Origin of the sequence: Teredinibacter turnerae T7901 (genome assembly GCF_000023025.1) — a bacterium.
GTDB lineage: Bacteria > Pseudomonadota > Gammaproteobacteria > Pseudomonadales > Cellvibrionaceae > Teredinibacter > Teredinibacter turnerae_B.
The window spans coordinates 1,730,146-1,787,816 of record NC_012997.1 but is presented as its reverse complement, the minus strand read 5'-3'; the positions used below and the strand labels follow the sequence as shown (position 1 = coordinate 1,787,816).

At 50.8% G+C, this 57,671-nt stretch carries 25 protein-coding genes, 1 tRNA gene and 1 pseudogene (2 of these 27 only partly in view); 16 read left to right on the top strand and 11 right to left on the bottom strand.

Translation table 11 applies throughout. The annotated features are described in order from the left end of the window. A protein-coding gene (locus tag TERTU_RS07590; protein ID WP_015817740.1) for an ATP-binding cassette domain-containing protein crosses the window boundary here: on the top strand, positions 1 to 339 show its final stretch. The gene continues 1,560 nt to the left of window position 1, outside the view; only the last 339 of its 1,899 coding nucleotides appear in the window; its start codon lies off the left edge, out of view; the stop codon is at positions 337 to 339. 116 nt (positions 340 to 455) lie between these two features. Here TERTU_RS07590 and TERTU_RS07585 read toward each other — a convergent pair whose 3' ends face one another. Genes TERTU_RS07585 through rluC form a run of 3 tightly spaced genes read right to left on the bottom strand, consistent with a single transcriptional unit; the run spans position 456 to position 2,537 of the window. Next, positions 456 to 953: a GNAT family N-acetyltransferase gene (locus tag TERTU_RS07585; RefSeq protein ID WP_015818092.1), complete on the bottom strand. Its 498-nt coding sequence runs from the start codon at positions 951 to 953 to the stop codon at positions 456 to 458. After that, the gene (locus TERTU_RS07580) at positions 953 to 1,591 is read right to left on the bottom strand and encodes an HAD family hydrolase (RefSeq protein WP_015818907.1); all 639 of its coding nucleotides are present in this window, start codon (positions 1,589 to 1,591) and stop codon (positions 953 to 955) included. The genes TERTU_RS07585 and TERTU_RS07580 overlap by 1 nt, the downstream gene beginning before the upstream one ends. A gap of 1 nt (position 1,592) precedes the next feature. Further along, positions 1,593 to 2,537, bottom strand: coding sequence for a 23S rRNA pseudouridine(955/2504/2580) synthase RluC (gene rluC, locus TERTU_RS07575; RefSeq protein WP_015819250.1), 945 nt, complete (start codon positions 2,535 to 2,537; stop codon positions 1,593 to 1,595). Between the two features lie 901 nt (positions 2,538 to 3,438). On the opposite strand from rluC, the gene rne reads away from it, so the two are divergent. Then, a complete protein-coding gene (gene rne / locus TERTU_RS07570; protein ID WP_015817505.1) occupies positions 3,439 to 6,651 on the top strand; it encodes a ribonuclease E in 3,213 nt (1,070 codons plus the stop codon). 375 nt (positions 6,652 to 7,026) lie between these two features. Here the strand turns inward: rne and TERTU_RS07565 are convergent. After that, positions 7,027 to 7,114 (bottom strand) — tRNA-Ser (locus tag TERTU_RS07565). Positions 7,115 to 7,204: 90 nt separating this feature from the next. Beyond that, on the bottom strand, positions 7,205 to 7,876 hold the full coding sequence (locus TERTU_RS07560) for an arylesterase (RefSeq protein ID WP_015820866.1): 672 nt from the start codon (positions 7,874 to 7,876) through the stop codon (positions 7,205 to 7,207). Here TERTU_RS07560 and TERTU_RS07555 point away from each other — a divergent pair. The 6 genes from TERTU_RS07555 (at position 7,875) to TERTU_RS07530 (ending at position 15,690) form a co-directional block, all read left to right on the top strand. Continuing rightward, entirely contained in the window at positions 7,875 to 8,558 is a 684-nt protein-coding gene (locus TERTU_RS07555) for an ABC transporter ATP-binding protein (RefSeq protein WP_015819182.1), read from the top strand. The genes TERTU_RS07560 and TERTU_RS07555 overlap by 2 nt on opposite strands. Then, complete coding sequence (locus TERTU_RS07550) at positions 8,555 to 11,038, top strand: ABC transporter permease (protein ID WP_015819350.1); 2,484 nt, start codon at positions 8,555 to 8,557, stop codon at positions 11,036 to 11,038. The genes TERTU_RS07555 and TERTU_RS07550 overlap by 4 nt, the downstream gene beginning before the upstream one ends. Positions 11,039 to 11,059: 21 nt before the next feature. Beyond that, positions 11,060 to 11,380, top strand: coding sequence for a DUF2288 domain-containing protein (locus tag TERTU_RS07545; RefSeq protein ID WP_015819809.1), 321 nt, complete (start codon positions 11,060 to 11,062; stop codon positions 11,378 to 11,380). Positions 11,381 to 12,220: 840 nt separating this feature from the next. Beyond that, positions 12,221 to 13,606: an SLC13 family permease gene (locus TERTU_RS07540; protein WP_015818403.1), complete on the top strand. Its 1,386-nt coding sequence runs from the start codon at positions 12,221 to 12,223 to the stop codon at positions 13,604 to 13,606. Positions 13,607 to 13,630: 24 nt separating this feature from the next. Beyond that, a complete protein-coding gene (locus tag TERTU_RS07535; RefSeq protein WP_015820220.1) occupies positions 13,631 to 13,951 on the top strand; it encodes a hypothetical protein in 321 nt (106 codons plus the stop codon). A gap of 215 nt (positions 13,952 to 14,166) precedes the next feature. Further along, a complete protein-coding gene (locus TERTU_RS07530; RefSeq protein ID WP_015820697.1) occupies positions 14,167 to 15,690 on the top strand; it encodes an FAD-dependent oxidoreductase in 1,524 nt (507 codons plus the stop codon). Positions 15,691 to 15,805: 115 nt separating this feature from the next. On the opposite strand, the gene TERTU_RS07525 is transcribed toward TERTU_RS07530, so the two are convergent. The 3 genes from TERTU_RS07525 to TERTU_RS07515 form a co-directional block, all read right to left on the bottom strand. Beyond that, positions 15,806 to 17,731 carry a ShlB/FhaC/HecB family hemolysin secretion/activation protein gene (locus TERTU_RS07525; protein ID WP_018016053.1) on the bottom strand — a complete coding sequence of 642 codons (1,926 nt, stop codon included), beginning with the start codon at positions 17,729 to 17,731 and terminating at the stop codon, positions 15,806 to 15,808. A 111-nt stretch (positions 17,732 to 17,842) separates the two neighbouring features. Then, positions 17,843 to 37,396 carry a filamentous hemagglutinin N-terminal domain-containing protein gene (locus TERTU_RS07520; protein ID WP_015820159.1) on the bottom strand — a complete coding sequence of 6,518 codons (19,554 nt, stop codon included), beginning with the start codon at positions 37,394 to 37,396 and terminating at the stop codon, positions 17,843 to 17,845. Between the two features lie 46 nt (positions 37,397 to 37,442). After that, positions 37,443 to 39,596, bottom strand: a complete 2,154-nt coding sequence (locus TERTU_RS07515; RefSeq protein WP_041590402.1) for a hypothetical protein — start codon at positions 39,594 to 39,596, stop codon at positions 37,443 to 37,445. 914 nt (positions 39,597 to 40,510) lie between these two features. Between TERTU_RS07515 and TERTU_RS07505 the strand changes: the two genes are divergently transcribed. After that, complete coding sequence (locus TERTU_RS07505; RefSeq protein WP_015819843.1) at positions 40,511 to 41,476, top strand: transposase; 966 nt, start codon at positions 40,511 to 40,513, stop codon at positions 41,474 to 41,476. Positions 41,477 to 42,019: 543 nt separating this feature from the next. Further along, positions 42,020 to 43,270: an MFS transporter gene (locus TERTU_RS07500; RefSeq protein ID WP_015819347.1), complete on the top strand. Its 1,251-nt coding sequence runs from the start codon at positions 42,020 to 42,022 to the stop codon at positions 43,268 to 43,270. Between the two features lie 719 nt (positions 43,271 to 43,989). Here the strand turns inward: TERTU_RS07500 and TERTU_RS07495 are convergent. The 3 genes from TERTU_RS07495 to TERTU_RS07480 form a co-directional block, all read right to left on the bottom strand. Then, positions 43,990 to 44,529: a two-partner secretion domain-containing protein gene (locus tag TERTU_RS07495; RefSeq protein ID WP_015820699.1), complete on the bottom strand. Its 540-nt coding sequence runs from the start codon at positions 44,527 to 44,529 to the stop codon at positions 43,990 to 43,992. A gap of 53 nt (positions 44,530 to 44,582) precedes the next feature. Then, complete coding sequence (locus TERTU_RS07490) at positions 44,583 to 46,742, bottom strand: hypothetical protein (RefSeq protein ID WP_015820642.1); 2,160 nt, start codon at positions 46,740 to 46,742, stop codon at positions 44,583 to 44,585. A 615-nt stretch (positions 46,743 to 47,357) separates the two neighbouring features. After that, positions 47,358 to 47,936 (bottom strand): YqgE/AlgH family protein, encoded by a 579-nt coding sequence (locus TERTU_RS07480; protein WP_015820075.1) that lies wholly within the window; start codon positions 47,934 to 47,936, stop codon positions 47,358 to 47,360. An 884-nt stretch (positions 47,937 to 48,820) separates the two neighbouring features. Between TERTU_RS07480 and TERTU_RS07475 the strand changes: the two genes are divergently transcribed. From TERTU_RS07475 to TERTU_RS07445, 6 genes and pseudogenes are all read left to right on the top strand, one after another. Then, positions 48,821 to 49,288: a DUF6795 domain-containing protein gene (locus tag TERTU_RS07475; RefSeq protein ID WP_228378288.1), complete on the top strand. Its 468-nt coding sequence runs from the start codon at positions 48,821 to 48,823 to the stop codon at positions 49,286 to 49,288. A 21-nt stretch (positions 49,289 to 49,309) separates the two neighbouring features. Beyond that, positions 49,310 to 49,843 (top strand): DUF6795 domain-containing protein, encoded by a 534-nt coding sequence (locus TERTU_RS07470; RefSeq protein ID WP_015818234.1) that lies wholly within the window; start codon positions 49,310 to 49,312, stop codon positions 49,841 to 49,843. A gap of 30 nt (positions 49,844 to 49,873) precedes the next feature. After that, entirely contained in the window at positions 49,874 to 51,058 is a 1,185-nt protein-coding gene (locus TERTU_RS07465; RefSeq protein WP_015817920.1) for a lipase family protein, read from the top strand. Positions 51,059 to 51,698: 640 nt separating this feature from the next. Continuing rightward, positions 51,699 to 52,802, top strand: a pseudogene (locus tag TERTU_RS07455) (glycoside hydrolase family 11 protein); the annotation flags it as partial. 526 nt (positions 52,803 to 53,328) lie between these two features. Continuing rightward, positions 53,329 to 55,386 carry a glycoside hydrolase family 11 protein gene (locus tag TERTU_RS07450; RefSeq protein ID WP_015817458.1) on the top strand — a complete coding sequence of 686 codons (2,058 nt, stop codon included), beginning with the start codon at positions 53,329 to 53,331 and terminating at the stop codon, positions 55,384 to 55,386. A 426-nt stretch (positions 55,387 to 55,812) separates the two neighbouring features. Next, positions 55,813 to 57,671, top strand: the 5' portion of a protein-coding gene (locus TERTU_RS07445; RefSeq protein ID WP_015820067.1) for a glycoside hydrolase family 11 protein. 205 nt of this gene lie beyond the right edge of the window; 1,859 of the gene's 2,064 nt are visible here — the first part of the coding sequence; the start codon lies at positions 55,813 to 55,815; its stop codon lies beyond the right edge, outside the window.

Genomic DNA, 57,671 nt, shown 5'->3' with positions numbered 1-57,671 from the left:
GAGAAGGCACCTGCGCCAACGTCCCCTTCTGTCAGCGACACGCCCAAGGGCGACAAAAAAGAGTTGCGCCAACAGGAAGCCGCGATCCGTACCCGGTTGGCACCACACAATAAGCGCATAAAGCAGTTGGAGCAAAAGTTAAGCAAAACCACAGAAAAACTCGAAAAAGTCGAATCTCGTCTCGCCGACCCGGACATTTACGATGGGGACGGAGCCGAACTCAGCGAGTTACTGAAAACCCAGGCAACGCTCAAACAAGAGGTTGATGATATAGAGCTGGCCTGGATGGAAGAATCTGAGGCGAAAGAAGCGCTGGAAGCCAGCATACGCGCAGAATAGAAATGATGAGATGACTTATGTCGGCGCCAATCAACTTCACCGCGTTGTTGGCGCTTAACCCGGACTAGAGCCAGTGAGCTCCGGGCCAGACACAGACTAACCCAGCCAGATACAAACTAAGTCAAATACATCTGCCAGAACTCAGCGGCGCCCGCACCAGGACTAAGTTCGTAAGGCGCAAAACCGAACCTGGAATAGAGCTTCTTAGCAGGAACATTGTTGTTCAACACCTCCAGAGTTAGCTTCGTGCATCCGCGCGCTCCCGCCTCCCGAGCCACTTCGTCCAACAGACGGCTCGCCAACCCCGTCCCTCGACAATGTGACGCGACAAAAAAGTCGTGAATGTTAATTAATGGCTTAAGTGAAAACGTCGAAAATGAGACCAGGCAATTTGCCAGCGCCACCGGTTCTCGGTTTTCACCTTCAGCGGCAAACGCCAATACCGTAAACGCGTTGCCAAAATCAGCCAGCGCCTGCGCTGCGCGCAAACAATGGGCTTCTGGCAGAGCCTCACCGCCGCCCATGGGGTCGGCGGAATAGGCCGCTAATAATGTTGCCAGCGCCTCTGCGTGAGCAGGGTTGTGGTAATCAGCAAGCAGAATTTCATATGCCATCAGGACTTTCTCCACTGCAAAATATCGCCGAAGTGGTCCACGCACAGCTCTGGGTTATACGGACGCAACCGATCAATATGATGGGCGCCAAAGCTCACCGCAATGCGCGGCATATCAATCGCCTGCGCCATCGCCATATCGTATTCTGTATCGCCAATCATAACCGCATCGGCTGCGTCCACATCGAATTCCGCCAGCAGCTCAAGCAACATTTTGGGGTCGGGTTTGGATGCAGTTTCATCCGCGCAGCGACTGCCATGAAAGAAATCCGTCAATTCCAGCTTGGCGAGCACCCGATCGAGCCCTCGGCGACTCTTACCTGTCGCTACTGTCAAAATGTGCCCCTCTGCGGCCAATGTCTGCAACGTATCCATCACGCCATCGAAAAAGGGCGAGGGCTTAACATCGGCGTCAATGAAGAACGCCGAATACCCGTCGCGAACTGCCTGCAATTGCTCAGCACTTACTTCCGGCAGCAATCGAGCGACCGCTTCGGGCAGCCCTAAACCGATGATATTCTTTATCGCCACGTCTTCAACGGCGGGCAAACCCGCCTGGACAATGGCCGCGTTCATGCAACTTACGATTTTGGCGGCAGAATTACTTATGGTGCCGTCCCAGTCAAAAATATAAAGCACGTTACCTCTCGCTTGCTTTTAGCTGTTTGAGTGTCGCTTGTAAATCGTCCGGCAATGGCGCACGAAATTCCAAATATTCCCCGTCCGGCATAGGCACGCCCAGGTAGCCAGCATGGAGAAAAAGGCGCCGAGATCCGAACTGGCTCATAACCTTATTAAATTCGTCGTCGCCGTATTTATCATCACCCACCAAGGGATGCCCCTTGTATTGGGCGTGGACGCGTATTTGATGGGTGCGCCCGGTGATCGGCCTGGCCTCGATCAATGTCGCACTCTCAAACCGCTCGAGCACATCAAATTCTGTGCGCGAAGGCTTGCCCTCGGGGCTTGCCCGTACGATACGTTCGCCATTCCCCACTTCGCCTTTCAACAGCGGCACATTCACGGAGTGTGCACGATTCGGCCAACGCCCTTTCACCAGCGCCTGATAGCGTTTATCAACCTGTTTTTCGCCCCGAAACAGATCCTGCAAGTAGCGCAGCATAGACCGTTTACGCGCAATGAGTATGCAGCCAGACGTCTCCCGGTCAAGACGATGCACCAGTTCCAACGCGGTATCTTTCGCTTTGAGCTGGCGAATTGCCTCAATAAGGCCGAGGTTTACGCCGGAGCCGCCGTGAACAGCGAGCCCAGATGGCTTGTTCACCACCAAAAGCTGGTCGGTTTCGTACAAAACTGCATCTTCCAACGCCAGCAAAAGTGACTTGCCTGCCGGGGTCGGCGCGTCAGGTTCCGCCAACCTGATTGGCGGAACACGTACCAGGTCACCAACGGCCAACTTGCGCTCTGGCTTCACCCGACCTTTATTTACACGTACTTCACCACGACGAATTATTCTGTAAATCAATGATTTAGGCGCACCTTTCAAGCGTGCAACCAAAAAGTTGTCGATGCGTTGACCCGCGTTATCGTCGGTTATGGTGAAGAATTGAACCTGCTGAGACATGTGTGGCTGCTGCGAATTGGAATAACGACGCGCATAATAACAGGGATTAAAAGATACACGCACAGGTTCACGAGAGCTGAGGGTAGTTAGTATACACAAACCACCCACACCGGAAATTGCAAGGCGTGACCAACGGTGCTATAGTCCGTCAAGTTGGGTGTAATTTGTTGTTTTTGCAACAAAAGTTTCTTATTTCGAATAGGACTTAAACAACCTTCCCCGACACTGGTCGCAGCAGAATTCCATAGAATCGCTGGACTTGGTAATGAATGAGATTTGGTCCCCGAGCTCCGGAAAATATTAGCTCGGGCTTAAATTGCAACAATATTGTGCTCTAACAGAGTACGTTGCTTAGAGAAACTTAGGTCGACAGCCTGTCGATTGAAAAGAATCTTTCGTTGTACGCACTCCTTTATACGACTTGAACGTCAGCGAAAAAAGCATTCGGCGTTTCGTCCATTTGAAAGGAACGACCTCACCAGGTACGCAGATGAATACCTGGTGAGCAGCCGGGTGAATTTCCAACCCCACGACGGTTATGGTGATTACTTTTCAAACAGCCGCTGTCAAGAGCAGACAATTGAATAGTCCGTGAAGATTTACGGACTATAGATGACAAAGGCGACAGTGGAATTCACTCCTGGTTTTAATGCTACCCACACAAAACCAAACAGGATTGAGGTCTTTCCAGTCGTCACTATTGGTAGACATAGTAGGTAATTGCCCGCGCCCCTCGTGGGCTCTGGGATAGATGACAACGATTTACGTCAGCGGTCCGTCCGCTAGAACAGTAAATCTCGCCAACTGTTACCCGCACAATAGTTACTCATCTGGTTTTCTCGCTCAACCTTCGTATCCGGGCTGGCGTCCTCTGTGGCTTGCACACCACAGAGAATCATAAATGAAGAGAATGCTCATTAACGCTACCCAGCCTGAAGAGCTGCGCGTAGCCCTTGTCGACGGTCAGTGGCTTTATGACCTGGACATTGAAAACCGATTAAAAGAACAACGCAAGGCCAACATTTACAAGGGTAAAATTACCCGTATCGAACCTTCTCTAGAAGCGGCATTTGTTGAATACGACAAGGGCCGTAACGGATTCCTCCCCCTCAAAGAAATTTCTCGCGAATACTTCCTCAAGCAACCCAATGAAATCGATGGCCGCATCCGCATCAAAGATGTCGTCAAAGAAGGCATGGAAGTTATCGTACAAGTGGACAAAGAAGAACGCGGCAACAAAGGCGCCGCGCTCACCACATTTATCAGCCTCGCGGGTCGTTACCTGGTACTTATGCCAAACAACCCCCGCGCTGGCGGTATTTCACGGCGCATCGATGGCGATGATCGCTCCGAACTAAAAGACGCGCTAAGCCAAATCGAAATACCTAATGGTATGGGTATTATCGTGCGCACTGCTGGCGTCGGTCGCTCCGCAGAGGAACTGCAGTGGGATATGAACTATCTCACCACCCTTTGGAACAATATCCAGGAAGCGGCTAATCAGAGCACGGCACCTGCATTTCTGTTCCAGGAAAGTAATGTAATTATTCGTGCCATTCGCGATTATCTGCGCCCCGATATTGGTGAAGTCATTGTAGACGACATCGCCGCTTACAATCAGGCAGCGGACTTCGTCCAAATGGTGATGCCAAACTATCGCAGCAAAGTAAAGCTGTATGAAAAGTCGGTACCTTTGTTCAATCACTATCAGATCGAAGGTCAGATCGAAACCGCCTTCGAACGCGAAGTAAAACTGCCCTCTGGCGGCTCCATCGTTATCGATGTTACCGAGGCGCTGGTGAGTATCGACATCAACTCATCGCGCGCAACCAAAGGCGGTGACATTGAAGAAACTGCACTTCAAACGAACCTGGAAGCGGCCGACGAGATCGCCCGCCAGTTGCGTTTGCGCGATATGGGTGGCCTGGTGGTTATCGACTTTATCGATATGCAGCCAGTTCGCAACCAGCGCGCCGTTGAAAACCGTGTGCGCGATGCACTGAAAATGGACCGTGCTCGTGTCCAGGTGGGCCGTATCTCTCGCTTTGGTTTACTTGAAATGTCACGCCAGCGCCTGCGCCCGTCACTTGGAGAAACCACCTCCAAAGTCTGCCCTCGCTGCAGTGGCCAAGGCACTATTCGTGGCACCAAGTCCATCGCACTCTCCATTCTACGTCTGGTTGAAGAAGAAGCGCAGAAGGAGCGCAGCGCAGAAATCCGCGCGGTGGTTCCCGTGCCGGTTGCAACCTACCTGCTAAATGAAAAGCGCAAATCGATCTCGGATATCGAAAACCGCCACCAAACACGGGTGACAGTGCTCCCGAACACCGAAATGGTAACGCCGCACTATGAAGTTACACGTCTGCGCGATGACGACGACACGTCTGAGATAAGCTATACCATCGAACTCAATCATCAGGAAGATCAAGACGACAGTTCTGCACCAACTGCGCCAGTGGCCATGCCGAAGCCTGTTGTACAGCAGTTGGCACCATCACAACCTGCACCGGAGCCCGTCAAGCAGGCGCCAGCGAAAACCGCGGAAGGTCCAAGTCTTATCGCACGCATCATCGATGCTCTTAAATCGCTGTTTGCGCCAGAAGAAGAAGCAAAACCCGCGACAAAAGGCAACCAGCGCAGCCACCAGAAAAAACGTAACGCCAACACCGGCAATCGCAATAACCGAAATCGCAAGCCGCGAGATCGTGATAGAGACGGCGACGAAACGAGCGACAACCGTAAACAACAGCGTGACGCTCGCAGTGACAGCGGCAAACGCGATAGCAATAACCGTGATAACAATAACCGTGATAGCAACAGTCGCGATAATAACGGTCGCGACAACAACCGCAACGACCGCCGTCGCTCACGGCGCCGCAAAGATGAGAGCGGGCGAAGCTCTGAGTCTGATACCCAAGTACAAGCATCTGTTGACAACACGTCGGCCAGCGAAGACAAACCCGCTCGCCGCCCTGCAAATCGTCGCGGGCGACCACAGGAGCGTCAGCGCGGGCCTTTACCTGAAGTAGAAGCGGGCTTGCAGCAGGCAGATGACGGTCTGGATACCAGCGAGGAACTGCTCGATAGCGTAGAGAACCTAACAGCCGATACCGATCAGGAGAATACCCCAGCAAAAGAAGGTGGCAGCAGCCGTCGTCGTCGACGCAGCCGTGGTCGCCGAGGCGAGCGGAACGCAGATAGCACCTCAGAGAATTCTCCAGAATTGCAGGAAACACAGACCGACGAGGCAAACGCTACTCCGGAAAATGCCGAGAAACCTGTCCCTGAGGCTACCAGCACCATTAACCAGCTCGAAACCCAACTGGACAATGCAGATGCAGCACTTAGCGATGCCCTGAGCGAGCTGGAAGGTGCATTACATGAAGCAAGGCAGGAGCACGAAGCCAACGCAGTACGAGAAGCAGCCGCAGCAAAAGCGTTACTGTCTACAGCGCCTGCAGACAATATCGTCGCTGAAGCAGAAACCAGCCCGGAAACAAACCCAGCGCCGGAAGCCGACACGGCTCCAGAAACAGCGACCGCGAAGCAGCAGCCTCAATCTCAAAATGCGCCAGATTCGGAAACGAGTGTAGGAGCTAGCCCGGACACTGCAAATGACAGCAGCGATAGCGATACCGAAATCGTTGAGTCCGCTGAAGTGCAAGTTGAAGCTGCGACAGAAGAAGACAAACCTGCGGACACAGCTCCAACGCCTAATGTTGCTGACGCCCCGAGCGAGTCTGCTGCTGGGGACGCTGTCGAAATTGCAGAAACGGTGGAAGCAGATTCGGTAGAACCTGCAGAAAGCGCACCTGTTGTAGCGCAAGACGAGGCCGCGGCACCCGCATCATCCACGAACACGGCAATAGCGAGTGATGAGCCATCAGAGCCTGCTAAACATGAGCGCGCGTCTAACGATCCACGTTACATGCCGAAACCCGTGGTCAACGTCCAGGTGATCAGCGTCAACCACGAAATCCGCATGGGCCGTCCGCTGGACACCTCTGAGCCAGCGAATATCGTGCGCAATCCTCGCGATTTGCAGCGTGCACCCAACGACCCGCGACGCACTCGCAAACCTGCTCCGACAGAGCCATCTGCCGCGGAAAATTAAAACTCGGACCTTTCAGTGAGCCCGCTTAACGCGGGCTTTTTTATGTCCGAATTAAACGAACTCTGAATTTGAATTTCCGGATAAATCTGGCTGGTTGAGGAAAGAGCGTGCGCAGCTCTTGTAGCTTTAATGGGCCAGATTGATTGGTGGGTACAAAAAAGGCCCACCCGATGGGTGAGCCTCCGTGGATTCTTGCCTTCGATCTGGTTTATCCCATGCCCAAACAGGGATTGACTCGGCTGCGCCTCACCCCTGCGGGGCGACCTGCGGTCGTCCAAATTGGCTAACGCCAATTAGTCGAACGGGGGTTCTCATCAAATCATGGACCCAACACTTACAAAAAAGGCCCACCCGATGGGTGAGCCTTTTTGTAAGTGGCGGTGGGCCAGGGATTCGAACCCCGGGAGCTGTTACACTCAACGGTTTTCAAGACCGCCGCTTTCGACCACTCAGCCAGCCCACCGGAAGGGTCGCAATTATACATGGGATTCTTGCTGCCGCAAGCCCAATCTACTGATTTTTAAGATTTTTATCCGACGTCTCCACGCCAGGTTCACAGCAGCGGCTGTAGAATCGGCCACAGATTATCCAGGATTATAGGTTGTGCTTCAGCGGTTGGATGAATTCTGTCCGCTTGCATCAACTCCGGCTTGGTTGCTACGCCTTCGAGTAAGAACGGCACCAGCGCTAGTTGATACTTTTCTGCCAAGGCCGCGTACTGGTTAAAGAAAGGTTCGGTATATCTCTGGCCAAGATTAGGGGGAATTCGAATCCCCGTGAGTACAACTTTGGCAGCGTGTTGCTTGCTCAGCTTGATCAGGGTTTCAAGATTACGCGTGATATAAGGAACAGGTTTACCTTGCAAGCCATCATTGCCGCCGATTTCCAACACAACGACGGCAGGCGAATACTCCGCCAAGAGTGAGGGTAAGCGCTGTAGTGCCGCCGAGGTTGTGGCGCCACCCACCGAGGCGTTGACCACTTGGTATTGCTGGAGGCCTTTGTGTTGCGGCGACGCCAGGCGCTCCTGCAAGAGCGCAACCCAGCCTTGCTCCGCAGCCAAATTGTGGGCCGCACTTAAACTGTCGCCCACCACGAGAATGACGGGCGCTTGCGGCTTCGCAACCGCTCCCGTGCTGACACACCAGGCCAACACGCAACAGATTGCAAACTGAAGTGGCTTTGGACTACAAAATCGAGATACTTTTTTAAGGTTGTAACGCATGATAAAAACAGAAGACCTCCGTCAACAGGTACCGGTTTTTGATGGGGTGCTGGATATTCTTAAAGGCATCAACCTGCATATTCAGCATGGCGAAAGCGTCGCCATTGTCGGCTCATCCGGGTCCGGCAAGTCCACCCTATTGGGCATGCTGGCTGGCCTGGACGTGCCCTCCAGCGGCACAGTTTTACTGGATGGCGAGGATATTACGCGATTAGACGAGGAAGCCAGGGCAAAAGTTCGCGCGCGTTTGGTATCGTTTGTATTTCAAAACTTTCAGTTGCTTGGCAGCCTCACTGCCTTGGAAAACGTGATGCTGCCGCTCGAAGTTAACGGCTTTGCCGATGCGGCGGAAAGAGCGCGCAATTATTTGCATAAGGTTGGCCTCTCGGCGCGTGAACATCACTACCCCCGCCAACTCTCTGGTGGCGAACAACAGCGGGTTGCTCTGGCACGAGCATTTTCCTCCGAAGCCCCGATTCTCTTCGCCGATGAACCCACCGGCAATCTGGACGCAGAAACCGGCCATGCTATCGCCGACTTGCTGTTCTCCCTAAACGAGCAATCACAGACCACGCTGGTACTGGTCACCCACGACACCGGGCTCGCTCGACGCTGTCAACGCCAGCTCAAAATGAGAGCGGGTCAGCTGGAGGAAATACGGCTGAATGGTGGCCCGCAGTGAAATCGATCTTTACTCTATTATGGCGGGATTTCCGCGGTGGCGAACTCACTATACTGATCCTGTCGTTAATGCTGGCCACAGCCACAGTCACCAGCATCACGCTGTTTACAGACCGAATTCAAAATTCCATCCTCGACGAAGCCACCGAGTTTCTCGCCGCTGATGCGCAAATACGCAGCAGCATGCCCATAGCGCAAAGTACACTGGACGCGGCAGCCAACCATAATTTGCAAACCGCACAAATACAGTCGTTTCGCGCTATGGCATTTTCTGACAACGGCATGCAGCTGGTGGCAGCCAAGGGGGTCTCCGAGGGCTACCCGCTCAAAGGCGCGGTTACGGTTGCCGACTCACCATTCGGTATTGGCAGCAACGTTTCGCACGGGCCGGAACCGGGCAATGTATGGTTGGCGTCGCGCTTGTTCGGCGCATTGGATATTGCCATCGGCGATACCGTTTCGGTAGGCGACGCGCAGTTCACAGTCACTAAAGCCCTTATAAAAGAACCAGATGCACCCGAAAGTTTTTTTGGTGTTGCGCCACGCGCCATGATGAATCTTGCGGATATACCCCGCACCGGCGCCATTCAGCCAGGCAGCCGGGTGAATTTCAGTGTGCTGTTGATGGGAGACGCAGCGTCGCTGACTAGCTTTCATCAGGCCGTGCTGGCAGAGGACTCGCCCCACACCCGCTGGGTCGGTGTCGAGCAAAGCAACCGGAATATCGGCGATGCACTGGCCAGAGCACAACAGTTTTTACTGCTCGCGGGTAGCCTCAGCGTGCTTCTGTGTGGCGTTGCCATTGCAATGGCCGCACGACGCTATGCAGGCCGACAAGCGGGAACCGTTGCCCTGCTGAAAACATTCGGCCAAACCCCGGACCGCATACTCCTGCGCTACGCCATTGTTTTGCTGTGCCTGGGTGTGGCAAGCACGGCGCTCGGCGCAATTTCCGGCTGGGGGTTACACCTGGTGATTCTTGCGGCCTTGGCCAACCTGCTGCCGGAAGGCTTGTCCGCTGCTAACCCTGGCGCTTATCTCAGTGGCTCACTTGCGGGCTTGATTGCGCTGCTTGCCTTCGCCGCGCCTCCGCTGCTCGCCCTCAGGCAAGTACCACCGGCGCGAGTGCTTAGAGAGGCTGGCACCGATGGCTTTTTAAACCCCAAAATAGCCGCCGGTATCGGCCTGCTGGCAATAGTTGCGCTGATCTATTTTTATAGCCGGGATCTCGCAATGACCCTGATATTGGCCCTGGGATGCATTGTGATTATTGGCGGCGGCAGTCTGCTTGCGTGGGCATTAATGCGCGCAGGCAAGTCTAGCGTTTCAGGTTTAGGTTCTGCCTGGCGAATAGGGTTCGCGAATCTGCAACGCCACCAAGGGTTGAACGCCATTCAAATCACCATTTTTGCCGCGCTAATCATGTTGATGTTGATATTGGTTGCCCTGCGCACCGAGCTTATTCAGCAATGGCAACGACAGCTGCCAGACGATGCCCCCAATCATTTTTTATTTAATGTGTTCAACGACGAAAAACCGCAAATACAGGCCTTGATGGACGCGCAAAACATCCCTCATCGGCCGTTCTACCCTATGCTCAGAGGGCGCTTAACCGAGGTTAACGGCGAATCGGTAAAACCACGCGTCGAGGCGGCCGAGTCGTCGATGGATTACCAGCGCGAGCTGAACCTGACCTGGGCAACGACCCTCGGCGAAGACAACACCGTCACCGCCGGTACCTGGCACGGCGCCGCCAGTGACGAGCCTGCACAAATTGAAGTATCAGCGGAAGAAGAATACGCCAAAGGCCTGCATTTAAAATTGGGAGACACCCTGAGGTTCAGCATTGCGGGCCAGCAGGTCGATGCGAAGCTTACCAGTATTCGCGACGTGCAATGGGACAGTATGAACCCCAATTTTTTTATGATTTTCAGCCAGCCACTGCTGGATAACACCGCAACCAACTGGCTGACCAGTTTTTATCTGGCAGAGAATCAAAAAACCTGGCTCAACACCTTGGGCCGACAATTTCCCACGGTTTCCGTAGTGGAACTGGACCAAATGATTGGCCAGATACAGAACATTATTGGCCAGGTATCACTTGCGGTAGAGTTTGTTCTGGTGCTCGTACTCGCCGCGGGCCTGGTGGTGCTGGTAACCAGTATTCAGGCAAGCCTTGATATCCGCTTTCAGGAAAGCGCTATTTTGCGCACTATGGGCGCACCACGGGAATTGGTGAACCGGATATTACTGATCGAATTTGCCGGGCTTGGGTTTATGGCGGGTCTACTCGCGGCGATCGGTGCGCAAGCCGCGCTATTTTATCTGCAGACTCAGGTGTTTGATTTACGCTTCGAGCCCAGTATTATCCTGAGCCTCTGCGGGCCGCTGCTTGGCGCCTTGCTGATCGGCTTTACGGGCTGGGCATCCACTCGCCGTGTTACGCAACACCCGCCTTTAACGATATTACGCAATCTCTAAACTTTGACCATTCTCTAAACTATGACCATTCGCACTGACAAAGAAAACACCGTGTCTCTGACGGACAAACTCAATCTGGAAACCGCTCGCATACACTGGCGAGAAATCGAGCGGTTTTTTGCTGCAGGCAAAGCGATATTTGTTGCACCGTCGCTGGATTTGATTGCCGTCGCCACGGTGCTGCACGAAGACAACGCGGCGCAGTTGCGCACCTGGATGGAGACATCGCAGGTCAATGCGGTAACTGACGATCAAGCCAAAGAGTTTGCCGAAACTGATGCGGAACTATGGGCGCTGGTACTTGCCCCCTGGGTGCTGGTGCAGCCTGCAACACCTGCGTGAGCTCCAGTTTCCCGGCACCCCGCCGGGGCGATCGCATGCCAAATCCACTTGTTCCCTAGCGCTAGCAGCCATTATTGCGTCATTAAAAAAAGAAAATCGTACTGTGCATACATCTTATATGCCCTGAAAATAGCGCTCATCGGCTTGGGATACACACGACTTTCCGTTGATGACGGTTTAACTACTGGTGTGAACGCTTTTACCGGTGCTGGATTCAACACCTACCACAACGGCTTAAGCACACAGGTATTAACTTGGCAACGCAAAGGTGTATCGTCGCACCTCTACCACCATACAATCTATTGAAATATAAGAAAATTTAGATGTTTTTACCAATATTCTAAGGACGTGCGATTAAGCAGATTGGATCGTATATTTAATCGCCACGCTAAAAGTAAGGGCAATTCGCAATCGACATCCTGCCCCTGCAGATGGGTTGATGCTTCCCGTGACTTAGGTCAATCAGCGCGACAAATAACAACAAAGCGAATTTGGCGCACGGTACAATGTTCGCGGAAATAACGAATAAGCATAATTTTTTCCTCTCAGGCTAGAAGTACCTAAAGTGCTGGCTGTAAATTGCCGCCCCTGATAGAAGGTAAAAAGTGAGCTCCGGCTCGGTAGTAACAGACGATAAGGTGAATACCGAAGCGAGGTATCACACATTTTCCAGGCTGTAAAAAACCATCCGAACCAACCTCACTTGTCAAGTTAACGGCATCAGCTATGGTCGCCGTAAAAAACGCACATGATGTAATAGCGTTTTGCCATGCTTATTCGCTCCCCTGCCCCGTGTGGATGGCAGGTCACCTCCAGCAGAATAGTAAGTAAGGAGACTATATGGTAAAGGCCAATTTGCGCAGTTTGGCAGCAACAATACTCTTGTTTGCCGCTATCATTTTCACAGAAATGTTCGGCATTCCCGGCACAGACCTGACGCACCCGCAACAAATAACTGCCGCCATATTAGTTGTCGCTGCCGTGCTCTGGGTTAGCGAATGGGTCTCTCTGTTCGTAGTCAGCTTCTTGATTCTTGCATTAGAAATTGTTTGGCTTTTGCCTGCACTTAATAGTGTTGGTGTGGACATAAAAAGTAACGTCTTTTTCGGCCCGTTCTTTTCCAATATTATTCTGCTTTTTCTTGGTGGGTTCGTACTGTCCAGTTTGATGCAAAAATATGAACTGGACATCCGTTTTGCCCAGGCAATTCTGAAACGCACCAAAGGAATGCCGTCTCTCACTCTACTCGGTATCATTCTCGCGTGTTCATTCCTCTCCATGTGGATCAGCAACACAGCGACTACGGCAATGATGCTGACCATGGTTTTCCCGCTCATCAAAAAAATCCCAGACGAAAATCCCTTTCGTAAAGCGTTGGTGCTATGCATACCATTTGCGTGCAACCTAGGTGGTATTGGCACCCCCATCGGAACACCGCCCAACGCCATTGCTCTAACCTATCTCACCAAAGCCGGGTTCGAGATCAGTTTCGCCAAGTGGATGATATTAACCCTGCCATTCCTGATAATTTTCCTGCTTTTCCTTTGGCAGTTGCTACTGCGCCTGTTCCCTGCCGGAAACTTGCGGTTGGACGTACCGGAGCGACACACAGCCGATTTCGGCCCCAAACACTGGGCCGCTTTAAGCGTGTTTGTTGTAACAGCAATGGGATGGTTTTTTGCGAGTAAGCTCGGGCTTGCAACCGGCACCGTCGGTTTATTTCCAGTGATTGTATGCTTTTGGTTTGGCTTGCTGTCTACTAAAGACTTCCGCGACCTACCCTGGGATGTACTCTATATGGTTGCCGGTGGCCTCGCCTTGGGAGTTGCGCTAAATGTTACCGGTCTTGGTGAGGTACTCATTAACTCACTACCCATTTCAGGGTCTCCCTGGGTACTGCTGGTCATCACCGCAGCGGTTGCAGGTGCAATGTCCACCGTGATGAGCAACACCGCCACTGCTGGCTTGGTAATTCCACTGGTGATGAATTTGCCGTTCGAGAATAACTACATATTATCGTTGGTAGTTGCGCTCGCACTCATGTGCTCTATGGCCATGGCACTGCCTGTCAGCACGCCACCAAATGCTATCGCTTTCAGCTCGCGAGCGATTACCAGTCGCGATATGATGATCACCGGTGGTTTAATAACTGTTCTAGGGTATCTGTGCATTGCCTTCCTTGGCCCCATGTACTGGCGATTTGTACTTTCATTCATGGGTGTATAACAATAGGCAAAAACCGGAGGCACTATGGAAATCAAAGTTCAAAAATGTCAAAGCTGCAGTTCTCGCAGTCTGCGTAATATCCTGGTACGCGATCACGGGCAAAAAGTATTCGTCCAATGTCGTGACTGCGGCAACCTGGTCGCGCGCTATGAATTATCTAAAGGTGGCTACTTTCACGTCGGCAAGGGCTTCGAAAGTTTTCTTCGCTCAGTAGAGCGGGACGGAGAGTTCGAAAGTGCACGCGACCTGAATGCTAAATACGAAGCGACTGATTCAGCTGTCAGCAACGAATTTGCGGCGCTGTCGAAAAAGCTCACTGAAATATTTGGTGAAACTCTGCCATAACTGGTCGCAAAACGGGCGCGTCTTAACTATTAACCCGGCATAAACTGCCGCCGGGTTAATAGTTAAGACGCGCTCCTTTTCGGTACGTTTGGCAGCTTGGCAAACGGCAAAATGGAATTACCCGGCCAAATCCCCGCATCCTGTTTCAACACAGATTGTCTTTCAACCGCCTGCTAAGCTAATATCTCGCTATATTGCGTGCAGAGTGGCCGACCATGATCTCAGAATTCTCCGGCAACATCGCCAATGCTTACGACCTCACCGTTATCGGTGGTGGCATCAATGGTGTCGCTGTGGCATCAGAGGCAGCCAGCCGTGGGCTCTCCACCCTGTTGGTGCATAGTCGCGATCTGGCTTCTGGCGCCTCAGCTCCACCCGTCAGCCTAGCGGCCCACAATCTACAAGCACTCTCTGCTCTCGACCTGTTTCAGCTCACCAACCAGTTGGACGAAATTAAACACCTCCAACAGGTTGCACCTCACCTGATTGACTTGTTGCCGGTACAGCAACTCAATGGCGAAATGGCCAACCACGAGCGTCCCCGGCTGGTACAACGCATTTTCAAACACTTGCGCAATCGAAGTTTATCTGCGAGCACTAGTTCGTCCAGTGCAGGCTATAACATAGTTGCTCGAATTAAACCCGCACGCATGGTCATCAGCCTCGCGCTGGAAGCCCAACACCATGGAGCGAACATCGTCACCTACCATCGTGTTCAGAGCGCAGAACGGTATGAAAAACATTGGGGGCTGACATTAGAGAGCAGCCAAAGCGCCTCGCGTACTTATCATGTAAACAGCCGTTGGATCGTCAATTGCAGTGGATGGCTGGCCAACGATGTGCTGGAACAAGTGCTAAAAGTACAAACCCGTGCAAAAGCAACCGCCGAATTTCGCACCCAATTCTTTTTCCGCAACCCATTAAAACACGACCCGGCTGCTCGAAAAATTTTTAAAATTCGTGGCAATAGACTTGATTTTCATGTGTACCACGCCACTGACGACATTCTCGCTTTTGGCCCGCTGAAGTGCGACCAGGAGGGCTACGCGGAGTGTATCGATATACAACAGGAATTTCTCGAAGCCTGGAATAACAGCCCAGAGTTAGAGCAGCACGCACGCAAGCTCACGGGGGAAGATATCCTCTACAAACGCCGGGGCAATATTGCGCTTATTCACGACCCCTGTGGTAATGACGACACGCCGCTCACCGTACCACTGCTGGATATCGACAACCCTGGCAGTAAAGCTGTATTGATGAATATTTTTGGTGCCGAGCCCATTCTCGCCCAAAAAACCGCACGTCAGGCATTGGATGCACTCCAGGTATTCACCGGAAAAAAAGCCCACAGCGAGCGCAGAAAACGCGCCTTGCCAGGTGGAGATATTCCAACATCAAGCATGACGGACTTTTTGGTACAGCTTTCTACTGCGCACCCTCTACTCCCCGTAAAATTGGTGCACCGTCTCGCGCGCAACTACGGGCAACTCGCCACGCGCATTCTGCAAGGCGTAGCCTCCGAGCAGGACCTGGGAATCCATTTCGGCAATATGCTCTACGAGCGGGAGGTGGAGTATTTGGTAGAAAATGAATGGGCACGCTGCGCCGAAGACATACTCGCCCGACGCACCTTTATTTATTTGAGTTCGGATAAAAAAATACTGCTGCGGCTATCGGAGTGGTTTGCAGAGCGCAGGAATAAAAAACAGGATTCAGCAACTAAAAGCGCAGAACAATAAATCGGTTTAACCGCAGCTGTAACGCCGGATGTCAAAATCACAACCCACTCAATCTCCAGTGTTGGCAGCACCCTCACACATAGCTTACGCTCCCGGCGGCGTTTTTTAGCGATGGCTAAAAGCTGTACTGCATATCGAAATAAAACTTCGAGCCTTTTTCTGTATCTTCCTCGTTCACATCAAAAGAGGCCTCGTACTTCGCAACAATCCCCTTCGCGAAACTCATGTTAAAGCGCATTTTTTGAATGTTGAGTTTTAAACCAAAACCCGCGTCGGCATAACTACCGCGCACACCCTCGTCAGAATCCGCTTGCAGGGGATATTTATAAGAGTAGGCCATATCAGTAAATAAGTAAGGCTGGAGCACGTCACTCAACTTTCGTCCGAACAGACTCAATTTGTCGCCGCCAAACCCATCGAACTGCCAGTCAGCACCAAGATATACGCCATAGTCGCCGAAAAAACGGTTAACTGCGTACGCCCGCGATTTTGTTGGCCCACCAATCCCGAACTGTACCGACGAAGCCAGAGATTTTTCGGAGTATTGCCCCGAGGAGCGCACCAGAATACGACTTTCTTTTTCGGTAAATGGCAGTGGCAAAAAGGTGAGTAACGAATAGTCATAGGCAAAGATATAAGCCGCTTCATCGCCACCTTCTTGTTGCGCGAACGAGCCATCAACCGCCTTCATTTCTTTAAGTGTAAAAGCCGCTTGATGCAGCCGACGCGCACGCTCATTAATAGTGTCGAATGAATAAGTTAATGCTGTTATTTTTAACGTGTCTTCCAGATAACTTTGCTGTTCTGCAAGCCCGTACTGCGAACTGACCCGGGACCCGTTAAGATCAATGGCGTGGTTAGAAACCCGGCTGCGTTTTATTTTGTAAGTAATCCCAAAGTCGGTTACCAGGCTCTCCCCCGCGTAAGACGTGGTTGTTTGTGACTGCTGGTTGGAATTGCCGGTATTAACGGTTTGGTCAAGGGTAAATTCGTTGGTAGATGCGCCCGCATAGAGTTTGATGCGTGGGTGCAAAATATTCGTTTGATAACGAATCTGGCCAAAATTGGAATTGTCCGGCTCGAAAGATGCCAGCAAACCCAGTTGTAATTGATCCGCCAGGCCGAACGGGCTGTGTAGAAAAAAGTCCGAATAGAGGCGGTATTTACCGCTACCTTCCGCACCGTGATTGTCCAAACGCACGTTGCTGTCGAACCATTTCTCGTTGACGACGTTCACATTGAGCTTGGTATCGCCAACCTGAGAACCGGGCTCGAAATATCCCCTCGAGCTGATACCCGGGTAATCGTTAACAAGATATAGTCGCTCTTCAATACCTTTTGCGGTAACCGGCTTACCCAAGGCACTCTTGAACACCCGGCCGATAATCCAATCCGAGTGACGCTTGTTTTCATTGACGGATACTTCGCCCAACTCACCGAGTAACAGCGTTAAGGTCACAACGCCATCGCGCACATGTTGCTCAGGAATATAGGCTTTGGCCAGAATAAAACCCGCCTCCCGGTAGTAACGGGTAATCACATCGGCAACAGACTCGATCATTCCCAGCGTAACACCGCGATTACGCCGCTGTTCCCGAATCAAAAACACCAACCGCTGAACTTCTACCGCAGTAACATGCTCGCCCTTGGTATCCTCTTCGATTTCCGCCAGCAAGTCAGAAACTTCGCTGACTTCGTCCACGGTGTAACCGGACTCCAGCAGTTCTCCTTCTTGCATGAGGTCAAAGCGAATTTGTTCCACCCGTTTAATCAGCGCTTCTCGCGTCAGACCGAGTTCTGGGTATTCAACGATACCCTGCACACGAAATTCTTTGACATTGAGGCGAGGGCCACCCATTGGATCAGGATCGCGTTCACGCACATTGGGGATGTCGAGATCCAAACGCATGGTTTTTTCTTCGTATTCCGGCACCTCTTGCGTATCCGGTAGTTCCAAAAACCCTGCATTCGCGAAAGTAGTTACACAAAGCGTAGCGACCAAGCCAAAACGACCGAAGCCGACCATTAATTCCTTAACCATATTTTACTTATTCACTCCATTTAGTCCCGCGCGGCTCCGCCGCAGACGGGACTCCCCCCAAACACGACAAATTACATCAGATTTTTTAGCGTTTATTTACTATGTATTCGCTTAGTTGGCTTGCGCCAGTTCTTCAAGCTCGTCCTCGTACAATTGATCGTTCGGTAAGCGGATGGATACATCATCGAAGAAATAGTTACTTACCGAAGTAAAGATTGCAGGATCAACTTCAACCAGCTCTTCAACTTCCACAAGCTGCTCACCACCATTGTTATTTAAATCAAAAATACTGGGGCGGCGGTTGGAGAAATCGTCCACAAACTCAGGCGCTATGCCATTATAGTAACTGCGTCCGTAGCTGATTCCCGCATTTAATTCACTATCAATGGTTAAGCGATTTTTCACGTAATAGACTAGCTTTCTGAACTGATCGCCATATTGCATCGCAAGAAGAGTCGCATTCTCTGCAACAATATCGGGTTCACTGGTTTTGAAATCGCCCAACGCCAGAATACTGCCATTGACTGCAAACAAATTAAGATCGCCAATATCATAATTCGCATTGCTCACACCACCCGCATCGTTGGCGTCCTCGGCGTCAACATAGGGCAACGCAGGAGAGTTATCCAAAACTATATCTCCCGCTAGTACTGCTAGCGTAATGTCACCGTTATTACCCAAATGTTCGACAACCAGAGAGCCTTCGTTCACCACGCTTACATTTGTATCACGCGCTGTATTGCTTAAGTGCAGAGTTTCCACATTGGTCTGGAAGTCCCCGCCTATCAGGCCATTTTCACGCTGCTCGCCAACACCACTGGTCGAGGCGATCACCAGGCGTTTACCGGATACAGTTGCCTGAGAGGTCGAATCCATCACCCCACCACCAGCGGTGAGCGTAATATCGCCTTCGCTCGCCGTAATGGTCGACGTTGAAATATCGCCACCAGCGGTGAGAGCAATTGCCTGCGTGCCGCCAGCCACAAACTCGCCAGTTTGCGCCATGACAATATTGCCCGCTGCATTGGCGATAATTTCCCCGGTAGGAGCAACGCGCGCACGGATGTCGATATTCCCTTCGGAGGAGTTCAGCTCAAGATTTCCGTTAATATTTGCCAGGTCGCCCTGCACCACAACGGCAGCGTCACCGCTCAATGCTGCACCACCGCTACCGGACTGAATACCGCTACCCGTGGTTAATGTACCCCCTGAATTAATCACCAACTGATTACCGGCTTTCAGTGACTGCACATCGGCATCACCACTACTGGTTATTTGCACGTCGCCACTGGCGGAACTCATACTGCCATTTGCGTTGACTACTAATGAGCCGGATTCGACAGTAACACCTTGCGCACCTGCCAATTCTCCAGCCTGCGTGTAATCACCGCCCGCGGTAACCGTTACCCGGTTCGCCGCAACGCCCAGTAACGCCAGATCGCCAGCAACATCAAACTCCAGGGTTCCTGCAACGCTGGTAGTTGCCGTGCCACTCATCCGCAGCCCGCCATTAGTTGTGAATCGAGCATCGCCAGACACAGCAATCGCCCCACTTTGATTGAATTCCGTTTCGGCTGCGACCTCCAGGTTACCGCTGCTGTTTATTGCGGCGTCTTGTAAGACGGTGTTACCGCTCAAACGCACATCACCGCCTGAATGCGTTTGAATAATCGCCTGCTGTAGCAAGGTACCCGCGCCAGAGTCTATGTCGATACTATTCGCGGTTAATTGCGAACTCACCGTTACGCCGTTTGCACTAAGCAATAAGGTATTTTGAGCGTCCAGCTGGCCGTTAATTGCCGCCGCATTGGTCCCGGCATCCATTGTGAGATTTGCGCCTTCCACATTGCCTAAAACCTGCAACCCGTTCGAGGTAGTCGCAACATTGCCACTCGCATTCAGCGACGCAAGTGTTAACACACCTTTATCTAAAAGCGTTACATCACCCGCTTGTAATACGCTGACATTACCAAGACTGTTGTCAGCATGGGTGAAGGCAAGATTCCCACTCGCACTGAGTTCGAGTGTATCGTCAACCACAACCGAGCCAGAGGCTGTGACATTACCCTGCGCAGTAACCACGGCGTGCTGCGCGGTTAGGCCTGCAATATTTAAGCGACTTACACTGTTAACAGTGACATCATCGGCAGCAGCGAGCGTGATCTCGCCAGCAAAGCTATTGTTGTTATCCAGGCTAATACTGCCACCCGCAGAAACAAGTCGCAGCTCGCTGCTTTCACCTTGTGTGGTCAGGCTGGCGTTATCGAAAATATTTCCAGCGGCAATAATATCGACCAAACCTGAGGTTGATAATTCGTTAATACCCAGCTGATTGGCTTCCGCAAGGAAAACAGGATTCGTACCAGCCGACACCAGCAACTGATTAATGTCGGTATGCACACGATTGCTCGCATCACCCACGGCGCCAGTGCCGTCCAGCAGCAGACTGTCGGCGCGCAGTACAGAGCCTGCTTCAGCAATAACAGCCGCGTTTTCGATGGTTAATCGGCCCGGCAGAACCACTGTTCCACTTAAAGTGACTGTGTCGTTAGCATCAGCGGCGACGAGCAGCGATTGCTTGCCGCTGTAGTTCAACGTTGGGCTGCCCGCCATTTCCACGGCGGAGTTACGCAGTACCAGGTCGTCCGCGTTGGTCGTGTCGTTTACCGTTAAACTCGCCGCAACCACGGTGTCGTTGAGTGTTTCGGTTTCGCTAAACAGCGCGCTGTATTGGGTACCGTCTTTCGAATTGGCGTACACCAGCTGACTCACGCCGGGTTCCAATGTTTCAGGGGTGAAACTGACTCGAGTATCTTCATTACCGCCGCTGACCAGCAGGCTATCATTACCTGCACCACCTAAGAAACGCACACTGCCGTTGGTGACTTCGCCCAGTGCGAGTTCGAGCCTGTCATCGCCCTGCCCCGCCTGAATACTGCCGGTTACCGCTCCGCCAGCTGCAACCTGATAGGTATCCGCAAGTGCGCCGCCGACCAACTGGTTAAAGCCTGCGAACGCAACGAGCGTATTCAAGGTGCCAATGTTTTCACCGCTAATCGACCAGTTATTTACACGCGTTTCTGCACGCAGGGTGCTGTTGCTGTTATTGCCGCGGAAAAATTCGATATTGCGCATGCCCGTGTCACCACCGAGCTGCACATCTACCACTGCCAGCGCGCTCAAATCTGCACTGTCGCGACCACTCGCCGTGTGCGCACCACCGTCGATGTAGCCAGTTAATTCGCCACTACCGCTGGCCGATGTGGTAAACACAAAGCTATCGTCGGCGGCACCGCCAATCAAATTGGCGAAGTCGGTAAACTGAGTAGAAGAATTAATGCGGCCCTGGTTGGTGCCAGTAATTTGCCAGTTGTTGGTTTGGTCGCCCGCGCGCAAACTGGATACCTGGCCGCTGACCTGGCTACCCATAAGGGTTTCCACCGCCAGCGCAGACACATCCGCACTAGCGTCTACACTCTGCGCTCTATTGCTTAACAAGGTAACAAACAATTCGCTCCCAGCCTTACTGGCAGCGGTTAGATCCAGCGTATCGATTCCTTCACCACCGACAACAATACCGCTAATGCGGCCGTCTCCGACAAAAGTAAAAGTGTCTGCCCCGGTATTACCTACAAGGTTGGAAAAGCCATTAAACACAACAGTTTTAGCGCTGCCGTCCGCCTGGGACTGATTGAGCTCACCCGCATTGTTCGAAGTAACCCGCCAAACATTGGCTCGTGTGTCGCCAACCAGGGTGTTGTTAAACGACCTGTTCGCCTGTAACTCTTCAATATTAGTTACCCGGAACTCAACATTTTCACCTGCGGGAAGCTGATTACCAATGCCGACTGCCAGATCCCGGTTGAGCGATTGCAGGTCGACACTGTCTTGCGCCTGCGCGGTATTGGCTCCGCCATCAATAATTCCACTCAGCTTACCTGCGCCACTAAAGACGAACTGATCAGCCAGACCACCACCAACAAGGTTATCAATACCGCTAAAATTAAATGTACCGTTCACACTACCAGCCGCATCACCGGTAGTGCTCCAGTTATTATTTTGCGCTTGGAGACCAATCAGTGTATCGCTGCCGCCATCGGCTGCAGTAACCCGGTTGAATCCGAGCAGGTGGGTCGAATTATTATTCGAGAAATCCGCTTCACTCGCGGCCAAAGTAAAGGACTGGCTGGTGGCTGCTGCTGCGGAGGACAAGCTATTAACCCCGGCTCCGCCGTTAATACCGCCAGTAATCGCACCTGCGCCGGTAATCACAAAATGATCGGCGTTGGCAAGGCCAATAAGCGTATCGAAATTTTCAAACTGATAACTTTGGCCACCGCGTTCAAAGCTTCCATCGTTGACACCGGTGATGGTCCAGGTACTGTCTTCGCCGTCGTTCGTTCCGCTGGCGCCGATCAGGATACGGCGGTAGCGCGCTTCCACACCATCCCGATAACCTGTCACGCCTTCAATGTCGGTAATACCGCCATCGCTGTTGCCTAAGGTAATCGTTTTATCAGCGTTCACCAGGGAATAATCGATAGAGTCAAACGCTGCCCCACTGCCGCCATCAATGCGACCGTCGATCAAGCTGTTGTTTTCGCCAGCAACAGTAAACGCATCCTTTCCTTCACCACCTTGAATATTCTGAAAGCCAACAAAGCGCGTGGACGTGGTCGCATTAGTCAGAAGCCCACTGTTTTTTGCATCTATCAGCCAGGCGTTATCCTGGTTTCCACTTTTAATCGTATCGCGCTCGGCTTCAGTGACGCTGGCCGTTACGCGGATAAGTTCGACATCGGTAAAACTCAAGGTTGTGCCAATTGAACGCGCAGTTTCCTCAGTAAAGGTGTGCGCCCCAGCCAAGGCGCGCGCATCGATTGAATCGCCAAACACATCGGCGCTGCTATTGCTGTAATCGGGATTGTCCGGATCGGCGAACACGGCGCGTTCACCGCCGCCATTGATAACGCCGGCAAGGCTGCCCGATTGCGAGAACACAAATCGGTCGTTACCGAACCCACCAGTAAGACTCTCGACGCCGACAAAATCAATGGCGTTCACCCCAGAGTCCGTGGAGTAGTCGCCGCTATTCGTACCGGTAATTTGCCACACACTAATGGGTTGGCCTGTGGCGTCGGCAGCAATATCCGCTCCGATAAATTTATCGCCAAGTGCACCGTCTGCGCCGCCGTCGACACTAAAGCTCAGGCCGCCGGTCGTGACCCGAATAACGTCATCACCGGCCCCGGTTGCGATACCGTCCTGAATCACAACGCTGGTGGTAACCTGGTCATTGCCGCCGTTAGTCACAATGCGACGCATTGCTCGATCAACAATAACAGTATCTGCACCGTCGCCGGTCACAAAACTTTCGATACTACTGAATGTCACTGTGCCGCTGCCGTCAACCACCGTTTGTGCCGCATCGGTATTCGTCCAAACGCCACCCGCGTTGTGAGTGGCTGTAAGCGTATCGCTGTCCGCACCACCAGTGATTGCGAAAGACAAGCCGTTGCGCGCAAGGGTGAAGTTATTGGCCCCATCGCCACCGTCCACGCCACCAGAAATAGCCGCATTAAACAGGAAGCTATCAGCAAGACCGCCGGATGTGATGGATTCGATTCCATTAAAACCCACTGCGCCGCTACCAGCCGAGGCGTCGTTATTGGTAACGGTTCCCGTACCGGTGGAGGTAATAACCCAGGCATTCGAATCGCCGGTTGCCATGGCAAAGGTAAACGCATCGACATCGTCACCACCGTCGATATTAAATCCGGTAGTAGTAACGCTAAAGCTATCGTTGCCGCTACCGCCGAATACACCGCCCACCACACTGCTGGCGAGAGTGAACACATCGTTGCCACCCAGACCACTCACACTACCAGCGAGGCTCGCGCGAATATCGAAGGTATCGGCTTGCGCACCACCAGTTAAAGATTCAAATCCGCTAAAAACAATTGAACCGCTCGCGCCATTGGTCAAGCGGTTATTACCCGCCGCGGCCACACTCCAATTATTTAACGTGTTGTAGCCCACCAGTCGGTCTAATTCTGTATCAGTATCACCACCGTCAATTGACATGGTGAGATTGTCTGCAGTTAACGTTGTTGTGTCTGCACCAGCGCCGGTTTTAATACCTCCTTCGATGTTCGCCGCGACCTGAATAACATCGTTGCCCGCACCCGTATTAATCGAGAAGATCGGCGTAGTAATAGTGACGTTGTCCTGACCGGCACCACCGGTCAGAGATTCAATGCCACTGAGCGCTACTTGCGAACCGCCGGCTGTAACCGATGCACCACCGGCAGCGAAACTCCATACGGCATCGTCACTGTGGGAGTTGATGACTTTATCCGTCGCAGTATCAACATCAGAGTTATTAGTTGAGTCGTAGCCGCCGTTTAGAGCGAACGCGAGTCCGCTGCGACCTAAGGTAAACTCATCGGCACCACCGCGACCGTAAAACTGCCCGTTAAAGGTTGTATCATTAAAGAACACATGATCAGCGCGGTTGCTGCCGTAGAAGGTTTCGAAACCAGAAAGTTGAATGCGATTTATTTGGCCGTCGGTTCCATCATCACGGACCACCCAACCGGTATCGCTAATTTCCCAGTCCGCAGCGCTAAGGTAATCGATAGATAAAACATCGTCGGCACCGCTACCCCCAATCAGCGACATGTCTGACAACGACGAGCCGACAGAGAATGTGTCGCTTCCCGCACCACCATTTACTTCGCCTGTAACATAGGCATTTAACACAAAAGCATCTGCCCCGCTGCCTGCGGTCAAAGTTCCATCCAAAGGCGAGTCTATGACAAAGCGATTAGCACCGTCGCCACCATCAAGATGCATGGCAATCGTGGCATTTGCTTGCGAGAAAACAGAAAATTCATCTACTCCGTTGCCACCTTTTATTTCTTCGATACCGTCGAAACTGAATTCTTTTCCATTAATGTTCGACGCGCCTTTACCGGTTGCAGAAATATTCCAATTTGTCGCTGAGGAATGACCATAGCCCACGATGGTATCGTAGCCGCTATCTCCTAAACTTCCTGATGCGCCATTCCCTTTAATACCTCCAGTCAGAGCGCCGTTCTCAAAAAAGGTGAAAGTATCTGAGACCTCAGAACGACCAACCAGATATTTGTACCCACTGTAGGTCAATCCCAGTTCGGGAATAAATATTGTATTTTCCCCAGTTATCTGCCACTGACTTATATTTCCAGTACCATGCAGCTCAGTTCTCTGATTCTCGTTGCTACTGTCGAACAGCGTCACTTCGACACTCTCAATGGCGAAAGATCCAGCTATATCACCGCTGGCGCCACCGGAATCTCCACCTTGCCCGATGATGACCACGACAGTTTTTGTATACTGGGTTAGATCAAGCGTGTCGGTAAGATTATTGGTTTCTGGAGCGTAGTCACCAGATGGATTTTCGCCATAGATCTTACCGCTTATAGAACCGGCATCAATAAAACGAAATACATCTTTACCCCCGGCACCAATAAGCTCTTCAACACTATCGAAATTTGCGACCATCACCTCGCGAGCATCGCCTTCACCTACGTACAAAGCACCGCCATTTTCCCGGTCAAGTTCCCATGTGTTCAGGCTCGCAGAATTTTCCGCATTGAGAATATCGTGATTGTTATTGGGAGTACTATCTCCACCGAAAATACTCTGAATTTTCCCCTGATCGTAGATGTTAAAAGTATCAGCGTACTCCTGAGCACCATTGAGTTGCTCGATACCGGAAAAGTCAGCGAGCCATCCATCGACGGAACCAGCGCCGTTACCGCGAATTCGCCATACGCTGCCCTGCTCTTTTTTCGAGGTAATAGCGTCAATACCGTTACCAGCTCCCCCCTCGATTTCACCGAGCCAAACGCCATTTCGGTTTGGCCCACCCGTTCGGGTATCGATAAACTCAAAATTGTCATTCAGGCTATTGCCTGCTAATTTGTGAATGTTGCTGAAACTACCCGATAAGCCTGTTAACGAGCCTGCGTTTTCATCAGTAATGGACCAGGTTGCCGCGCCCGCGAGGTCGGTACGACTAACGGTATTTGTACCGCCCGCCCCATCAATATCGCCAGTAAGCGTGCCGCCGTTAAAGGTAAATACATCGTTACCAGCATTGCCCAGTAGGCTATTGAAACCGACAAATTCAAAACCGTTAACCGTACCCTCGTTCTCCGCAATTCCGCCATCGACATCTGCGAGTATCCAGTTAACGGTTTCACCAGCACTGGACGTTGCGGTGAGCTCTTGTGTGCCAGAGCCCACAACCCGCTCCACATTATTCACCAGATCTTGAACAATACTGGAGTTAATATCCAACTGATTATTGGTAAGTTCGTAGGCGGAAACATCGAGGCTGTCGACTACGCTTTCGGCGTCGCCGGCATTAATGGAGAAAAAGTCTAGAGGAACACCATTCGACAAATGGAAGGTATCTGCTGCCGAATTTCGACCTTCCAGATTTTCAATTCCAGTAAAAGTTGTAGATGCCGCAGCGCTGGCAACGGTCGACAAAGAAGTTCCGAGATCCCATCGGGAATCAGTGGTATAACCAAAAATTGTATCGCCCGAAGAGTTAGACAGCCCACCGGAGATCCGCGTACTTGCCACATCGTTATTTAAGTAGAATGTATCGGCGCCGTTTTCACCTAAAATATCCGAGCTGTCGGCTAAGCCGTTATTTACCGTCGCACTAATATAAAAGGTATCGGCACCGGTACCACCGTTGAGGGTGCCATTTATAGCCGCATTGATATTAAAAATATCCGCTCCGCCTCGCGATGCGATATCGCCAGTAAATGCGGAATTAATGGTGAAGGTATCTACCCCGCCGCCATTATCGTACTCGGAGCCGCTTAATTGGTTAACGCCGGTGAAAGTAATATCGATAACACCGGTGGTATTTATTGAACCGCCGCTGGCATCTAACACCCAGTTGGCACCGCCGTTATGGGCAAGTTCCAACGTATTTGTTGTGCCACTGCCACCATCCAGCGACACGCCCGAAACTGACGCATCAACAACCTGGAAAGTATCATTCCCACCACGCCCAAACACGGATTGCACGGCAGCGCCGGAAATCTCAAATAAATCTGCGCCGGAACCAGCATTTATTGTTTCAATGTTTGAGAAAGTAACCTCAGAACCACCGCCCGCACTCGGCGCCAGCGTAGACATAGCACCAGTAAGGGACCAGTTGAGGTCTGTGGCAGCATCCACAGTTAAAGTATCGGCGTTCGACGTGCCGCCATCAATCATGATAGTTAAATCTGCACGCTGCAGAATAAAATCGTCATCTCCTGCGCCGCCTTCTATACGGGCTACAGAATTTTCAGAAAGGGTAAAGGTATCTTTGCCACTGCTACCGCGAACAGTTTCAATACCACTGAAGCTCAGCTCTGTGCTGCCGCCATTGGCCACAGTCGGAGTGGCATCCAGCGTCCAATCCGCCGCGTTACTGTGATTTAACACCAACACATCAGTCCCGTTACCAGAACCCGTATTCGTGTTGCCACTAATGATCGGCGTAAATCCATATTGGACATTAAACGTATCGCTGCCCTCATCGCCAAAAATATGTGTCAGGCTGGCAGAGCCAATATTAAATGTATCTCTGCCAGACGAACCGTGGGCAAACTCCACATTTGCGAAAGACACAGTACCGCCACCAGAGGACGGAGCGACAGTTTCAACCACCTGGCCAGAACCATCAGTCTGCCCGTTGATATTCCAGCTTGCCGAGGTACTGAAATTCAGATCAATATGATCCGCGCCTCCAGTACTGTGGCTGCCACCATCCACAAAAGCGACAACCGAGTTGGAACCTATAACAAACCAGTCATCGCCACCACGGCCGTAAAATGAGCCAACCGTATTCGCGCTGATAGTAAAAGTATCTGCACCGCTGGAGCCGTAAGCCTGTTCCATGCCCGAGAAACGAACATTGCCAACACTATCCCCCTGAGAATCGCCGTTCACTGTCCAGTTGACCGAACCAGTGTCGGTCAACATCAGACTATCAAACGCCCCATCAGGCTGAGAACCGCCAGCTAAAACAGTATTTACGGTAGACAACACGTTAAATACATCAGCACCGCCACCGCCTTCTATGCGTGCAACGCCATCGGCGGTTACAGTGAATGTATCCGTGCCCGCTTGCCCTTCTACAGTTTCGATACCACTGAATGTGACTGTGGCAGACTCATTTGTCACCGTGGAAACGCCAGCAATATTCCATTGCGCATCACCATCGTGCGCAAGTGCAATAACATCTGTGCCGGAAGATGATGTTGTGCTGGTATCGCCATATATCCGCAGGCCAACATCTGCAGCCACGTTAAAACGATCACTGCCAGAACCACCGCTGAGCGCGCCATCCAGTGCACCGGCCGCGGTCACAGTAAGCGTGTCATTTCCACCGGCTGCATCTACGTTGCCGAACCCACTGAAAAGCGTTGTACCAATCGAACCTGCGTTGTGACCACTGATAGATATAGTGTCCGCACTATCCGATCCATAAATGGTACTGGTCGCAGCGTTTGCCCCGCCTTGAATTTCCTCGATATTGAGCAGCCCAGAGTTGCCAACCGTTACATTTAACTCACCAGCAACGCCGGCATAGCTGGCAATATCGTTAATCGTGTCTGACGGACTTTGGGTGCCGCCATCGACAACAATAGACGCATCGGCGATTGAGAATACGAAGGTATCAACAAAATTATCTTCACCCACCAGTTTGTCGATACCAGAAAAGCTGATAGCCGGTAAAGTCGTAGCGTTGCTGCTCAGTTTGCCACTGTCATCACCGGATACCGTCCAGTAGTTAGCTGTTCCTGTAGCTGCATTTATTGTGTCGCTGGCACCTGCAGTATCTGCAATGGAGAAAGAGAGGTTATCGGCATTAATGTTAAAAATATCGCTGCCGGCACCTCCATCTAATTTAGCAACGCTGGACGCAGTGACATTAAACGTGTCCACACCGCTGCCGCCTTGGGCAGATTCCATACCGAGGAATTTCACGCTACCGGCGCGTTCACCGAAAGCATCGCCGTCGATCGTCCAGATGACAAAACCCGTATCAGTGAGGTCGATAAGATCGGAACCGGCTTCGCCCGAAAGCGTAATATCCAACGTAGAAAGCGTATTAAAAATATCATTGCCGCCACCGCCATAAATGGAGTCAACACTTGCAACCGTAATATCGAAAGTGTCGACACCGGAGTTACCGTATACCGTTTCAATATTGGAAAAGTTAACGGTTGCCGTACCGTTTGCAACGGAAGGGGAACTGTCTAGCATCCAAGTTGCCGGGGCGGTGTGCGTGAGTTCGATGGTATCGCCAGTTGGTGTGGCTGTGGTTTGGCCGCCACCAGCAATGGTTATGCTAACGTTTTGTCCAATTTTAAATGCATCATCACCAGCGAGGCCTTCAAGGCTCGTAACGTCTGACGCAGATACCGTGAAGGTATCATCTGCGGAACCACCACGAACAGTTTCAATACCTCTAAAGTTTACCGTTCCTACAGAGCTGTTGACTCCAATGGACCAGCTCAAATCAGTAGAGTCCGCCGCATTAAGAATATCGGTAAAGCCTGAAGCGTCTTCGCCTGCAGTACCACCGTAAATCTGAATATCCGCAAGAGAGGCAACTGTAAATTCGTCACTCCCAGCACCACCACTTAGCGCGCCATCCAGTGCACCGCCCGTGGTCACCGTAATTTTGTCGTTACCACCGGCTGCATCTACGTTGCCGAACCCACTGAAAAGCGTTGCACCAATCGAACCTGCGTTGTGACCACTGATAGATATAGTGTCCGCATTAGCCGACCCAGAAATGGTGCTGGTGGCAGCGTTTGCCCCACCCTGAATTTCCTCAATATTGAGCAACCCAGCGTTGCCAACCGTTACTTTTAACTCACCAGCAACGCCGGCATAGCTGGCGATATCTATAATCGTGTTTGACGGACTTTGGGTGCCGCCATCGACAACGATAGACGCGTTGGCGATTGAGAATACGAAGGTATCAACAAAATTATTCTCACCCACCAGTGTGTCGATACCGGAAAAACTGATAGCCGGTAAAGCCGTAGCGTTGCTGCTCAGCTTGCCGCTATCGTCACCGGATACCGTCCAGTAGTTGGCTGTTCCTGTGGCTGCATTTATTGTGTCGCTGGTACCTGCGTTATCTGCAATGGAGAATGAGAGATTATCCGCATTAATATTAAAAATATCGTTGCCGTCACCACCATCAATGGTGGCGACGGAGGAAGTGGCAATATTAAAGATATCAACGCCATCGCCACCAATCACACTTTCAACACCGGAAAAATCAACACCACCAATGCTGCTCAGCGCAGCGATTGTCCAGCTGACGGCGGCTGAGCCGGTGAGTGTTAACTTGTCGGTATCCGCGGGCGTATCCACAGCGTCAGTGCCGCCATAGAGCGCAACAACCGCCGCCGCATCAACGTTGAATGTATCGCTCCCAGCGCCACCATAGACTGCGCCCGACATTTCGGCAGCACTTTGTAAGGTAATAACATCCGCACCGCTTAGTGCATCCACATAGGCAAAACCGCTGAAATCCAACGCATTAATGTTTCCTGAGTTACGTCCGCTAATCGTAATTGCATCCGCACCTGAGGTTGCAGTGAGGGTGCTAAACAAAGCGCTACTAGCGCCTTCAAATTTTTCGATATTACTGAAGCGTGAGTCACCAATAGAGAATGTAAAGGGGTTGGCCGCATCAGCGGTGACATTGGCGAAGCTGACGATATCTGTAACCGGCCCAGTCTCACTGCCACCGTCCAAATCGATAGCGGCAGTCGCGACAGAAAAAACGAATCGGTCAATCGCGCCCGTTTCGCCGTTGACTGTTTCAATACCACCAAAAGACACGGTCGGTGCGCTGCTGCCGGGCGCACTCAACCCGTTACTTAAGACCCCTTCTGCATCGTTAGTAATTGCCCAATAGTTGCTGGTCCCGGTGGCAGTATTTATAACGTCATGGGTACCTGACGAGTCAGCAATACTAAAATCGAGATTATCCGCATTGATGTTATAAACGTCGTCGCCTTCGCCTCCGTCAAAATCAGAGACACTCGACGCAGAGATGAAAAACGTATCTGTCCTACCACCACCAGAAACGCTTTCGATTCCCGAGAATTCAATCGCCCCCACAGTATTGGTTGCGCCAATGGTCCAACTGACATCCTCATCGACGTTATAGCTGAGCTTATCTTCAGCCCCCCCTGAGCCCATGATTTGAAAGTCCAGATCGGCAGCGGTGATATTAAATTCATCACTGCCATCTCCGCCGTCCACCTTCCCTACGCTGGCGGCTGAAATGTTGAAAGTATCAACACCACTCCCGCCGTTAACACTTTCGATACCGTTAAAAACAACATTGCCTACACTGCTGTCGGTTGCCACGAGAGACCAAGTCACGTCTGCTGTGTCAGTGAGGGTCAGCGTATCCTCGTCCTCTGACGCATCTGCGCCGGGCTTACCACCAAAAATGTCAACAGCCGCCGCAGAATCCGTGTTGAATGTATCGCTGCCACTCCCTCCATAAACCTTGCCCACGAGACTTGCGCCACTATCGATCGTGATTGTGTCGTCACCACCTAGCGCGTCGACATTGCCGAAACCTGAAAAACCCGTGGAACCCACTCTGCCGCTGTTAGTGCCATCAAGTGTAATCGCATCCGCATCATCCGATCCTTGAATAGTGCGGTACAGTGCAGAGGCATCGTCACCCCCATTCAACGTTTCGATACCCACAAGCCCGGTATTGCCGACAGCAATAACCAAGGGTGCGCTTTCACTTACCGCCACATTGGCATAACTCGCCGTATCTTTTACGCCTTCCGAACTCTGGCTACCGCCATCCACGCTCAATGTTGCGTTAGCAAGCGAAAATACAAAAAGATCGGCGATGTTTTCTTCACCCACCAGTGTGTCGATACCCGAAAACGTAATTTTTGGGTCGCCACTCGCTGGGGCGCCTGAACCATCACTCAAGGTTCCGGCGGTTAAATCGGTTATCGCCCAATAGTTGGCCGTGCCGGTGGCGGCGGTTATGGTGTCTTCATCGCCACCGGCATCAGTAATCGAAAGAGTCAGGCCGGAAGTGTTGATGTTGTAGGCGTCTTTGCCGTTACCGCCGTCAATGTTTTTTGTAACGCTGTTTGATGAGATAGCAAAGACATCAACGTTATCCCCACCCTTGAGAGCCTCCATTCCGGAAATAGTGATTAACCTATTTCCATTAGATCCGTCAGTGTTACGTACGTATAGATCACCACCGGTCGCGGTGGTAATGTCCCAATTTGTAGCTGCATCCAGCCCGGTGAATGAATCATTGGTCGAATTGCCAGTAATAGAACCGATGCCCGCAAAGCTAATCGAATCAGTCCCGTATTTAACCTGCCCTTTGCTAATGCCGTCGAGTACCCAGTCGACATCAGCTGAATTTGTAACACTGAGCGTATTTGCTCCCTCGGCGCCATCAATCGCTGCGGCCGAGCCACCATCCGCAATGGAGAAATCATCATTGCCGGCGCCACCGTGTAACGATGAAAACCCGGTAAACAATACGCCGAACGTTTTTGTATCGTCGTCGATTTCGGTCAGCGTTATATCGCCCTGATTAACATCGGTAATATCCCATTGGTTGTGGGTAGCATAGGACGCAACAAGCGTATCACCTTCCCCGCTGCCAACAACATTTTCAATATTATCAGCTTGAATAGTAGCGCCATCAAAAGCCCCACCCAAAGCGACAGTCACATCGCCGAGAGCGGTCGCACTGACGTCTAACTCATCGCCCGCACCGCCCATGCCATTGACATAGGTGACCCCGGTAAAGCTGTCGCCAGAAACAGTGAAATCGTCACTTGTTGTGTCACCACCATACAATTGCTGCACCCCCTCGAAATAAATCGACGTGGAGGCACCTTCTGTCGTCAAGTGAGAGTCGTTAGAATTGTCGGTGGTGGATGTATCGTTTATCGCCCAGGCGTTGTCTTTCCCGGTGTTTGCATAGATCGCGTTTTCACCGCCTGAATCTTTAATAGTAAGCTGGTGACCGTCTGCTTCGACTCGATACGTATCCTTTGCAGTTGCACCTTGCAGGGTTTCGATGTCTTCAAAGCGGGCAATTAGTATGCTATCAGTTGCGGTTTCATCTTCGGAATCGTCGCTGCCGTTACTGTTTACATCGCTGATAAGCTTTCCGAAAAGCGTAGACGTAGGGTCAGTATCGCTCGTTAACAGCCAAATACTGTCAATATTTTTGCCTTCAATTTTGTCCGTCCCGCCACCCCCGGTAATCGTGCCGGAGATGGCGCAGGCGACGTTTTCACCACAGCTTAGAGTGAAAACATCATCTGCATTGCTGCCGGTCAGGTTTTCAATGCCCGCAAAATCTTGGCTATTGAGATTGCCGGAATCCGCGCCGCTAATTTCCCAGTTATTAGTTTCCCCATTACCGCCCGCGGCCTTAAGTTCGTCGATACCTTCGCCACCGTCGAGGGAGATAGTGGGTCCTCCCGCGAGTGTAAAAGTGTCTGCGGCTTTGCCGCCGGTGACGTTTTCTATACCGGTGAAACTTACCTGGCTGCTGGAGCCATTTGGATCGATGATTAATTTATCTTGAGTGCCATCAATGGTCCAATTGTTATCAAGGTCAACAACCGAACCCTGCTCGACTACACCGCCATTGATGGTAAATGTGGTGGCGGTGGTCTCTGCGATAATGGTGTCAAGCCCACCAACATCACCATCACCATCACCATCACCATCACCACCGTATATTGTAAGATCTAGATTGTTGGTACCCAGGTAGAAGGTATCACTCGCGTCGCCCCCAGTCAGTATTTCGATCCCTTCGAAACGACCTACGTGAACGGTCTCGGAAACGCCTTTTTGGTAATCGTCATTTTCATCGATAAAAATCTCGCCATAGCGAATTTCATCGATAGACGTGCCGTCACTATTCAGTACACCCTCAACATTTAACGCCCAGGTGAGGCTATTGTCAGACCCAATGATTTGATCGTCACCCGCTCCACCTTTAATAGAGCCAAGAATTCGCCCGCCTTCCTGAAGGGTGAATACATCTGCGTTGTCGCCACCGACGAGGTTGCCGATATTGGAGAATGTTATTGAAGAGTTAAGGTTCCCGATATTCGAACCAGTAATTAGCCAATTATTTGCGACACCAGCAGATAAAGTAGGGCCGATCAAATGGTGTGTCGACGCCTCGACGGGTATCGCTGCACTCACCTGAACATCCGAACTAAACTCCTGTTTCAGCCCGATTTTGACTTGACCCTCGGCGCCCTGCACGAGAATGGCGACGACTCCTGATAAGCCAGCTTCAGGCGAAGATACACCGTCACTTGTTATAGGTGATATTCCACCACCAAGAAGAAAAAGGTCGTTGTTTAACTCCGTATTAGATGCTCTAATAACAACTTTACCTGCGCCACCTCCGTCTCCAGCAGCATGAACGAGGCTTGAGCTATCACTGTTACCCTGAAACTGCCAATTACCGCCACGCCCCCCATTGGCATAAATTTCATTATTAACGATAGCCTCCCCACCAATAAAAAGCACTTGGCCACCAGCTCCACCATCGGCCCCCTCTACATTACTGTTTAGGATCTCGTAATTTTCCTCAAAACCGCCAGCCCCACCGTTTACCCTTATCGCACCACCTACAAGTATTTTGTCCGTATTTGATGAAATATAGGATTCGCTTCCGCCATCTCTTAATACAATATACCCAAGCCTAACGTCGCCGCCGGCGCCTCCCCGACCGGACTCAGCTAACACAGTTACGCCGTCAAGTAGGGCATAACCCTCCGCTTGACTGATGTACCTTCTGTATACCCAAGCATCTCCATTTTCGTTCAAAACGCTCGTATACAATGTTCCATGCCCAACACCTTTACCACCGTTCGACGTGATCGCCCCGTTCACGCTTATCTGTGAAAAAACTGCTTCCGATGAGTTTTCCACAGGTTTTGCGCCGATAAAAATTGAGCCTCCATCCCCACCCATCGCGGAATATTCGAGCGCTCCAGCACCATTATTTCCGTTGCTAAATCCGTCCCCATCGCCACCAGAAGCGACAATGTCTGCGAGTGTGATACATTCCCCGACACAATTAGAGGCGGAAACTATAATCGCGCCTCCGTCACCGCCGTTTTGCCCCTGCTGAGTCCCAGTCGCGCCAACAGCGGTATCTGGAGCGACCCCCGCTCCACCGACGGACGAAAGCATTTCCGCAACGGAAATTGCGCCCCCGTCAGAACTAAGGTAAATCTCGCCGCCATCTCTCCCCGGACTACCATATTGATAAGAAGCTGCACCGGTAAAAACCTGACCGCTTCCCCCGTCCGAAACTATCTTATTTATATTGATCCCGCCAACTAGCGAGTGTAGTAATACATCTCCGCCAGCACGATTGACTTCACCCGAACTATTGACGTTATGTAAATGAATTCCGCTTCCCTTTATTTGCACGGGAGCGCCGAAGGTTTTAATTTCGCTGCCAACGACAGAATAAAAAACGCCGTTTTGATCGTTACCGTCAATGCCATCGCCATCGTCATCCGCGAAAAATCCATCGCCCGCGACAATGCTCCCACTTCCGCCGATAGCGCTAGCTCCTTCAATAAAATCATAATCCGCAATGAAATTAATTTCCGCCGCGTTAATTTCTAGGCCTGAATTGTTATTGATAATATCGTTGTCGGCGTGAAAATTAATTGTGCCGCCTGGGGTGAGGATATCGGCATCTTCGCCGATTACTATGTTGTTGGCGGCGTTGAAGTTTAGGGAGAGGGTTGACGCAGATCCACCCACAACAGTGGCATCAATATAACCACTGAGATAGATATCGTTGTCTGCAATTAGGGTCAGCAACCTAGCAGAGGTAAGCTGATCTGTAGTGATCAAGTTCGATAGAAAGCGAATATCACCGGCCTCGTCCACACCGTCCGAAGCAGTGTAAATCGTCACATTACTCCCAGCATTATCAGAATCAACTCCCTGCAACGCTTTCAAGAGCATTCCTATATTGATTACCGCACCGCTCTCTGTTGGTCGAAAAACAGCATCACCATCATCGCCAGTCTCAGGATCAACACTACCAGTATCATCACTAATGGTAATATTATAAGGGTCGATCAACCATTCACCCGCGAGCCCCAATGAATTTCTTGCACCAGCCGAGGGGGTACTGGTAATTTCAAACCCCTGCAACCCGGAAGTTTCGATAAAGCCCCCGTTGCCGGAATTCACACCGCTCTGTGCGGCTAAATGACCATAGCTTCGCAATGTGTTGGCCGCGAAAGCAATAATACGACCACCATCACCGTCCGAAGTCGCACTCGCATTAGTAAAGGAGTTACGGCCAATAAAGGTAAACTCGGCATTGCGTACCAACGGGTTCTTTCCGGAGAGATCCCCGCCGATAAGAATATCGCCACCACCGAACGCGCCCTGCGCATTAACTACGGAATTGCCAAACAGACCAACGTTATACCCCAATAGGCGAATCTCACCGGCGATACCGTCACTGCTATTGGCGGAAACAACGGCATTATCGGTAAGCAGGGTGGTGTCACTTGCATGTAGCTCAATATGGCCACCTGCACCGTCGGCATGTACCTCGCCCGAGGAAGTCACATTCTCGCCGACGGCAACAATCGAACCGGCAGCGCCATCGGCACAGGATACAGAAAGCGAGCCGGTATTCACCACATCGCCCCCAGCGCCCCCAGCGCCCCCAGCGCCCAGTGTGAACGAACCATCCTCATGCACCACCACGCTTTTTGCCTGGCCTTCGTGGTTAACCGCTTGCGAGAAAATATCCTCACTGACACTTCCTGTAAGCAGTATCTGCCCGCCATTGGCATCGATACGGCCACTGTTAATCACTGCCGCATCGACACCCAGGTCGCTTTCCAGAGTTTCTTGGCTAACGCGTACCCCCATCAACCCGCTTTGGTCGAAAGTTAATACCGCTTCGTTGCCCGCCGCCAGGTTCACCCGGCCCAAACGGGCTGCAATAAGCCCGTGGTTTTCCACACGCTTGCCCACGAGGCTGACGCTGCCGCCTAAAGCCGCATTTATAAGCCCGTGGTTGACGACTGTACCCTCACTACCGCTGATGCCTTCCAGGGTAAATTCGCCATTGATAAAATCGTCAGTGCGAATATTCAACCCGGAAGCCAGCAGCCCCCCCACATTCACCGACGCCCCTTCGCCAAAAATAATGCCGTGGGGGTTAATTAAAAAGACCTGGCCGTTGGCATCGATCTGACCGTGAATTTGCGAGCCGCGATTACTGAGTATTCGGTTAAGGGAAATGGAAGAGGAAGTGGGCTGAATATACTGAACACGTTCATTGGCGGCCACATCGTAGCTTTGCCAGTCAATGGCCATCCGGTCCGTTTGCTGGGTAATGGTGGTGGTATTCCCCGCGCGGGAAATAGACCCAGTACCGCCAGTAACCGTACCGCCTTCCGGGCCAGCAATCACCGGGCCCGATGCCATTTGTACTGCCAGCGCCAAACAGGAAAGTTTAAATCTCTTTTGTTGGTCCCACGTCTTAATATTCTTCATAGCTCTACTCTTCAACCCTTCTACTCGCCCCCTTCAGGATTTGAGGCTATTCGCTTTTAGTAATAATTACGCGCTGCCCTGACACTAAATCAACTGCAAAAATCGCGTCCTCTACGTTGTCAAAAATAAAAGCAAAATCATATTCTGGATGGATAGTGATAGCTTTGTTCTCTACAAAATCATTATTCAAATCCAAGTCGGAGAACAACTCAGCCGCCCTGTTTTCCAAATCGACCGCAAGCAAGGTGTCGTTATTTCTATACCCCGCAAAAATCGCTCGATTGCGGCCGTGATACACATCAAAAGCAATCGCGGTAGCAGAAGCCCAAGAACTGGTCTCAGTAGAAGCTGCCGCGTCTACGAACAGACTACGCGTACCGGTATCCGGGTCGATTTCAAGTATCTGCCCGTTTGCCAAATTAGTCGCTAACAAACGCCTAGTACCTGGCACCAGTTTAATGTCCGTGGGCTCATCAAAAGGTAGCGCTGCATTGGGAATGGTATTCGAAGAGAAAATCGAGAATTCAGTAAGATCAAGATCGACCGAGCCTATCGCGTTTTCAAAAACCATTGCAATTAAAATGCGGGGATGATCCTGAGTTTCACGATCCACCAACATACGTCTCAAGCTAATCTTATCCGGCGCCGTTAATTTATCAGCGAGAGACAGAAAATGGGTCACTTCCAAACTCGCGAGATCTACCCGATAAATTATTTGGTCACCAGGAGCCGTTGACAACACGTATAGCGCATTGGTTTCTTTATCGAGCGCCATACTTTCCGTAATCGTATGGTCTGTCGGCAGTCCAGTTATTGTAAGTTCACTACGAGCGCCGGTGAGCAGGTCGACCGAACGTATTTTTCCATCGTAGAAACGTCGCCCAATTAGTAAACGAGGATTTCTCCCAGTATCATCTAATACAACAGTTCTACTCAAATCGAATACCGTCCCCTCATGAGGAAACGGGATGTCATATTCTTCCTTCCGCATATTCACCGCAGCCGCTTCGGTATTTACATTCCCGGCTTCATCAGTCACAACAATAGTGATGGCGTTATCGCCTTCTAATAAATCCAATTGTGTTCGCCAGGTGGCGAAGTTATCAGTGCTCTCGATGGTGGCACCACTGTCCTGGCCGTTAACGAATATTTTTAGGTCGGTGATTTGGCTGAGGTTGTCTTCGGCAGAGCCGCGCACCATGACGGAGGTGTTGGCGGTTTTTGCCGTGGGTGGCGGGAAGGCGATTTTTGCAGTGGGGGCTTGCAGGTCTTTTACGGTAGTGACCGAAAAGCTGTTTGCGATACCACCAATGGTTAAGGTCGCCATGGCAACGGTGTTTGCTGTAGCGGCTGAGGTAAGGCGCAATACAACATTGTCACCGGCTTGTACTGTGCCCTCTTCGCTAGTGAATGGCTGGTCGTTAATGGCATATTCACCATCAGCTACCACAATAGGCGCGGCATCATTAATACCTGAAATTGTAATAGCATCAGCGGAGTAGACCGTATTTAAATCCGCGTCCATAACGGATTCAAAACTAAATGCATCCGGCTCAATATCCTGCGCAAGGGTGGTCACAGCAAGCGTGCCTTTCACACCGCCAATATCCAGTACTGCTGCGGTTTCGGTAGAAAAGTTTGTTGAGGAAAGCACTTTAACGGTAACGGTTTCGCCACTCTCGATGGTACCGGCCGCGCTGGTAAAATCGCCATCGCCAATCGCATATTCACCATTGCTAACGGAAATAGGCGCGGCATCGTTAATACCCGTAATCGTCGCGCTTGCCGTATAGGCCATCGCCAGATCCACATCGGTTTTCGGTGCGAAGCTGAATGGCTCTGGCGTAATATCCTGTGGGACAGTCACTACAGTAAACGACGTTTCGTAATCGCCCACGCTCACCGTAATCGCCACTTCATCACTAAATTCCGCACCGGCCTGGGTTTTAATTTGCAGTGTTTGGCCGTTGGCGATGGTGGTATTACCGGCTGTAAAATCTCCACTGGCAATGCTGTACTCGGCCCCAGCCGATACAACCAGCGGCGCTTGGGTGTTAATGCCTGCAATGGTGACCGTGTTGGTTAATACCTCAGCACTGCGCGCGTAAGTGGGTTGCTCCAGGGTAAAGGTAAAAGCCTCTGGCGAGGTATCGGGAACCGGTGTGGGCGGGAACGGTGTTGGCGTTATTGTCGGCGCCATCGTTGGCGTGGGCGTAACTGACGGCGCAACTGTTGGAGTGGGTGATGCTGATGGGTCGACACCGCCATTATCGTCGCCACCACATGCGACAAGGGTGATTAAAGTTGTGGACACCAACAACGCTTTAAGGGAACGGGAAAAACGGGTGGAATACGAAGATAGCATGAGGGACCATTCCTTGTTTCGTACTTATTTATTAGGGCAAAATCACTATTTGCCGCGACTTTATAAAGTCTGATTTATACCACACGGTGTTTGTGTAGTACGTGCAACCTGTCGCTAAATTAAACTATGTGACTGAGCGCAATGATCAGTACAAAGAATTAAAAAAGCATCAAATATCAGATACACAGCAACGCCCTCAGTGAAATAATCACAAAGCGAATACCGTAGATGTAAACCTGAGAACCAGCGCTCAATATCGATGCAAGAAAAACCGACGTGAGGCTTGAAATGCTGCGAGAAGCAGATGATGCAAAAGCGAGTTTATATGGCACGAAGAACTTCCATGTGACACGTAATAATTGTTTGGCAGCTAAACCATTAGCGGCGTTCAATAATACGAGGGAACAACCCATCTGTGAAGCCAATCACTGTTTTTTTATGTACGAATGGGACAGGTGTACGAATGGGACAGGTGTACGAATGGGACAGGCACCTTTGTACGAATGGGAGAGGCACTTTGAAGTGTACCAGTAGGACAGGCACCCTAACAGTTGAAAAGAGGGAAGCTCACAAGGACAGGCACCTTTGAAACAACGCTTGCCCCGTTTGATCCAATTTACCAACAGCCTGAAAATCACGGCCAACATCCAAATTCATTCAACGCCTTCAATAACTAAAACCGGCAAAGGTATTGACATACACACCCATCACATTAAACTGTTTATAAATACAGTATTCCGGAATGCATCATGACTCGTCCACGGAAGGAATTAGTCGACATTGCTGACACGCGCTATTACCACATTGTTTCCCGCTGTGTGCGGCGATCTTTTTTATGTGGTAAAGACGAATCTACAGGCAGGAGCTACGAGCACCGGCGCCAATGGATTGAGGATCGAATTCATTTACTCTCTTCACTTTTCGGCATAGATATTTGCGCCTATGCTGTGATGTCTAACCATTTGCATCTTGTGGTCAAGCTGTCACCAGAAGAAATAGCAGCGCTCGAGGATTATGATGTCGTAACCCGTTGGCGACACCTTTTCAAAGGGCCCCACCTGGTTCAACAATGGTACAAAGGCGAGAGACTAAGTGAAACAGAACTAAACGAAGTAAAGTCTGCTATAGCGGTACTTCGCAACAGGCTAAGCAATCTCAGTTGGTTTATGAAATGCCTCAACGAACCAATAGCAAAGAGAGCCAACGAGGAGGACCAGTGTAGCGGGCACTTCTGGGAATCCCGTTATAAATCGCAAGCGTTACTGAGTGAAAATGCACTACTTGCAGCGATGGCCTATGTAGATCTTAATCCCATTCGCGCAGGAATCGCCGCATCACCACAATCATCCGATCATACCAGTTTAAAAGTGAGGCTATCCGCTAATAAAAAGACAGAAATCACGCATAAACCTTCGCCAAAAGATAAAGCGAAACGATACAACCAGTTTGTATTCAAACCACTGCTCCCTTTTAAACGCTCAGCAAGCGAACCTAGCGAATCCGAATTACCCATCACCTTCCACGAGTATCTCCAACTAATTGAGTTCGCTCTACGCAAATACAAAAATCAACCGGAAGCGGGTCGGCTTCTTCATAATTTCGAGTTGGCCAACCAGATTAACTCTGCCAGCTGGGCAATAGATTCAACGCAGTTTGAAAAAATCTACAGACAAAGATTTTCGAAAAAACCGCAACAAGTTCAACGTGCTGCATAAAGATAAATCAAGAAGTTAGATGTAAGACCAACGTTTAGCTCTACTCCAAATTGATCACCTTTTAAGCTACAAAACTCCCCTCTTTACGTACAATCATCGTGTAGCGCCAGATAAAATTGCGCAACCATATCCGTAAAATTCAACATACTGCTCGTCACTAATAAATTTTCCAATTTGATATCGCCTCCATGCAATCTGTGGAGGTGTTTGCCTGTAATTTTTCTCTTTGTAAAGTTTAGGTGACTGTCCCTTTTAAAATACCATCCTTTTCATACCGCCCTCTGCGCGTTCCCCTTCCGGAAAATTGCAGCTCACAGGCCCTGCACAGTGACTGTCCCTTTATGACTTACAGTGCCTGTCCCTCTACCGTGTCCCTTTACCGCCTCTACAATAGTTCCTTTGGCGTGGGCATTGCTTCACTGCTATAGCTATGCATGTCACAATGCTCGATTGAACTCATCTAAGCGCAAGAACTCCATTTACAAGCACGTTTGTTGTATCTGCGTTTTGTAACGATTTAAGGAGGCTCCCATCTGGACTTTAGTGCACCCAATTAGTGCGATTCTCGGTAGTGTCGCTTTACTGCTCCTTGGCGGCGGCTTGCTCAATACATTGATAACGTTGACAGGGAATGACTACGGGTTTTCTAAAACCATGCTCGGTCTGATTATGTCGGGTTATTTCGCTGGGTTTACCTGCGGTACTTTCGTTAGCGGACGTCTAATTCAGCGCATAGGTCATATCCGCAGTTTCGCCTTTTGCGCAGCCATTTGCGGGTCTGTCGCGTTACTGCATTATCTATGGGTAAACGCATGGGCTTGGCTTGCGCTGCGTTTTGTATACGGGCTTGCTTTTGTCACACTCGTTACCGTGATCGAAAGCTGGCTGAACACTCGTGCGCAAAAGGAAGACCGGGGAAAGGTTTTCGCGACCTATATGGTGGTCAACCTTGGCGCAATTGCTGTAGCTCAGCAGTTGCTCCGCCTGGACACAGGAGAAGCGTTTACAGCATTCGCCATCGCAGCAATTTTTATCTGCTGGGCTGTGTTACCCATTACTATCACGAGCCGAAGCCAACCGCATATATCCGAAAAGGCTTCGAGTAGCTTACGGAAACTTCTAAAGTTCGCACCACTTCCAGTCGCATCAGCTCTTTTATCTGGCTTAGCGATGGGCGCATTTTGGAGTATGACGCCACTCTTCGCCCAGGAACAAGGCTTTAGCCGAGGTGATATTGGTTTGTTGATGAGTATGACCATTGTCGGTGGCGCTCTATTTCAACTCCCGGTCGGCCGCTACTCCGATAAGCATGACCGCCGTAAAGTGCTACTCACGCTTTGTATCGCTGCTTCACTGCTAATGCTGATAACGACTTTCGCCACGGGCTTAACGAGTTTAATTACGCTGTATTTCCTGTGGGGTGGATTTTCATTTGCACTCTATCCCATCGCCGTAGCGTTGCTGATCGACCAACTTCATCCCGACGAAGTGATCTCCGGTACAACGGATATGCTCGTTTTGCACGGCGCCGGTGCTGCCTTAGCTCCCCTACTCGCAGGCTCGTTGATGAATGCCTTTGGCGTACACGCCCTTCCGGCGTATGTTGCTGCTGTTCTTCTTGTGCTTGGGTGCTACGCCGTGTTGCAGATCCGCCGAATGTCCGTGCTCCCTGCTGGCGAAACTGCGCACTTTGAACCGATGGTGCAGACATCAGCAGAAGTACTTGAGATGATTTCGAAAGAAGAATCTGACCCCGAGCGCGAGGAAGCCCGTGCGGACGAAGCTAAGCACTAGTTGGATTGATAACTTGGCAATAAAAGCAGCGAAGTTAATCGCCGACTCAAGGAACCGCCGCCGTTGCCACAAGGACAATGTAAGCCCTTGAAATGTCATAAAAATTTACGCATTTTCGCCGGCCATTTCAGGGTACGCGATTGAACAGGTAGGATCATCTATCTGTTCAATAGCCGGCTTAACAGTAGAGCTACTCGAACAAAGGTTAATCAACATGAAGCGCCTGTCCCGTAGAGGTCACTCCAGGGGACAGGCGCTTTTTATATCCGTAAAATCTCAAATTTACATCTTTTTACTACAGCCAAAGCACGGTAGATAACATTAACCGCGTACCTTCAGCGAATTGTTCTAGCCAATTTGGGTGTCTGTCCCGTTAGTTGTTTGTCCGATATCTGAACAGAGTGCCTGTCCCTCAGGATTTCCCCGCTGCTAGAGGCGGCTATAGTGATTGCCCTTTTAGGTGACTCTCCCTTTTAGTAGTACTGGCGTCGAATAACTGGCTAGGCATGTACTGATAGACCAAAGGTGCCTGTCCCATAAAGATTGTTCCCAAGGTAAGACGGAAAGTGCCTGTCCCATTAGTGGGGTAGTAGTACTAGCGCCCAACAACTGGCTAGGCATGTACCGATCTACCAAAGGTGCCTGTCCCATAATAGATTGCCTGTTCCCGAGGTAAGACGGAAAGTGCCTGTCCCATTAGTAATGTTCTTTACGCCGGGTTAACCCGCGCCAACCGGACTCATGACGTCGCTTAACGCTACGTCAATAAGCCCGTGGTTGACGACTGCACCCTCAGTACCGCTGATGCCTTCCAGGGCGAATTCGCCATTTAAAAAATCGTCCGTACGAATATTTAGCCCGGAAGCCAGCAGGCCTCCCACATTCACGGATGCCCCTTCACCAAAAATAATACCGTGGGGGTTAATTAAAAAGACCTGGCCGTTGGCATCGATCTGACCGTGGATTTGCGAGCCGCGATTGCTGAGAATTCGGTTAAGGGAAATGGAAGAGGAACTGGGTTGAATATACTGAACACGTTCATTGGCTGCGACATCGTAGCTTTGCCAGTCAATGGCCATCCGGTCCGTTTGTTGGGTAATGGTGGTGGTGTTCCCCGCGTTGGAAATAGACCCGGTACCGCCAGTGACCGTACCGCCTTCCGGGCCAGCAATCACCAAGCCTGATGCCATTTGTACTGCCAGCGCCAAACAGGAAAGTTTAAATCCCTTTTGTTGGTCCCACTTCCGAGTATTTTTCATCGATTTAACCCTGCTCAACTGCACTATTCCACCCTAACCATAAACAATAAATACTAGTTACTTTTAGAAATAACCACACGCTGCCCGGTTACCAAATCAACCGCAAATATTGCGTTCTCAGTATTGTCAAACACAAACGCAAACTCATAATTAGGGTGAATCATGATAGCTTTATTTTCATCAAATCTATTATTCAAGTCCAAGCCAGAGAACAACTCCGTCACCCTACTTTCCAAATTAACCGCAAGCAAGGTGTCGTTATTTTCGTACCCCGTAACAATCGCTCGATTGCGGCCGTGATACACATCAAAAGCAATCGCGGTAGCAGAAGCCCAAGAACTGGTCTCAGTTGAAGCAGTCGCGTCTACAAACAGATTACGCGTACCGGTATCCGGGTCGATTTCAAGTATCTGCCCGTTTGCCAAATTAGTCGCTAACAAACGCCTAGTACCTGGCACCAGTTTAATGTCCGTGGGCTCATCAAAAGGTAGCGCTGTATTAGGAATGGTATTCGATGAAAAAATCGAGAATTCAGTAAGATCAAGATCGACCGAGCCTATCGCGTTTTCAAAAACCATTGCAATTAAAATGCGGGGATGATCCTGAGTTTCACGATCCACCAACATACGTCTCAAGCTAATCTTATCCGGCGCCGTTAATTTATCAGCGAGAGACAGAAAATGGGTCACTTCCAAACTCGCGAGATCTACTCGATAAATTATTTGGTCACCTGGAGCCGTCGACAACACGTATAGCGCATTGGTCTCTTTATCGAGTGTCATACTTTCGGTGACTGTGAGATTTGTCGGCAGCCCTTTTACGGTAAGTTCGGTGCGGACACCTGTAGATGGGTCGATCGACATAATCTTGCCATCGATAGAACGCCTCCCGATGAGCAACCGTGGACTGTCCACCGTATCGTCCAGTACGACGGTTCGACTCAAATTGAATTCCACACCCTCGTGTGGAAATTCGAGATCATAGTCTTCGCGCCGCATATTCACCGAAGCCGCTTCGGTATTCACATTCCCGGCTTCATCGGTCACAACAATAGTGATGGCGTTATCGCCTTCAAATAAATCCAATTGTGTTTTCCAGGTCGCGAAGTTATCAGTGCTCTCGATGGTGGCACCACTGTCTTGGCCGTTAACGAATATTTTTAGGTCGGTGATTTGGCTGAGGTTGTCTTCGGCAGAGCCGCGCACCATGACGGAGGTGTTGGCGGTTTTTGCCGTGGGTGGCGGGAAGGCGATTTTTGCAGTGGGGGCTTGCAGGTCTTTTACGGTAGTGACCGAAAAGCTGTTTGCGATACCACCAATGGTTAAGGTCGCCATGGCAACGGTGTTTGCTGTAGCGGCTGAGGTAAGGCGCAATACAACATTGTCACCGGCTTGTACTGTGCCCTCTTCGCTAGTGAATGGCTGGTCGTTAATGGCATATTCACCATCAGCTACCACAATAGGCGCGGCATCATTAATACCTGAAATTGTAATAGCATCAGCGGAGTAGACCGTATTTAAATCCGCGTCCATAACGGATTCAAAACTAAATGCATCCGGCTCAATATCCTGCGCAAGGGTGGTCACAGCAAGCGTGCCTTTCACACCGCCAATATCCAGTACTGCTGCGGTTTCGGTAGAAAAGTTTGTTGAGGAAAGCACTTTAACGGTAACGGTTTCGCCACTCTCGATGGTACCGGCCGCGCTGGTAAAATCGCCATCGCCAATCGCATATTCACCATTGCTAACGGAAATAGGCGCGGCATCGTTAATACCCGTAATCGTCGCGCTTGCCGTATAGGCCATCGCCAGATCCACATCGGTTTTCGGTGCGAAGCTGAATGGCTCTGGCGTAATATCCTGTGGGACAGTCACTACAGTAAACGACGTTTCGTAATCGCCCACGCTCACCGTAATCGCCACTTCATCACTAAATTCCGCACCGGCCTGGGTTTTAATTTGCAGTGTTTGGCCGTTGGCGATGGTGGTATTACCGGCTGTAAAATCTCCACTGGCAATGCTGTACTCGGCCCCAGCCGATACAACCAGCGGCGCTTGGGTGTTAATGCCTGCAATGGTGACCGTGTTGGTTAATACCTCGGCACTGCGCGCGTAAGTGGATTGTTCCAGTGTAAAGGTAAAAGCCTCTGGCGAGGTATCGGGAACCGGTGTGGGCGGGAACGGTGTTGGCGTTATTGTTGGTGTCGGCGCCATCGTTGGCGTGGGTGTAACTGACGGCGCAACTGTTGGAGTGGGCGTAACTGACGGCACAAGTGTTGGCGTGGGCGTAACCGACGGCGCAACTGTTGGAGTGGGTGATACTGATGGCACAGAGATGGGCGTGGATGAATCACTACTCCCACCACATGCGCCTAGCACAGCAGAGAGCCCAACAAAAACACTCGTTCTGACCAATATAAAAAAGCCACGCATGGAAGCGCGAGGAAGTTCGATATCCATCTTTTTCGTCCTTGAAGTTTACGTCAGCAAAAACTGACTTATTGCATACACTATTTAATTAACAAACGATTTACTATGCAAATTGAGTTAAGCGCAAGCATACCAGAGTAAAAAAGCAAAGGTTATGACGGGTTACGAAAATTAGCAGTTACGCGAATATTACGACCCTAACCAAAAGGTATGTTTGAATAACCAGGAAATTAATCCAAAGTGATTGACGAGCTAGCTGACCAAATTTTAGACGACCACCTATAGCTCATTTCTAACAGCCTTTTAACAGTGCCTTTACCATTTGGTAGAACCCCTCAAAGCTTTACCCCCCGTTTATAAAAAGCCACGGCTGTAGAGATTTAAAGATACGAAAATGCATCAATGGCAAAGCTCTCCCGAACTCACACGATAAGACTCAGACGAATACTTTGCAGTTAGGAGTGTATCGACAGCGCTCTGGTATTTATGCTCGAAATGTAAACGGTTCAATAACGGCTTCTGCGCAGGAAAGCAGTGCCACATAAAACCGGACACTTCTTTCTCCAGCTGTCCTGGCCCCCAGCTGAAAGAGCCCAGGCCAACCAACGCGTCCATATGAATACTCGGATCAGCGAAAGCTTCTTGCGAAAAATTCAGGCTCAGTGACTTGTTATTTATTTGATGAGGGTAGATATCTACAGCACGTGACAATATCCAGGGTAACTCGGTAGCCAGGGGCCCGCCCGAATGCACCGTTACAGAAGCTAAAGACAGCGGGCTCACGGAGGCCAAAATCTCATACTGTTCAGAAAAATCTGCTAGAGGTTTACCGAAATATTCGTTCAGGCAAACGCCTACTGCGCCATCATCGCCATGATGTACGACATAGATTAATTTTTCAGCGCTGGCAGCAAACTGTGGTAAGTCGGTGGTGGCGGGGTTGGCAATTAATACATTATCGGTAAGAAATCCTGACATGATACCTCTTGCAGGGAAGATTAGATAAGTAAGGGCATTTCGCACCTGGGCAGCAGTAACAATAACACCTGAGCTTAGAGCCGAAGTGCACCGTTCAAGCTGATTCGTAACACCGAAGTTGCGATAAAACAGCATCTAAAAAATACATTGTTTTGGCAAGAGGAAATCCGTTTAATTTTGTAGCCTTCAATTTACATGGGGCTACTTTGCTAATGCGAATGCCACCACCGCCCCAGAAAACCGGAATTGAGTGCGCGGAAACAGTTAGCTCGCTTTGAGATAGCCTGCAGTTTAGCGAGCGCACATCATTACGCCTGCTCGACCATCAACAGTCTTGCTTGTTGGGCAAGCAAGGCAGTTTGCCGCGCGAAAACAATCTATCTGTATTTTAGGGTCGATAAACTCAAACTATTTATTAATTTTTTCTATCATGCTGAGCGGAGAAGGGAGAAATAGCGACCCGTTCTAGATTTAATCAAAAAGATGATTTATGTTCACAAAACTGGCCAAGCTGAAAGGCTGGATAATGCATACCTTTTAACCTGGCCCATCGGGCAATGACGGTATTACCTAACCGCAGATAAGTCGGGCTGAGCAAAAACTCACAATGCCGTTCGGCGCCACTAAAAAAGGAAATAGCCAACAAGGAATGTCAATGTTAAACAGAGTTCACAACGCCAATACAGGGCAAGCACAGAAAGCGGCCGCAGGCATTCTTAGGGCCGAAAACGCCAGTTTAGCCTCTTTACTCTATAACCTAACCCTTTGTGGGCATTATCAATCTCGCGCGCGGGATTTTTAAACAAGTTGAAATTATTTGATGTGATCAAGCGATGTGCGACAGCGTTCCCCGTGTAGATTTTTTATCTGCTACCAGCCAAGCCATGCCTAAAAATACATTTGCCGTAGATTGTTTGTTTTCTTCCATATCGGGTGTTATTACGTTCAACGGTGAGCCTGCAGAAGGAGCAACAATCAAACGCACAGTGAGCAAAGCACATGTACGTGGTGACGTGCGGGATGAAACCAAGACAGATAAAGAAGGCGTTTTTTATCTACCTGAGGTTTTTGAGAGGAATATTCTCTCGCGCGTGCTTCCTATGGAATTTGCAGTATCACAAAAAATTATTGTTATCTACGAAGGCTACGAATTCGATCTTTGGCTAGGCGTTAAACGGCAGCGAGAAGAAAATGCGGAAGCAAAAGGCCAGCCACTCGTGGTCGAATGCCGCTTGGAAAAAGAACTTAACCAAAAACAAGTCAGTGGAGGCGTAATATTTTCGCGATGCCACTGGAATGTGGAAGAAGACGAGATAATCAGGCTGGAAGACCTCCCCGGCCCAGGCCAATAAGCCCAAATAACGAAGAAGTGTATGAATAAAAAATCACCTCTAATCGCAATACTGCTCATTTTTTTATTATTGAGAGAGAGTTACGCCATGTCCACGAATAAATTTGCCACGGATTGTTTGTTTTCGTCTATTTCAGGCGTAATTACCCAAAATGGGGTGCCTGTTGTGGGCGCAACACTGAAGCGCAGCGCCAGCAAAGCGCATACATCAGGCGAGATCGTAGACGAAGTAACAACAGATGATAAAGGGTATTTTTCTATGCCCGCTCTGTACGAGCGCAATGTCATTGCACGCGTGCTGCCAATGGAATTCGCCATATCTCAAAAGATTGTTCTGACATACAACGGCAACGAATACGACATGTGGACTGGCGTTAAGCGCAAACGAGAAGAAAATGCCGAGGCCAACGGTGCACCACTCATAGTGCAATGTGATTTAACTAACGAGCGAAAGCTAAAACAAGTGAATGGCAACCCTATTTTCTCTATTTGCACCTGGGGCGCAGAGGAAGACGCAGCGCTCGATATACCACCTCCCGAACCCGACGACGAGTAACCGTTTTATTTTACGTTCAAGGAAAACGACATGGCTAAGATACCACCCATTTTTGCAGCCAACTTGGCGAACTCTGTTTACGATCTGTCACGCTTTGGAATTGACGATGGATTCTCTGTGCTTTCGGAGAGGTACGGCAACCAGCTGGATCTGAAAAAATCGCAAGTCACTAAAGGGCGTACTGGTGGCCCAGGTGTATTGAAGTCGCGCACGGCATTTGGTTTTGTGTGTGTAGGGAAAGACGCCTACAAAGGCCACGCGTTTTTTGTTCTGCGCGGAACCCAATATTTAGCTGACTGGTTAACCAACTTTAATATCGGTACTTCACGCTCTTTTCATGCGCAACCAGTACACGATGGTTTTAAGCGTGCCTTTAATTCCATGCGCGACCAAATGGAGCCTTTTATTACGGCACTGGGGCAACAAGGGATTCATTCGGTACATTGCGTTGGGCATAGTCTGGGCGGCGCCTTGGCTTCGGTTACCGCGGAGTATATTGATGCAACCACGCAACACAAGCCTTACCTCTATACGTTCGGCGCGCCCCGGGTTGGCTTGCATGGTTTTGCCGATAAGCTCACCACCAACCTTACCCCGCAAAAAATGTTTCGGGTATACCACCGCACCGACATCGTACCCTGCATTCCCTTTTGGCCATTTACCCACGCCCCAACGCGTTTAGCAGACACCTATGACTATTTTCAGCCCAGCCCAGGCGACTTTCCCTCTGGCACCTGGCACGATATGGGATTGTATGAAAAAACGGTTGGTCGCAATAATTGGCAAACGTTAAGGGGGAGACGCAACGAGCATTTTAACGATCCCGCAATAGAAAGCTGGCTGAATAAAAAAAGTCCGGTCTCGTTCACGGTCACCAATCTGGAGTGGGTGGACAAAGCCATCAATTACGTATTAAAAAAAGTTTTGGGGGGCTTGGGTGCATTGCTCACCACCGCAGTCGGTAGCGCACTCACCCTGATGGACCGGCTGGCAATGATTCTGCATCAAGGTATCGACATTTCCAAATCTCTGGGTTCATTGGTGCTAAGCCTTGTTCGCAAGATTATGGAAATATTAGGGATGAAGCCCTTGCTGAAAGCCGCAGATGCGACATACCAGTTTATTCGCAACTTGTTTTTACGGCTTTCTCAGCGGGTGAGTACGTATTGCCAGCGGGTGCTAGACGATGTACTCGTCAAAGGGCAAAGCGCCTAAACACTGAAACACAGGGTTTAACACACGGGTACATGGATGTACCGTATACACCTTGCTATTCCTCCACTTCAAGAACACCACCTAAAACACGCGCTGCTGAGCTACGGGGCTGACTAAGATACACAGATACTCTCCAGTCAAATCCGTCAAGACCACCTACCCCGTGAACGAAAGGGTTCGCCCACGCTGGTTGTCGCTTCCAACATTTGAACAAAACGAATGAGTTAACGGCATTGGTGGTGAACGCTCAAAGTTCAGGCTAAAGATACAGCCTTGGTCATTACGCGCAATAACACCTTGAGCGATAGTTGGTACTAAAGAACCAATCTTGCTGGCGTTTTAAATAACATTAAATTAAAAAACAATATATTAAATATATTTATTTATATTTAATCTGAATATATCATTTTGTTCTTATAGTTTGTAAGACTATAAGCTTATAGTCCTATAGACAATAAATGATTACCCGTATATAAATCGCTCCATCGAAGTTCAATCGCCGTTTAACAATAATAATTCGGCGAGGCTATCGATTTCATCGCCCGGCTGCAAAGGTTGGGACGAGCCTTCAAACAGCCCTCCTCCTCTTAAATTTACATTGGCTGTATTGGTGAGAGGCTTAATTCGGAGAACAAAAATAATGAAATTATTAAGTTTGCGAAATACCTTATCCGCACTGGCATTAGCCATTGCAGTAACCCCTGCAGTGAACGCACAACAAACCCTTACGTCTAACTCCACCGGTACTCATGGTGGTCACTACTATTCTTTCTGGAAGGACTCCGGCAATGCGTCCTTCACTCTCTACGATGGCGGACGTTACGGCTCGCAATGGAATAGCGGCACCAACAATTGGGTGGGCGGTAAAGGCTGGAACCCGGGCGGCGCAAAAGTCGTTAACTACGAAGGTTATTACGGCGTTAACAATTCCCAGAATTCTTACCTGGCACTCTACGGGTGGACCCGCAATCCGCTGATCGAGTACTACATAATCGAAAGTTACGGTTCGTACAACCCATCGAGCTGTAGTGGCGGTACTAACTACGGTAGCTTCCAAAGCGATGGTGCGACCTATAACGTCCGCCGTTGCCAGCGCGTACAGCAGCCATCGATTGATGGAACGCAAACGTTCTATCAGTATTTCAGCGTTCGCTCACCCAAAAAGGGCTTCGGCCAAATCAGCGGCACTATCAATGTAGGCAACCACTTTAATTATTGGGCCAGCAAAGGGCTGAATTTGGGTAGCCACGATTACATGGTACTCGCAACAGAAGGTTACCGAAGCTCAGGTAGTTCGGATATTTCCGTGTCTGAAGGTTACGGCGGTGGCTCAAGCAGCAGCGGAAGCTCTTCTTCCGGCGGCAGTTCTTCAAGCTCTTCCGGTGGCAGCGGCGGCACAATCACTGTTCGCGCTCGCGGAAACTCAGGTGGCGAGAACATCGCTCTGCGGGTGGGCGGCCGCGCTGTTGCACAATGGAACCTGAGCACGGGCTACCAAAACTACAACTACACCGGTGGTGCAACAGGCGACATTCAGGTTGAATATCTAAACGATGCCGCTGGTCGCGACGTTTACCTGGATTATATTCAAGTCAATGGCGAAACCCGTCAAGCTGAAGATATGCAATACAACACGGCCACTTACGCCAACGGTTCGTGTGGTGGCGGCTCTTACTCCGAAATCATGCATTGTTCCGGCGTTATCGGCTTCGGCGGTACGAGTGATTGCTTCAGCGGCAACTGTCGCTAAGTGTAAAAACGCCTGCCTGGCACTCGCTGTTTAATTTTGGGCAGGCGAATTAATTAATCTGTGTTGTGTGCTGGAAGCCCCAGCCACAACCGTTAAGCTATTTCTTCTAACGTTGATAAAAAAGCCTGACTCTCGCTACGCCCGAGCTCGCCCAATTGTTAAACCGCACCCCCGCCAACTATTTCGCTGAGCCCAACCCCTCAATTAACAATCATCTGACATGGCGCCATACGCCACATCTAATTTAAAAACAATCTATCAAATATTTTTTTATATATTTATTCTGAATATATCATTTTGTTCTTATAGTTTGTGAGACTATAAGCTTATAGTCTTATAGACAATAATGGATTACCCGTATATAAATCACGCCATCGAAGTTCAATCGCCGTTTAACAATAATAATTCGGCGAGGCTATCGATCTCATCGCCCAACCGCAAAGGCTGGGACGAGCCTTCAAACAGCCCTCCTCCTCTTATTTGGCTGTATTGGTAGAGAGGCTTAATGTGGAGAACAATAATGAATAAAAATGAAAAACGAGGGAATTACCTCAATTCCGCTTTAGCAGCGGCAGTTCTTGCTGCGACAGCAACGGTGTTCACTGCACCAGTTAATGCACAAACACTTACATCCAATTCCACCGGTACCAACGGCGGACACTATTATTCTTTCTGGAAAGATTCCGGCGATGCGTCATTTACCCTGCACAGCGGCGGGCGCTACGCATCCGAGTGGAATACCAGCACCAACAACTGGGTTGGCGGGAAAGGCTGGAACCCGGGTGGTGCAAAGGTTGTTAACTACGAAGGTTACTACGGCGTAAGCAACTCCCAGAATTCCTACCTCGCACTTTACGGATGGACCAAGAACCCGCTGATCGAGTACTACATTATCGAAAGCTACGGTTCCTATAACCCGTCTAGCTGCAGCGGCGGCACGAATTACGGCAGCTTCCAGAGTGACGGCGCAACCTATAACGTACGCCGTTGTCAGCGTGTGCAACAGCCATCTATCGAAGGGACAGCCACGTTTTATCAGTATTTCAGCGTGCGCAGCCCTAAGAAGGGTTTCGGCCAGATTTCCGGCACCATTAACGTTGGCAACCACTTCAATTATTGGGCAAGTCAGGGCTTGAATCTGGGTAGCCACGATTACATGGTACTTGCAACCGAGGGTTACCGCAGTACCGGTAGTTCTGACATTTCCGTTACCGAAGGCAGCGCCGGTGGCTCCAGCAGCGGGTCTTCATCCGGCGGTGGCAGCTCTTCCAGCGGCAGCAGCTCCAGCAGCTCCGGTGGTAACGGCGGAGCAATCACTGTGCGTGCACGCGGTACCAATGGTGACGAACGCATCAGCCTGAACGTTGGCGGCTCAGCAGTAGCCAGTTGGACCTTGAGCACCAGCTACCAAAACTATACCTATACCGGCGGCGCCACGGGTGACATTCAAGTGGAGTACACCAACGACGCCAGTGGTCGCGATGTGATTCTCGACTACGTACAAGTGAACGGCGAAACCCGTCAAGCGGAAGATATGGAGTACAACACGGCAACCTACGCGAATGGCGAGTGCGGCGGCGGCTCCTTCTCAGAAACCATGCACTGTTCTGGCGTAATCGGCTTTGGGGAAACCAGCGATTGTTTCAGCGGCAGCTGCAGCGGCGGTAGTTCTACAAGCTCGTCAGGTGGTGGAAGCTCGTCGTCTTCATCCAGTGGCGGCAGTTCGTCCGGCGGCGGCAGCTGTAGCGGCTACGTTGGCATTACCTTCGACGACGGCCCAGGCAACTACACCAATACACTGATTAATGCACTGAAAACCAATAACCTGACTCCGGTCACCTGGTTTGTTCAAGGGCAGTATATTCAGGGTAACTCTGCGGCGGCCCAGCAGTTGATGTCGGTAGGAGAAATCCAGAATCACAGCTGGAACCATCCGGATATGACTAGCTACAGCTACGCGCAAGTGGTCGACCAGATCAGCCGTACCACCCAGGCTATCCGGGGTGCCGGCGCGCCAGCGCCAACGCTTTATCGCCCCCCCTACGGCAACAACACCAGCGCGATTCGTCAAGCGGCACAAAACCAGGGTCTGCGTTATATCACCTGGGACGTGGACTCCAAGGACTGGGATGGCGCAAGCTCTGCGCAAATCGCTGCGGCTGCGGGTCAGATGCAAAACGGCCAGGTGATTTTGATGCACGATCACGATTACCACACCCGTACGATTAACGCGATTCCAGCAATCGCGTCAGGATTGCGCGCGAAAGGCCTTTGTGCTGGTCGAATCGACCCCAACACCGGCCGTGCCGTAGCGCCAGCAGGCGGTTCCAGCAGCAGCTCTTCAGGCGGCAGCACCACCAGTAGTTCTTCCGGTGGCTCGTCCTCCAGCTCTTCAGGCGGCAGCTCCAGCGGTTCATCCAGCTCTGGTGGCACGGGTGGCAGCTGTGTCTGTAACTGGTGGGGCACCAACTATCCTGTATGTGCGAACAGCAGTGGCTGGGGCTGGGAAAATGGACAGAGCTGTATTGGCGCTCAAACCTGTAACAGCGGCGGTGGCGGCGGAGTCGTTTGTAACTAAACGCACCAGCTAACACACTCTCGAAGAGGCGGGCTTTAAGCTCGCCTTTTTTTATTTTTCACAGTCGCGTTATTCAAAATAGAAATTAATTAACAAAATACTTACAGCAAAAGAAAATTAGCCCGTCAATTGGAAAATTAAATTGCCAATCAGCTCTACTTTATTGGCGCTTAAATACTTATGGTTTGAATTACAATAAGCCCGCACATCAGTAGGTGGGCAGGTAAATTGTGACTCCTAAAATAAGGCGCGATCAGCGCTAAACAATAAGCGGGAGTTTTCACCTTCACAATTGCCCCGCCCGTTCATTGGCACCCTTTAACAACAAGATTTACCCAAAGAGTAAACAGGTGCCGCAAAAATGGTCAGATGCATTCGTCATCTGATTTTGATCAGCAGGAAAGTCATTTCTAGGAGGATTTCCACATGACTCAATCTCGATCACACGGAGCGCTGCGGTCTTCTGCGCAATGTTTGTTATCCACGCTAAAGGCGACTGGCTTAGCAGCCGCCATCACAGCAGCCGGCGCGTCTGGCGCTTTTGCACAAACGACGCTTACATCCAACTCCACCGGCACCCACGGCGGCCACTACTATTCGTTTTGGAAGGATTCTGGCGATGCCTCTTTCACGTTACACAACGGCGGTCGCTATGCCTCTCAGTGGTCCAACTCCACCAACAACTGGGTTGGCGGCAAGGGCTGGAATCCGGGCGGTGCTAAGGTTGTCAATTACGAGGGCTACTACGGCGTTAGCAATTCGCAAAACTCGTATCTGGCACTCTACGGCTGGACGCGCAACCCGCTGATTGAATACTACGTTATCGAAAGTTATGGCTCGTACAACCCATCGAGCTGTAACGGCGGCACTAATTACGGCAGCTTCCAGAGCGATGGTGCAACCTACAATGTGCGTCGCTGTCAGCGAGTAAATCAACCGTCTATCGACGGTACTGCGACTTTCTACCAGTACTTCAGCGTGCGCAGCCCGAAAAAAGGTTTCGGCCAGATTTCCGGCACCATCAACGTTGGCAACCATTTCAACTACTGGGCAAGCCAGGGTTTGAACCTGGGTTCCCACGATTACATGGTTCTGGCGACTGAAGGCTATCAGAGCAGCGGCAATTCAGATATTTCCGTGTCCGAAGGCAGCAGCGGCGGCTCTTCCTCAGGCGGTTCGACCTCCAGCGGAAGCTCCTCCGGTAGTACGACCAGTTCTTCAGGAGGCGGTGGCGGCGGCATCACAGTACGTGCTCGCGGCACTAATGGTGATGAGCGTATCAGCCTGCGTGTCGGCGGTTCTGCGGTAGCCAGTTGGACACTCAGTACCAGCGCACAAAGCTATAGCTACACAGGCGGCGCCTCTGGCGATATCCAGGTGGAATTCACCAACGATGCGAGCGGACGCGACGTTATCCTCGACTACATTCAGGTGAACGGAGAAACCCGCCAAGCGGAGGATATGGAGTACAACACCAGTACGTACGCAAATGGCGAGTGCGGTGGCGGCTCTTACTCCGAAACCATGCACTGCAATGGCGTAATTGGCTTTGGAGATACCACCGACTGCTTCAGCGGGAGTTGTAGCGGCAGCAGCAGTACCAGTTCATCAGGGGGCGGCAGCACCGGTTCCAGCTCTTCCGGTGGGGGCTCCTCCAGTTCCGGTGGCAACTGCAGTGGCTACGTGGGTATTACCTTCGACGACGGTCCTGGTAACTACACCAATACCCTGATAAACGCGCTTAAAACCAACAACCTTACGCCGGTAACCTGGTTTGTGCAGGGGCAATATATTCAGGGGAATTCATCCGCAGCGCAGCAGTTGATGTCGGTTGGCGAGATCCAAAACCACAGCTGGAACCACCCGGACATGAGTAGTTACAGCTACTCGCAAGTGGTAGATCAGATCAGCCGTACCACCCAGGCCATTCGCGGTGTTGGTGCACCGTCACCCACTTTGTACCGTCCACCATATGGCAACAATTCCACAGCCATCCAACAAGCGGTGCAGAACCAGGGGCTGCGATATATTACCTGGGACGTGGATTCGCGGGATTGGGACGGTGCCAGCTCTTCGCAAATTGCTGCAGCCGCAGGCCAACTGCAAAATGGGCAAGTGATTCTGATGCATGACCACGACTATCACACACGCACCATTAATGCGATTCCTGCAATAGCATCTGGCTTGCGCTCACGCGGCCTGTGCGCTGGGCGCATCGACCCTAATACCGGTCGCGCAGTGGCGCCTTCGGGCAGCACCAGCAGCAGCTCTTCCGGTGGCGGTAG

Excerpts from the sequence above, each read along its gene's own strand:
- TERTU_RS07475 (WP_228378288.1), top strand. The coding sequence starts at position 48,821 with ATGCCTAAAAATACATTTGCCGTAGATTGTTTGTTTTCTTCCATATCG.
- TERTU_RS07465 (WP_015817920.1), top strand. The coding sequence starts at position 49,874 with ATGGCTAAGATACCACCCATTTTTGCAGCCAACTTGGCGAACTCTGTT.
- rluC (WP_015819250.1), bottom strand. The coding sequence starts at position 2,537 with ATGTCTCAGCAGGTTCAATTCTTCACCATAACCGACGATAACGCGGGT.
- TERTU_RS07530 (WP_015820697.1), top strand. The coding sequence starts at position 14,167 with ATGATCTCAGAATTCTCCGGCAACATCGCCAATGCTTACGACCTCACC.
- TERTU_RS07555 (WP_015819182.1), top strand. The coding sequence starts at position 7,875 with ATGATAAAAACAGAAGACCTCCGTCAACAGGTACCGGTTTTTGATGGG.
- TERTU_RS07505 (WP_015819843.1), top strand. The coding sequence starts at position 40,511 with ATGACTCGTCCACGGAAGGAATTAGTCGACATTGCTGACACGCGCTAT.
- TERTU_RS07480 (WP_015820075.1), bottom strand. The coding sequence starts at position 47,936 with ATGTCAGGATTTCTTACCGATAATGTATTAATTGCCAACCCCGCCACC.
- TERTU_RS07540 (WP_015818403.1), top strand. The coding sequence starts at position 12,221 with ATGGTAAAGGCCAATTTGCGCAGTTTGGCAGCAACAATACTCTTGTTT.
- TERTU_RS07490 (WP_015820642.1), bottom strand. The coding sequence starts at position 46,742 with ATGGCGCCGACACCAACAATAACGCCAACACCGTTCCCGCCCACACCG.
- TERTU_RS07450 (WP_015817458.1), top strand. The coding sequence starts at position 53,329 with ATGAATAAAAATGAAAAACGAGGGAATTACCTCAATTCCGCTTTAGCA.
- TERTU_RS07535 (WP_015820220.1), top strand. The coding sequence starts at position 13,631 with ATGGAAATCAAAGTTCAAAAATGTCAAAGCTGCAGTTCTCGCAGTCTG.
- TERTU_RS07520 (WP_015820159.1), bottom strand. The coding sequence starts at position 37,396 with ATGAAGAATATTAAGACGTGGGACCAACAAAAGAGATTTAAACTTTCC.
- TERTU_RS07560 (WP_015820866.1), bottom strand. The coding sequence starts at position 7,876 with ATGCGTTACAACCTTAAAAAAGTATCTCGATTTTGTAGTCCAAAGCCA.
- TERTU_RS07585 (WP_015818092.1), bottom strand. The coding sequence starts at position 953 with ATGGCATATGAAATTCTGCTTGCTGATTACCACAACCCTGCTCACGCA.
- TERTU_RS07545 (WP_015819809.1), top strand. The coding sequence starts at position 11,060 with ATGACCATTCGCACTGACAAAGAAAACACCGTGTCTCTGACGGACAAA.
- TERTU_RS07515 (WP_041590402.1), bottom strand. The coding sequence starts at position 39,596 with ATGGCGCCGACAATAACGCCAACACCGTTCCCGCCCACACCGGTTCCC.
- rne (WP_015817505.1), top strand. The coding sequence starts at position 3,439 with ATGAAGAGAATGCTCATTAACGCTACCCAGCCTGAAGAGCTGCGCGTA.
- TERTU_RS07470 (WP_015818234.1), top strand. The coding sequence starts at position 49,310 with ATGAATAAAAAATCACCTCTAATCGCAATACTGCTCATTTTTTTATTA.
- TERTU_RS07495 (WP_015820699.1), bottom strand. The coding sequence starts at position 44,529 with ATGAAAAATACTCGGAAGTGGGACCAACAAAAGGGATTTAAACTTTCC.
- TERTU_RS07525 (WP_018016053.1), bottom strand. The coding sequence starts at position 17,731 with ATGGTTAAGGAATTAATGGTCGGCTTCGGTCGTTTTGGCTTGGTCGCT.